Source organism: Nostoc sp. DedSLP04 (genome assembly GCF_034530775.1).
Classification (GTDB): Bacteria; Cyanobacteriota; Cyanobacteriia; order Cyanobacteriales; family Nostocaceae; genus Nostoc.
In genome coordinates this window covers 1-57,671 of sequence record NZ_JAVRCL010000034.1, presented here as the reverse complement: position 1 = coordinate 57,671, position 57,671 = coordinate 1, and the positions used below count along the sequence as shown (strand labels likewise).

The 57,671-nt window shown below is 41.7% G+C and carries 46 protein-coding genes and 2 pseudogenes; 35 read left to right on the top strand and 13 right to left on the bottom strand.

The window, feature by feature from the left end; translation table 11 throughout:
- Window positions 1-247 precede the first annotated feature (247 nt).
- A complete protein-coding gene (locus tag RMX89_RS19895; RefSeq protein ID WP_322690149.1) occupies window positions 248-1,171 on the top strand; it encodes a tetratricopeptide repeat protein in 924 nt (307 codons plus the stop codon).
- Between the two features lie 11 nt (window positions 1,172-1,182).
- On the opposite strand, the gene RMX89_RS19890 is transcribed toward RMX89_RS19895, so the two are convergent.
- Complete coding sequence (locus RMX89_RS19890) at window positions 1,183-1,809, bottom strand: Uma2 family endonuclease (protein ID WP_322690148.1); 627 nt, start codon at window positions 1,807-1,809, stop codon at window positions 1,183-1,185.
- 310 nt (window positions 1,810-2,119) lie between these two features.
- Here RMX89_RS19890 and RMX89_RS19885 point away from each other — a divergent pair, with 310 nt between their 5' ends.
- Window positions 2,120-3,034, top strand: coding sequence for a hypothetical protein (locus RMX89_RS19885; protein WP_322690147.1), 915 nt, complete (start codon window positions 2,120-2,122; stop codon window positions 3,032-3,034).
- A gap of 12 nt (window positions 3,035-3,046) precedes the next feature.
- Window positions 3,047-3,601: a hypothetical protein gene (locus RMX89_RS19880; RefSeq protein ID WP_322690146.1), complete on the top strand. Its 555-nt coding sequence runs from the start codon at window positions 3,047-3,049 to the stop codon at window positions 3,599-3,601.
- A gap of 76 nt (window positions 3,602-3,677) precedes the next feature.
- Here the strand turns inward: RMX89_RS19880 and glgX are convergent, their stop codons facing one another.
- Entirely contained in the window at window positions 3,678-5,804 is a 2,127-nt protein-coding gene (gene glgX / locus RMX89_RS19875) for a glycogen debranching protein GlgX (protein ID WP_322683642.1), read from the bottom strand.
- A 541-nt stretch (window positions 5,805-6,345) separates the two neighbouring features.
- Here glgX and RMX89_RS19870 point away from each other — a divergent pair.
- Both RMX89_RS19870 and RMX89_RS19865 read left to right on the top strand, forming a co-directional pair.
- Window positions 6,346-8,442, top strand: coding sequence for a TonB-dependent receptor (locus RMX89_RS19870; protein WP_322690145.1), 2,097 nt, complete (start codon window positions 6,346-6,348; stop codon window positions 8,440-8,442).
- Between the two features lie 228 nt (window positions 8,443-8,670).
- On the top strand, window positions 8,671-8,967 hold the full coding sequence (locus tag RMX89_RS19865; protein ID WP_322669940.1) for a hypothetical protein: 297 nt from the start codon (window positions 8,671-8,673) through the stop codon (window positions 8,965-8,967).
- A gap of 169 nt (window positions 8,968-9,136) precedes the next feature.
- Here RMX89_RS19865 and nifH read toward each other — a convergent pair whose 3' ends face one another.
- Window positions 9,137-10,030: a nitrogenase iron protein gene (gene nifH / locus RMX89_RS19860; RefSeq protein ID WP_229464468.1), complete on the bottom strand. Its 894-nt coding sequence runs from the start codon at window positions 10,028-10,030 to the stop codon at window positions 9,137-9,139.
- Between the two features lie 1,234 nt (window positions 10,031-11,264).
- Entirely contained in the window at window positions 11,265-12,248 is a 984-nt protein-coding gene (locus tag RMX89_RS19855) for an AraC family transcriptional regulator (RefSeq protein WP_322690144.1), read from the bottom strand.
- A 209-nt stretch (window positions 12,249-12,457) separates the two neighbouring features.
- Between RMX89_RS19855 and RMX89_RS19850 the strand changes: the two are divergent.
- From RMX89_RS19850 to RMX89_RS19825, 6 genes and pseudogenes are all read left to right on the top strand, one after another.
- Window positions 12,458-12,760 (top strand): annotated as a pseudogene (locus tag RMX89_RS19850) (cupin domain-containing protein); the annotation flags it as partial.
- Between the two features lie 98 nt (window positions 12,761-12,858).
- Window positions 12,859-13,386 (top strand): cyclophilin-like fold protein, encoded by a 528-nt coding sequence (locus RMX89_RS19845; RefSeq protein WP_322690143.1) that lies wholly within the window; start codon window positions 12,859-12,861, stop codon window positions 13,384-13,386.
- Window positions 13,387-13,434: 48 nt separating this feature from the next.
- Window positions 13,435-14,208 (top strand): SDR family oxidoreductase, encoded by a 774-nt coding sequence (locus RMX89_RS19840; protein WP_322690142.1) that lies wholly within the window; start codon window positions 13,435-13,437, stop codon window positions 14,206-14,208.
- Window positions 14,209-14,354: 146 nt separating this feature from the next.
- On the top strand, window positions 14,355-15,098 hold the full coding sequence (locus RMX89_RS19835) for an SDR family oxidoreductase (RefSeq protein ID WP_322690141.1): 744 nt from the start codon (window positions 14,355-14,357) through the stop codon (window positions 15,096-15,098).
- 111 nt (window positions 15,099-15,209) lie between these two features.
- Window positions 15,210-16,046, top strand: a complete 837-nt coding sequence (locus tag RMX89_RS19830; RefSeq protein WP_322690140.1) for an SDR family oxidoreductase — start codon at window positions 15,210-15,212, stop codon at window positions 16,044-16,046.
- A 175-nt stretch (window positions 16,047-16,221) separates the two neighbouring features.
- The gene (locus tag RMX89_RS19825) at window positions 16,222-17,229 is read left to right on the top strand and encodes an aldo/keto reductase (protein ID WP_322690139.1); all 1,008 of its coding nucleotides are present in this window, start codon (window positions 16,222-16,224) and stop codon (window positions 17,227-17,229) included.
- 218 nt (window positions 17,230-17,447) lie between these two features.
- Here RMX89_RS19825 and rsgA read toward each other — a convergent pair whose 3' ends face one another.
- Window positions 17,448-18,509: a ribosome small subunit-dependent GTPase A gene (gene rsgA / locus RMX89_RS19820; protein WP_322690138.1), complete on the bottom strand. Its 1,062-nt coding sequence runs from the start codon at window positions 18,507-18,509 to the stop codon at window positions 17,448-17,450.
- A gap of 467 nt (window positions 18,510-18,976) precedes the next feature.
- On the opposite strand from rsgA, the gene RMX89_RS19815 reads away from it, so the two are divergent.
- Entirely contained in the window at window positions 18,977-21,346 is a 2,370-nt protein-coding gene (locus RMX89_RS19815; RefSeq protein WP_322690137.1) for a glycoside hydrolase family 31 protein, read from the top strand.
- Between the two features lie 186 nt (window positions 21,347-21,532).
- A complete protein-coding gene (locus RMX89_RS19810) occupies window positions 21,533-25,507 on the top strand; it encodes a PAS domain S-box protein (RefSeq protein WP_322690136.1) in 3,975 nt (1,324 codons plus the stop codon).
- A gap of 344 nt (window positions 25,508-25,851) precedes the next feature.
- Here the strand turns inward: RMX89_RS19810 and RMX89_RS19805 are convergent, their stop codons facing one another.
- Window positions 25,852-26,334 (bottom strand): DUF4168 domain-containing protein, encoded by a 483-nt coding sequence (locus tag RMX89_RS19805; protein ID WP_322690135.1) that lies wholly within the window; start codon window positions 26,332-26,334, stop codon window positions 25,852-25,854.
- A gap of 109 nt (window positions 26,335-26,443) precedes the next feature.
- Window positions 26,444-27,433, bottom strand: coding sequence for a DNA polymerase III subunit delta (gene holA / locus RMX89_RS19800; protein WP_322690134.1), 990 nt, complete (start codon window positions 27,431-27,433; stop codon window positions 26,444-26,446).
- A 407-nt stretch (window positions 27,434-27,840) separates the two neighbouring features.
- On the opposite strand from holA, the gene RMX89_RS19795 reads away from it, so the two are divergent.
- Complete coding sequence (locus RMX89_RS19795; protein ID WP_322690133.1) at window positions 27,841-28,629, top strand: DUF1868 domain-containing protein; 789 nt, start codon at window positions 27,841-27,843, stop codon at window positions 28,627-28,629.
- A 189-nt stretch (window positions 28,630-28,818) separates the two neighbouring features.
- On the opposite strand, the gene RMX89_RS19790 is transcribed toward RMX89_RS19795, so the two are convergent.
- Both RMX89_RS19790 and RMX89_RS19785 read right to left on the bottom strand, forming a co-directional pair.
- Window positions 28,819-29,604, bottom strand: coding sequence for an RDD family protein (locus RMX89_RS19790; RefSeq protein WP_322690132.1), 786 nt, complete (start codon window positions 29,602-29,604; stop codon window positions 28,819-28,821).
- 45 nt (window positions 29,605-29,649) lie between these two features.
- Window positions 29,650-30,495 carry a hypothetical protein gene (locus RMX89_RS19785; RefSeq protein ID WP_322669954.1) on the bottom strand — a complete coding sequence of 282 codons (846 nt, stop codon included), beginning with the start codon at window positions 30,493-30,495 and terminating at the stop codon, window positions 29,650-29,652.
- 80 nt (window positions 30,496-30,575) lie between these two features.
- On the opposite strand from RMX89_RS19785, the gene RMX89_RS19780 reads away from it, so the two are divergent.
- The 13 genes from RMX89_RS19780 (at window position 30,576) to RMX89_RS19720 (ending at window position 42,990) form a co-directional block, all read left to right on the top strand.
- Window positions 30,576-31,529 (top strand): stage II sporulation protein M, encoded by a 954-nt coding sequence (locus RMX89_RS19780; RefSeq protein WP_322690131.1) that lies wholly within the window; start codon window positions 30,576-30,578, stop codon window positions 31,527-31,529.
- A gap of 103 nt (window positions 31,530-31,632) precedes the next feature.
- A complete protein-coding gene (locus RMX89_RS19775; protein WP_322690130.1) occupies window positions 31,633-32,202 on the top strand; it encodes a Uma2 family endonuclease in 570 nt (189 codons plus the stop codon).
- 48 nt (window positions 32,203-32,250) lie between these two features.
- Window positions 32,251-32,877, top strand: a complete 627-nt coding sequence (locus RMX89_RS19770; protein WP_322690129.1) for a hypothetical protein — start codon at window positions 32,251-32,253, stop codon at window positions 32,875-32,877.
- A 122-nt stretch (window positions 32,878-32,999) separates the two neighbouring features.
- Window positions 33,000-33,194 (top strand): DUF6745 domain-containing protein, encoded by a 195-nt coding sequence (locus RMX89_RS19765; protein WP_322690167.1) that lies wholly within the window; start codon window positions 33,000-33,002, stop codon window positions 33,192-33,194.
- 302 nt (window positions 33,195-33,496) lie between these two features.
- Window positions 33,497-34,540: a phosphate ABC transporter substrate-binding protein PstS gene (pstS, locus tag RMX89_RS19760; RefSeq protein ID WP_322669958.1), complete on the top strand. Its 1,044-nt coding sequence runs from the start codon at window positions 33,497-33,499 to the stop codon at window positions 34,538-34,540.
- Between the two features lie 231 nt (window positions 34,541-34,771).
- The gene (gene pstC, locus RMX89_RS19755; RefSeq protein ID WP_322690128.1) at window positions 34,772-35,749 is read left to right on the top strand and encodes a phosphate ABC transporter permease subunit PstC; all 978 of its coding nucleotides are present in this window, start codon (window positions 34,772-34,774) and stop codon (window positions 35,747-35,749) included.
- 73 nt (window positions 35,750-35,822) lie between these two features.
- Window positions 35,823-36,704 (top strand): phosphate ABC transporter permease PstA, encoded by an 882-nt coding sequence (pstA, locus tag RMX89_RS19750; protein ID WP_322690127.1) that lies wholly within the window; start codon window positions 35,823-35,825, stop codon window positions 36,702-36,704.
- A 71-nt stretch (window positions 36,705-36,775) separates the two neighbouring features.
- Window positions 36,776-37,555 carry a phosphate ABC transporter ATP-binding protein PstB gene (pstB, locus tag RMX89_RS19745; protein WP_322669961.1) on the top strand — a complete coding sequence of 260 codons (780 nt, stop codon included), beginning with the start codon at window positions 36,776-36,778 and terminating at the stop codon, window positions 37,553-37,555.
- A 416-nt stretch (window positions 37,556-37,971) separates the two neighbouring features.
- Window positions 37,972-38,751: a phosphate ABC transporter ATP-binding protein gene (locus RMX89_RS19740; protein ID WP_322669962.1), complete on the top strand. Its 780-nt coding sequence runs from the start codon at window positions 37,972-37,974 to the stop codon at window positions 38,749-38,751.
- 181 nt (window positions 38,752-38,932) lie between these two features.
- Window positions 38,933-40,207, top strand: coding sequence for a transposase-like zinc-binding domain-containing protein (locus RMX89_RS19735; protein ID WP_322690126.1), 1,275 nt, complete (start codon window positions 38,933-38,935; stop codon window positions 40,205-40,207).
- Window positions 40,208-40,288: 81 nt separating this feature from the next.
- Window positions 40,289-40,993, top strand: coding sequence for an SDR family oxidoreductase (locus tag RMX89_RS19730; RefSeq protein WP_322682449.1), 705 nt, complete (start codon window positions 40,289-40,291; stop codon window positions 40,991-40,993).
- A 106-nt stretch (window positions 40,994-41,099) separates the two neighbouring features.
- Window positions 41,100-42,179, top strand: coding sequence for a 4-hydroxyphenylpyruvate dioxygenase (gene hppD / locus RMX89_RS19725; RefSeq protein ID WP_322690125.1), 1,080 nt, complete (start codon window positions 41,100-41,102; stop codon window positions 42,177-42,179).
- 118 nt (window positions 42,180-42,297) lie between these two features.
- The gene (locus tag RMX89_RS19720; RefSeq protein WP_322669966.1) at window positions 42,298-42,990 is read left to right on the top strand and encodes an HAD family hydrolase; all 693 of its coding nucleotides are present in this window, start codon (window positions 42,298-42,300) and stop codon (window positions 42,988-42,990) included.
- 153 nt (window positions 42,991-43,143) lie between these two features.
- On the opposite strand, the gene RMX89_RS19715 is transcribed toward RMX89_RS19720, so the two are convergent.
- Window positions 43,144-43,770: a CPP1-like family protein gene (locus RMX89_RS19715; protein ID WP_322669967.1), complete on the bottom strand. Its 627-nt coding sequence runs from the start codon at window positions 43,768-43,770 to the stop codon at window positions 43,144-43,146.
- A gap of 649 nt (window positions 43,771-44,419) precedes the next feature.
- On the opposite strand from RMX89_RS19715, the gene RMX89_RS19710 reads away from it, so the two are divergent.
- Window positions 44,420-45,139 (top strand): response regulator transcription factor, encoded by a 720-nt coding sequence (locus RMX89_RS19710; RefSeq protein WP_194040360.1) that lies wholly within the window; start codon window positions 44,420-44,422, stop codon window positions 45,137-45,139.
- A gap of 655 nt (window positions 45,140-45,794) precedes the next feature.
- Here RMX89_RS19710 and RMX89_RS19705 read toward each other — a convergent pair.
- Window positions 45,795-45,986, bottom strand: a pseudogene (locus tag RMX89_RS19705) (DUF2811 domain-containing protein); the annotation flags it as partial.
- 486 nt (window positions 45,987-46,472) lie between these two features.
- Between RMX89_RS19705 and RMX89_RS19700 the strand changes: the two are divergent.
- Window positions 46,473-47,732, top strand: coding sequence for an MFS transporter (locus RMX89_RS19700; protein WP_322690124.1), 1,260 nt, complete (start codon window positions 46,473-46,475; stop codon window positions 47,730-47,732).
- A gap of 37 nt (window positions 47,733-47,769) precedes the next feature.
- On the opposite strand, the gene hisIE is transcribed toward RMX89_RS19700, so the two are convergent.
- A complete protein-coding gene (gene hisIE, locus RMX89_RS19695; RefSeq protein WP_322690123.1) occupies window positions 47,770-48,420 on the bottom strand; it encodes a bifunctional phosphoribosyl-AMP cyclohydrolase/phosphoribosyl-ATP diphosphatase HisIE in 651 nt (216 codons plus the stop codon).
- Window positions 48,421-48,649: 229 nt separating this feature from the next.
- Between hisIE and hemL the strand changes: the two genes are divergently transcribed.
- Both hemL and RMX89_RS19685 read left to right on the top strand, forming a co-directional pair.
- Window positions 48,650-49,948, top strand: coding sequence for a glutamate-1-semialdehyde 2,1-aminomutase (hemL, locus tag RMX89_RS19690; protein ID WP_322669970.1), 1,299 nt, complete (start codon window positions 48,650-48,652; stop codon window positions 49,946-49,948).
- A gap of 719 nt (window positions 49,949-50,667) precedes the next feature.
- Window positions 50,668-51,588: a polysaccharide deacetylase family protein gene (locus RMX89_RS19685; RefSeq protein ID WP_322690122.1), complete on the top strand. Its 921-nt coding sequence runs from the start codon at window positions 50,668-50,670 to the stop codon at window positions 51,586-51,588.
- A gap of 76 nt (window positions 51,589-51,664) precedes the next feature.
- Here the strand turns inward: RMX89_RS19685 and RMX89_RS19680 are convergent, their stop codons facing one another.
- On the bottom strand, window positions 51,665-52,513 hold the full coding sequence (locus RMX89_RS19680) for a fasciclin domain-containing protein (RefSeq protein WP_322690121.1): 849 nt from the start codon (window positions 52,511-52,513) through the stop codon (window positions 51,665-51,667).
- Window positions 52,514-53,222: 709 nt separating this feature from the next.
- On the opposite strand from RMX89_RS19680, the gene RMX89_RS19675 reads away from it, so the two are divergent.
- From RMX89_RS19675 to RMX89_RS19660, 4 genes are all read left to right on the top strand, one after another.
- Window positions 53,223-54,017 carry a glutathione S-transferase family protein gene (locus RMX89_RS19675; RefSeq protein WP_322682440.1) on the top strand — a complete coding sequence of 265 codons (795 nt, stop codon included), beginning with the start codon at window positions 53,223-53,225 and terminating at the stop codon, window positions 54,015-54,017.
- Window positions 54,018-54,110: 93 nt separating this feature from the next.
- On the top strand, window positions 54,111-55,841 hold the full coding sequence (locus RMX89_RS19670; RefSeq protein ID WP_322690166.1) for an ATP-binding protein: 1,731 nt from the start codon (window positions 54,111-54,113) through the stop codon (window positions 55,839-55,841).
- A gap of 42 nt (window positions 55,842-55,883) precedes the next feature.
- Entirely contained in the window at window positions 55,884-56,024 is a 141-nt protein-coding gene (locus tag RMX89_RS19665) for a hypothetical protein (protein WP_322690120.1), read from the top strand.
- A gap of 505 nt (window positions 56,025-56,529) precedes the next feature.
- Window positions 56,530-57,513 (top strand): RNA polymerase sigma factor, RpoD/SigA family, encoded by a 984-nt coding sequence (locus RMX89_RS19660; protein ID WP_322639107.1) that lies wholly within the window; start codon window positions 56,530-56,532, stop codon window positions 57,511-57,513.
- Window positions 57,514-57,671: the final 158 nt, after the last annotated feature.

The following is a 57,671-nucleotide window of genomic DNA, read 5'->3' as shown; positions in this document are numbered from 1 at the left end:
TGTATTCGAGACTTGTAGATCCCCCTAAATCCCCCTTAAAAAGGGGGACTTTTAGAAGTTTTCCCCACTTTTCAAGGGGGGCTAGGGGGGATCGGACGAAATATTTAATACTTCTCAGACATCCTCTTAGAGTTACCGCAATTATCAAACAGGATGCATATACCAATTTAGGATTTTGGATTAATAGTCTTTATAAAAAGACTGTTCCAAAAATATCAAACAATACTACCTATCCTCATTTGGTATTATGAGTAATTTCTGGCGATTATTTTTCAGTATAATTATTGCTTTTCCTCTGACTTTTTTGACTTTACCTGCACATTCTTCACCCATTTTAATTACCCAAATAATAGCGGGTGATTTCTTAGAGTTGGGTGTAGATAAGATGCGGCGCGGTGATTATCAGGAAGCAATAGAGAATTTCAACCAGGCGATTGAACTTAAGAAAGATTTGGCTGTCGTTTATAGCGATCGCTGTCTTGCTTATCTGCAATTACAAGATTACCATCAAGCGATCGCAGATTGTACTCAAGCGATAAATTTTGCACCGGATAACTTCGAGGCTTATCTGAACCGGGGAGTAGCACACTACAGACAAGGGGATTATCCAGCTGCCATTGTCGATCATAACCGAGCCGTTACACTTAAACCATCCGATTTTCGAGCCTATTACAACCGAGCGCTAGCCCGTGCTGGTGATGGGAAAGACTCAGAGGCAATTCTTGACTTTAATTTAGCCCTAACTCAAATTCCTCGAATCAGCAGCTTACTGCTTGCAGATATCTATAATGACCGAGGTTTAGCGCATTTTGTCTTGCAAGATATCCAAGCTGCGATGCTCGACTTTAATCTAGCAATTCGCCTCAATGCTAACGATTATAGAGCATACTTTAACCGGGCTTGTGTGTGCGGCCGAAATGGAGATGACTTGGGTGCAGTGCGTGATTTTTCGCAAGTCATCAGACTTAATCCCAGTAATGGTCAAGCTTATGTTAATCGGGGAGTAGCTCAGTATCGCTTAGGATATCATTTAGGAGCTATATCTGATTTACAAAAAGCATCCGAGTACTTTGAAAACCAAGGAAAGAGAGTTGCCTACGAAAAAACTTTAGATTTACTGAAGAATCTGCGACAACAAATTTCGTCTGTAACAGAAATCGCTCTTTTGTAATACTGTCAGCGCTATACAGGGTATCCACCAGCTTGAAAAATTTGTTCGGTGGTTAAATTTAATTCTGGGAAAAGAGGTGAGATAATGCGATCGCTACCTTGAAACTGGCTGACTTGATATTCTCCCTCAATTAAAGTGAAAAGCGAGACTGTTGGTTGTTTGGGGTTGCCAATAAATCGCCTACCGCCTAAAGCAGCATAGTCTACAATCCAGTATTCCGAGATGCCTACAGCCTCATAATCAGCAGCTTTTTTTAAATAATCATCACGCCAATTGCTACTCACTACCTCAACTACTAAAGGTATTGATTCCGCAAGGCTTACAGTAGATTCTTTTTTCCACAAAGGTTCATTTACCAAATTAGGGAGATTTAATATCAACACATCTGGTGAGTAAGCCGATTCATTTTCAGGCGGTTTCACTAATACTGTTTTCGGGATGCCATAAGGTAGGCTGATGCGACTATATTCTAGAATAAATTTTTGAACTAAAAATACAATAATCTGTTCGTGTTCGCCTGTGGGTTGTGGCATCTCGACTATTGCTCCATCATGCAATTCATAATGTTTTCCTGTGTTGTCTGGATATTTAGCAACGAATTCATCGAATGTAACTAGTTTACGTAAGGTTTGAATCATTCTATTGTGTTTGCGAAGTGTCCAGTTTTATCAATGCTAACGTAATTGTAATTGCTATAAGGGAAGAGGCTTTGAGGTTTATTACCTTTGGCCTTTTGGAACCTAGCTTGCTTATGAAGACCAATATCTCTAGCCCTTGAAGATCGCACGTCTGGAAATTTAAGCGTCTGAGACATAATAAAACATATCTCAATCGAGAGTCAGATCATATTACCAGTAGAACTGAGATCACACTTCAATAAGTTCATCTCGGCTAAACTCAATATACTTAAATATCAAAAATGCTCAGATAAGAACTTAAATTATTATAATGAAAAGCACAAATCGCAGAGGTCGTGATTATATCAACGCTGTTAATAATCCTCGCTCACGACAAAAAGAACCAGTTTCTTATCATGAACTTAAACAGTCATTGATGACTGTTCGCGCCAATCTAGAGGAAGCTACATCTCAACGCGATGAATGGCAACAACGTGCAAAAGAAAATGAGGAAGCTACATCTCAACGCGATGAAGCAGAACAACGTGTAAAGGAAGCTGCATCACAACTGGTTCATGTTCAGCAAAAGATTCAAACTTACCAAATCGAGGCTAATGAGCTAAAAGAGCAAGTTACTCAAAACTATCGCTTCTATATTGATGAGCAAAAAAATCATCAAAAGACGCTCTACCTCTACAACGAAGAAAAAGCGAAAATATCACAGCTAGTTCATGTTCATCAGCGAGAGATCCAAACTTGCCAACTCGAAGCTAATGAGCTAAAAGAACAAGTCACTCAAAATTATCATTTATATGTTGATGAACAACAAAGTCATCAACATATACTTTGCCTTTACAATGAAGAAAAAGCTAGAGCAACTGAATTGCTTACCAAATATGAGTCAGTAAACTCTGAACGAGAAATGTATTTAACTTTATACAATGAGGCGAAGTCAGAACTCAAGCATGAGCGTCGTTCCAAAGCTAGCATTAAGGGATGGGAAACTCGCCGGAAAGCCGAGAATGAAAAACTAAAACGAGAAATTGCCCAGATGGTTGTGCTACTGCGTGACTCTTTAGCAAGTAAGGATGAAGCAGTAAATAATCTTTATGTTGTCGCAGAGCGTATGGATAGAATTCAATCTCTAGTTGATTCGGTGGAAGAAGAAACAACTAACAATCCTATGAATTTAGTACAAAAATTTAAACGCATCTGGCTGGCAATTAAAGACATACTTTCTGAATAAACAAGCATATCTATGAACAAAAAATCACTACCAACCACGCAAAAACAAGGTAAAGCGAGGCTGGGAGATCAAATTCGCAGTATTGCCGATCGCCTGAAACAAGAGACTGATGTACAGATAACAGCAACTTCTCGAATTTTAGGCGCTGCTGCTCAAATTGCCGAAAATCATGACCGACTTATTAATGAAGTAGTTGATATGGTTGAGTCAGACCTAAATGTAGAGAAACAGGTATATCAAAAGCATATTTACACTATTGATCTTCTGAAGCAACAGTTTAAAACATTACGGGATGCAAAGGCTCACTTTAATCTGAAAGTTACTAGTTGGGAATCACTAGCTAATAAATTAAATGCTGCATCTTCCCAAACAATCACAATTCAGAATAAACCTCAATCAAATCAGGGTTTGGTAGACATTAATACGATCAAAGGTGAATATAAATTTAATAATATTGAAAAATTGACAGTTTTTTTAGAACCTGATGTTGCAGAAATGTTTCCTAATTCGGAAGCAGTAAATGAAGCTCTGCGTTTTCTAATTAGAGTTACGAGTAAAAATTATTGAGGCATTCTAGCAACTTTATAGAAAGAAAAATATATTTTTCTTTCTATAAAATTGAGTATTTTTTCTCCTCATACTGCTAACTAATAAGGCGTAACACCATCAGAGAGCGATCTGAAACTGGTACAGTTTGAGAGCCGGAAACTAATTTTCCCCGATCTAAAAAGCGAGGTTCATTAGTGTCAATTACTATCTCCCATACCTTTTCTTTAAAGTCATCGGGTAAAGCAAACTCAATTAACTCGTAGTGAGCGTTAAAAAATATCAGAAAACTTTCATCAATAATCCGCTCACCACGATCGCCTGGAGTAGCAATTCCCTGCCCATTCAAAAAAATCTCCATTACTTTGGCATAACTAACTAGCCACTGCTGCTCAGTCATTTCACTGCCATCAGAATTAAACCAAGCAATATCATTGATACCTAAACCGTGAATGGGACGGCCTTGAAACCACTTACGTCGTCGGAATACTGGATGCTGATGGCGAAAATTAATTAGTTCGCGTGTAAAGTCTAATAAATCCGAGTTCGCTTTGTGCAAATCCCAATGCCGCCAAGAAATCTCATTGTCTTGGCAGTAGACATTATTATTTCCCTTTTGACTACAGCCAATTTCATCCCCCTCTAATAGCATTGGGACACCTTGAGATAGCATTAGGGTTGCTAAAAAGTTTCGTCGTTGCCGTTCGCGCAAACGCATTACTTCTGGATCGTCGGTTTCGCCTTCTGCACCACAATTCCAGGATCTGTTATGGCTTTCACCATCTCTACTGTCTTCCCCGTTTGCCTCGTTATGCTTTTCGTTGTAGCTAACCAAATCATTTAACGTAAAACCATCATGAGCAGTTATGAAATTAATACTTGCATTTGGGTTGCGCCCGTTTGTTTGATATAGATCGGGGCTACCGGTAAAACAGTAGGCAAATTGTCCTAAACTATCATCTACACCACGCCAAAAATCTCTGACTGTATCCCGATATCTACCATTCCACTCAGACCAACGCAGTGGAAAGTTCCCGACTTGATAGCCGCCTTCTCCTAAGTCCCAAGGTTCAGCAATCAGCTTCACATCTGCCAAGATTGGGTCTTGATGAATAATATCAAAGAAAGCTGATAGATTATCTACTTCATATAGTTCCCGCGCCAGCGCCGAGGCCAAATCAAAGCGGAAGCCATCTACATGCATTTCTGTTACCCAATAGCGCAGGCTATCCATGATTAACTTCAGAACTTGAGCATGACGCACATTCAGAGAGTTACCGCAGCCTGTAAAATCCATGTAGTAGCGAGGATCGTCTTTTACCAAACGGTAATATACAGAATTATCAATACCTCGCAAAGACAGCGTTGGTCCGAAATGATTTCCTTCGCCAGTGTGGTTGTAGACTACATCTAAGATCACTTCAATTCCGGCAAAATGTAGTGCCTTGACCATTTGCTTGAATTCAGCGACTTGTTCTCCCGCTGTCCCACTAGCACTGTAACTAGAATAGGGAGCAAAATAGTTGATGGAATCGTAGCCCCAGTAATTGCTTAATCCTTTTCCTTCTAAATGTCCCGGATGAGATAAAAAATGATGTACTGGCATCAACTCTACTGCTGTAATTCCTAATTGCAGTAAGTGTTGAATTGCAGCAGGATGTGCCAATCCGGCATAGGTGCCGCGCAACTCTTCTGGAATAGCTGGGTGTAGTTTAGTAAAACCTTTGACGTGAGTTTCATAAATAACAGTTCTATACCAAGGTGTAGCAAGCAGTTTATCGCCTTCCCAATCAAAAGATTGATCCACCACAACACACTTGGGCATTATTTTGGCATCATCTAGTTCAGAAAAAACTAAGTCTTTTTCCTCAGCGTCTAGAGAGTAGCCAAAGACAGCTGGATCGTTACTAAACTCACCGTCAATTGCCTTAGCGTAGGGGTCAATTAATAGTTTGTTTGGATTGAATCGATGACCAACTTCCGGTGCCCACATCCCATGCACTCTAAACCCATACTTTTGACCTGGGCCAACTCCTGGTAAGTAACCATGCCAAACAAAATTATTTTTTTCTGTCAAAGGCAAGCGGATTTCTTCGTCATCGTTATCAAATAAACAAAGCTCTACCCCTGTTGCATTTTCCGAAAATAAAGCAAAGTTTGTTCCTTTACCATCCCAAGTTGCACCTAAAGGATATACATTTCCCGGCCATAAAGCTACATACATAAATAAATCTTGAATATTAGTTTTTCGGCAAATATTATTGACTTCAACTTTTTTGAATAATTAGTTAAAATCTAAGAGTTACTAATAATTCTTTAGAAGTCAATAACACTCAAATTTAACTTCAAAATAATATTATTGACTCTATCATTAGTAATAAAATCTCTATTCCTTAAGTGGGAAAAATTAATGTAGAGGGCAACAGACTGAAGGAAAACTGCGCTGTTTGCGACACGCCGCGCAATCTGCTTCAGTAAAGCGATGCCTGCGTTAGGATGCGCTAACGGTAAAGAGCAAGGGTTTTAAACCCTCACTGTTGCCACAGTTTCCTGCAAGGTACGGCTCTTTACATGGCTCCAAATCATCTAGGTCAAATCCCGTTCTACCTTCTTTAAATGCGATCGCTCTAGAGTTGAACACATAGTAAATTGACAAATAGTCTCATCCGGTCTGTAGAAATATGACAGCGTGTCTTTTGACACGATTTTACTATTACAGCAACAATGCTACGTAGTGACTGTTTTTACTTGGTGTGAAAGAGAACGTGAAAAAGGATTTTTTGTTGCTAACAGTTGCTTTACCTTTACTGATAGCATCTCCTAGTTATGCTGTTGAGAGTGAAATTGAGCAGAGAAATACTAATAAATCAACCGAAGTTATTTCAGATATTCCGAGTTTGAGTGAAATTGAGCTACCCGCCACTAATGCCGAATTATTATCTCAACAATCTGTACCGATTGAAGTTAATTCAGAAGAAACTCAGCCAGAAACAGAGCAAACTCCGAGCGATGATGCAGACATTTCGATAGAAGCGATCGCAGAACCAGACAACCTACCCCAATCTACTCCAACTTACGTAATCGATCGAGAAGAAATTAAGAAGCAGGGTGCTGCAAGTTTAGCCGATATTTTGAAAAGAATGCCTGGTTTTGCAATCAATGATGTCGGTCATGGTGCAGATATTCACACAGGTACATACTATCGGGGAGCCTCAATTAATCAATCTGTATTTTTGATTAATGGTAGACAAATTAACACTAATGTGAACATTTATCATGGTGGAACTGATTTAAATAGCATTCCTGTAGAGGCGATTGAACGAGTCGAATTATATAGCGGCACAGCCTCCGCTTTATTTGGTTCCTCAGCCTTTGGAGGAGTTGTGAATATTATCACCAAGGAAGGTTATGGCAAACCTAAATTGAGCGCTAGTGCAGAATTTGGCTCATTGAGTTTAAATAATCAACAAGTGACTTATGGTGGTTCATCCGATAAAGTCAAATACAACTTTAGCTTTGAAAGATTCTTTACAGATAACCGTTACCGCGTTCCTGTAGGTGCAGCAAATCGTGACGAACAGGGATTTTTATCAAATGCAGACACAGCTACAAGTACCTATTTTGGTAGCATTGGAGTAGATTTAAATCAAAAAAATTCTTTGAATTTAGATGTTACTGCACTCAGCAGTCGTCGTGGCTTAATTTATTTTGGGTTTCCTCTCCAAAGAGATAGATTAGACCACGATGGTTTAAATATTGGCTTATCTTGGAAAACTCGACTAGGTAATGGGGAAAGCTCTAATCTTACAACCTCAATTGGTTATAACCAAGATTATTTTAGCACCTATGGCCCTACAGGAGTATCATTTTATCGTAGAGGGTCTTTAGATACACAACAACTCACAGCCAGAGTCGATCATGAGTGGAAAATTACTGCGAATAATAAATTGCGTTGGGGATTAGATTTGAAAAACACCGATTTAATCGGTGATGTTTTGAGTACAGATCCTACTAGGATTGTCGAAAACGAAAAGGAAGATCGGAGTTTGTTCAATACAGCTTTATTTGCTGTCAATACTTGGAATATTAGCGATAACTTTCTGATAGATTTAGGGCTAAGGCAAACCTTTGACAGCCAATTTGGAAATTATCTCAACCCTAGTGTTGGGTTACGTTACGCCGTCACACCATTAATAGCAGTGCGTGGAAGTTGGGCAGGGGCACAACGCAATCCTGGGTTAGATCAGTTGTATGTTTATGATACAGTTCATGGTTGGGCACCTAATCCTGATTTAAGACCAGAAACTGGCTCTACTTGGAGTGCAGGAATCGATGTTAATTTTTCTCAAAATCTGATTGGACAGTTTACTTACTTTGGTAGTAGTATAGGCGATCGCTTGGGAGTCATTGCCGGAAAATGGGCAAACATTGGATTAGTAGATACCAATGGTTTAGAGGCTGCATTGCAATTAAAAATTGCCACTGGCTGGTCAACTTTCCTCAACTATACTTATACAGATGCTCAAATAAAAACAGGGACAGAGAAAGGTTTACAACTAGGTTTAATTCCCTACTCTGTACTGCAAACTGGTGTAGGTTATGAAAATTCAGGTTGGCAAGCTAACTTGTATGTTACCTACAATAGTGGCGCTCGCAGATCCATCTTTGCTAACTCTAATGACAAGCCTACAGATTTTGCACCGTCTTTCGTGAATTTAGATTTGAGCGGGCGTATACCTCTAACTAGCAATTTAGGACTAACAGTTTACTTAGAAAATCTACTGGATGAGCAATATGAGCGAGTTAATCGCATATATAGCCCTGGATTTACTTTTCGTCTGGGTTTAAACGCCAACTTTTAGGTATTCAATGTAGAGATTTTATCATTACGAAGTCTCTACATTCTTATATCTTGTCACATGATTTGGAAAATCTCACTTTCCTATAAGGATAGAATGTTAGGTTTGACAGTATTTTTGTAGTAAAGGTAAGGCACCACCGTACAACACAGTGCGTTAAGCTAAAGCCATAATGGCCCTACTTAAAATTTATTTTAATCTAAAATCTAAAATCTAAAATCTAAAATTGTTATGAGAGCCAAAATTGAAAATAAAATACTTTTTATCCACCACGAAGATTTGCCAGAGTTTAAAAAAGGTGGTTCGGTGGTAAGAAACTCTTATTTTTGGGCATTACGTTCAATAGCTGGTCAAGCTTCACGTTATCGTGATTGGGAATACGAACCGGAGGTTTGGCTAGCGCTTTCACGAATGCTTTTATCGTTTGCTGAATCGGGATATTTGGGTATTAGAGAAACTTTACTAGAGTTTCCCTTATCTCAAGGAGAAATTCCTAATTTGCTGCGAGATGTTTCCACTTGGGAGTAGGGATGTATAGCTTTCAAATCTGGAAATATCTCTTCTATATAAATGCGTAGCGGCTTCTTGCAGGGAACGAGCGATCGCTATATATTTCTATTAAGGATTCAAACAAAGAAATGCAAAAATTAGAGGAAAGGTGGGCAACAGCCCACCCTAAACCATTATTTAATTGATACTACTTTACGGGTGCTTCAGTAGCAGACTTACCAACTAGCATTGCGGTATTTTCGTCGCTTTCAAGAATACCGAATTCAATCAACAACTCTTCTAACTCTTCCATCTCAATGGGGGTGGGGACGGCGAGTTTGTCGTTGTCGATGATCTTTTTAGCTAGTATCCGATATTCGTTACTTTGATTGCTATCAGGCGCGTACTCGTTAACAGTCATCCGGCGCAATTCTGCGTGTTGAACAATGTTGTCACGAGGTACGTAGTGAATCATTTGGGTGTTCAAACGTTTTGCCAAGGTTTCGATTAAATCGATTTCCCGGTCAACGTTACGGCTGTTACAAATCAAACCACCCAAGCGTACGCCGCCTGTGTGAGCATACTTGAGAACACCACGAGCAATGTTGTTAGCTGCATACATCGCCATCATTTCACCAGAGGTAACGATGTAGATTTCTTGTGCCTTACCTTCACGGATAGGCATAGCGAAACCACCGCACACAACGTCACCCAAAACGTCGTAACTTACAAAATCAACATCTTTGTAAGCACCGTTTTCTTCCAAGAAGTTGATAGCGGTAATAATACCACGACCAGCGCAACCCACACCAGGTTCAGGCCCACCAGACTCCACACAACGTACATCGCGGAAACCAGTAAGCATTACTTCTTCGAGTTCAATATCTTCTACAGCACCGCGTTCAGCAGCCAATTGCAGAACACTTGTTTGAGCTTTACTGTGTAGCATCAAACGGGTAGAGTCAGCTTTAGGGTCGCAACCAACAATTAGAATGCGTTGACCCATTTCAGCCATTGCTGCTAAGGTATTTTGAGAAGTAGTAGATTTCCCAATACCGCCTTTACCATAGAAAGCTATTTGTCTAATCTTTTCGTCAGTCATGGTTGTGTTTCCTACAATGATTTAATTGATGAGTCGTAAGCTTGATGTAGTTGTTTACCCTTGGCGTCGTAGGGAAGTAGAGCCTATTGGCGTAGACGCGTAGCGACTTGTCGCTAGACATCGCATCCTGGCAAAAGCAGTTAAAATCAGAACATATTTACCCACGAAGCGATGGCTTAAGAGATAGATAAATCTAATCTCTTAATAACAAAGCCTTTGAAACTATGACTTCAGCATTATCAGTTGTTGCAACGAATCCCAAATGGTTGCTCAAGCCTCAAGAGTGGTTGCAGTAGGAATTCAAATGAACGCAGATTTATTCCTTGAACCACACAACCAACCAAATTGCAATCCACTCTTAAATGGTTGCTACAACTTGTCTGATTTTGCTGATGTCAAGTAACCAAGAAAATCTATAGTGCTTCTCGTTTCGTGATTGATGCAGCAAGATAAATTCCAGCCTAAAAGTGGTAGCTAGCAGTGCAGTAATATAATATCTGCACAGACAACATCTGATACTTCGGCTTAGATAATATCTTGGTGATTTTTGACAGATGGCTAAATTCCTAGAAATTATGGAAAGACACCATTCTGCTTGAAGTTTTCGTTCCAAAAGTCAGCAACTGCTTCAACTTAGTTTGCGGTTGAAAACGTTTACTTCCGCAAGACGAAGTTAGTAAATATTCTGTATTTCTATTGAATTGTCAGGCTGTACTAAGAGTCTTTCTTCCCAGACTCCAAGAGTAATTGCCTTGGCGGGTAATGCTCTAGCTAGGTTAGCCAACTCTTATTGGCTCGTACCCAGATAAATTTTGATTGACTTCAAGTTGTTACAAAGGCTACTATCCTACTCAATCTAGTTTTAGATTTTCGTTAAAAAAAGATGTAGCGAATTGAAGGGGACTTACCAGAGCAAAAAAACTTTCTTGAGTTTGCCTCAAACTTGTCTTGAAGTCTTTTTGTGTTTTCACTTGTTTGATTCCTATAAAAACCATAACATACATCCCACTAATTAATTTGCCGAATCTAAAATTATTTATCTATTTAATATAAGATTATTCTTATAACCTTTAATAGTCATAGGTTACACCCTCGTTATTAACTAGTTAATGAAATTATTTATCCTAGCCAATATGTGCAGTTAGATACTTTTGGAAATTTGATAAAAGTATTTAAAACTAATGTTTGAAAAAGAAAACATAAATTCTTATTTTTGCAGTCAAAAATTTTGTCATCATATTGAACTAGTAGTCTCCCTAGTAGCTTCTCGCAGCCGCTCCACATCGCGCATCGGTGGCGCACCAAACAGCCGCTTGTACTCCCGGTTAAAATGCGAGGCATCGTCATAACCCACGCGGTAGGCAGCACTGGTAGCATCAAGCTTTTCCCCCAGCATCAGACGGCGAGCCTCCTGGAGCCGCAGTTGCTTTTGGTACTGCAAGGGACTCATGGCAGTGACAGATTTAAAGTGATGGTGGAAGCCCGATACACTCATTCCCAGTTCTCGTGCAATGCTTTCAATCTTGATCGGTTCGTTAAAATCTTTACGAAGTCGCTCGACGGCTCTGGCGATGTGGTAGGTGTAGCCACCCAGAACTGCAATATGACGGAGCCGATTACCTTGCTCTCCCATCAAGAGTCGGTAAATGATTTCCCGTTTAATCAGTGGTGCGAGAACATGAGCTTCAGCAGGGGAATCTAAAAGCCTGACGAGCCGCACTACAGCGTCCAACAGATTTGCATTCAACGGACTTACATCAATCGCTTTCACATCAGCACGGCTGCGCGATGAGGGATGCCCTGCTTCGACCATCACTGAGCCAACAAGAGTGGGGTCAAGATCGAGGCGAAGGCTAAAGAACGGTTGCGCCTTGGAGGCTTCCAGAATTTGGCTGATAATTGGCAGTTCGACCGTAGCAAGCAGATAATGCATTGGGTCGTACTGATAGCGATCGCTACCCAAAAGAACTTCTTTGCTGCCCTGAGCGATCGCACAAAACGCAGGGATAGAGACACTATGAACGCATTCCGAAGGCGAAGAGGCGCGGTTGAAGTGCAAACCTTTGAGCGGCTCAATCGTCCCATCATGACCAATCGCGTGTGCAATCCGCTCTTTCAGTTCGTCTCTATTGGCTTGCGCTCTGTCTGCCTCACGCTTTGCCTGCAAGTCGTTCATTAAATCGCGATCGGGCTTTTCACTCGTTTTGGCAGCGTTCATTTTTAAGTTTGCAGAATTGTACAACGATCTTAGACGATCGTCCTATTACTTGTTCTTCAAGATTCATAGAATGAAGCTAAAGCAATGAAAAATGATTTCGGCTTCTTATAAGCATTCTGGATTTTTATTTAATAAAAAACTCAGTTTTGATTGGGTAAGAGGCTTGCCTCCTAGCCACAAAAATTACATCAAGTGAAGGAATTAAGAAAATGGACATCAAAAGAAGTGGCTCACAGCCTTCTGCCAAAGGGCCGGCTGATTATTTTACCGGCACTGTCCGCATTGATCCCCTATTCGAGGCGCACGATCCAGCACGCACGTCTGGAGCCAGTGTCACATTTGAGCCTAGCGCTCGGACAGCATGGCACACGCACCCATTGGGACAAACCTTGATCGTGACGGCTGGCTGTGGTCTTGTACAGCGCTGGGGTGGCGCGATCGAGGAAATTCGACCGGGTGACGCAATCTGGATCTCACCGGGTGAGAAGCATTGGCACGGTGCTACAGCAACCACGGCGATGACGCACATCGCTATTCAGGAATGGCTCGATGGTAAGCCTGTGGACTGGATGGAGCATGTCAGCGACGAGCAGTATGGAGGAATATCTTAGTGCTGTTGAGATGGTTTTTCATCAAGGGGAAAAACTGCCAGCAGAGAATGCTGATTTTGGTTCTCGCCCTAGTGATGTCCCTGAGTTACTCAGCCTGCCGTGCCGACAACAGTATAACTAGCAGTGCATCGTTGAAGATGCCGACTGAAATATCAACCAAGCAGGCAGACAGTATGAAGATAAACATCAAGGTCAAAGACAAAGTTGTTACAGCCACTTTAATCGACAGCAAAACCACTCAGGATTTTATTTCCCTGCTGCCATTAACGCTGACGTTAGAAGATTACGCGACAACCGAAAAAATCAGCGATCTGCCAAAAAGATTATCTACAGAAGATGCACCCCCAGGCAGCGATCCTGCTGTTGGAGATATTGCTTATTACGCTCCTTGGGGGAATTTGGCGATGTTTTATAGAGATTCTGGATACGCAAACGGACTCGTTATCCTCGGAAAAATAGATGGTGGCATCGAGGCATTTAATGTGCCTGGCTCTGTAGAAGTGACAATCGAGCTTGTTCAATCGTAATAAAAGGGGCGACAGGCTTGTTAAGTAAAGAATTAAAGGAAAAAAATCATGACAACGAACGAGAATGGAAAGTACACAGGAAAAGTTGCGTTTGTGACTGGAGCAGCGAACGGCATTGGTCGAGCTACGGCACTGGCATTTGCCCGTGAGGGCGCTAATGTAGTGGTCGCCGACGTTTCAGAACAGGGCAATCAAGAAACGGCACGCACGATCGAAGAACTCGGCAAACGAGCGATCGCCGTCAAGTGCGATGTGACGCGAACGGAGGACGTGAAGGCGGCTCTTTCCAAGACCATTGAGACCTTCGGGCGCTTGGACTTTGCCTTCAACAACGCCGGTGTGGAGCAGAAAAAGGCAGCAACAGCCCAAATCGAAGAGTCAGAGTGGGATCGGATCGTAAACATCGATCTGCGCGGCGTTTTTCTGTGCATGAAGTATGAAATTCCGCTGCTACTCAAGCAAGGCGGCGGCGCGATCGTGAACACATCATCGGGTGCTGGGGTCATAGGCATCAAGGGCGGAGCCGCATACACCGCCGCAAAACACGGCGTAATCGGACTCACCAAGTCGGCGGCTCTCGATTATGCCTCGCAGAACATCCGCGTCAACGCCGTTGCCCCTGGTTACATTGAAACACCGATGATGGATCGCTTCACTGGCGGCACTGCTGAAGGACGCAAGCAGGTAATCTCGGAGGAGCCGGTCGGACGGATGGGCCAGCCCGAAGAGATTGCCAATGCCGTTGTCTGGCTGTGTTCAGACGCGGCGGCCTTTATCATCGGACACGCCTTGGTCGTCGATGGCGGTCAAACAGTGCAGTGATTGTTCGTCGCCAACTGCCGACTTTGCGGTATTACCAGAAAAGTTTTTGCTGATGCCACATCGAACCGTCGGCGTGCCCTTAGCCACTGATTAGCAAATCCGAAGAAAGCGAAACTCAATAGTTACTCAACAAAAAGAGGAATCAGATGATTAAAGACAAAGTTGTGATTCTTACCGGCGCCTCATCAGGGATTGGTGAAGCAACTGCAAAATTGCTTGCAAGCAAAGGCGCTAAAGTCGTATTGGGCGCGCGACGCGATCGCCAATTGAGAAAACTGGTTGATGAAATTCAAACAGATGGCGGACAAGCAGTCTATCAAGTGATGGATGTGGTTAACCCATCTGATAATGCTGAAATCGTCAAGCTTGCCAAGGAAAGATTTGGAGGCGTCGATGTTATTTTCTTGAACGCTGGCATAATGCCAAATTCTCCACTTTCTGCATTGAAAACTGATGAATGGAATCAAACAGTTGATATCAATATCAAGGGTGTACTAAATGGTATCGCTGCTGTGTTGCCAACGTTTATTAGCCAAAAGTCTGGGCATGCGATCGCAACTTCATCGGTTGCTGGATTAAAAGCTTATCCAGGTGGTGCAGTGTATGGTGGGACAAAATGGTTCGTGCGCGATTTTATGGAAGTTCTACGCATGGAGTCTGCTCAAGAGGGGACTAACATTCGTACTGCGACAATTTATCCTGCGGCAATTAACACTGAGTTGTTAAATCAGATTACCAGCCAAGATATGGCTGAAAAAATGACTCAGTTGTATGAGCAGTATGGTATCTCACCGGATCGAGTAGCCAATGTTGTGGCATTTGCTATTGACCAGCCAGAAGATACAAACGTGAACGAATTTACGATTGGCCCAACCACGCAGCCTTGGTAAGGATAGTGCTGGTGGTTAGGCAACGACTGCTGCGGCAATACCGTCGAGTGGATGGAACAGGTCAGCGACGAACAAGGCCTGATTAAGAACTGAATAATAAGGAGAATAATCATGAGCAAAGTTTGGTTTATCACAGGCGCTGGCAGCGGCATTGGAGCCGGAACCGCGAAGGCGGCATTGCAGTCCGGTGACCGTGTAGTTGCGACTGGCCGAAACCTCGACAAAGTGCGTAATGCCTTGCGCGATGTTGCAAGCGAGAATCTTGCATTTGTCCAGTTGGACGTTTCCGACGAGGTAGAGGCGAAAACAGCCGTCGAGGAGGCGGTGAATCGGTTTGATCGCATCGACGTTTTGGTTAACAATGCGGGCTACAGCCTGCTTGGTAATTTTGAAGAGATGACCACGACCGAGATCGAACGCCAGTTCGCGACAAACTTCTATGGTGTGGTATACGTCATGCGTGCTGTGCTGCCAGTTATGCGTCAGCAGCAGTCAGGTCACATCATTAACATTAGCTCCGTTGCTGGCGTTGTCGGGTTTAAGCACTGTGCTGCCTACGCCGCATCGAAGTTCGCGGTCGAGGGTATCTCGCTGTCGGTCGCAGCCGAGGTGGAGGGGTTCGGCATCAAGATCGCGCTCGTCGAACCGGGCTTCTTCCGCACAGACCTTCTGGACGACCGGAATGTCAGATGGCCTAGCAACGCCATCGAAGACTATGCCGCCGAGGGCAACGTTCAAGACACTTGGTCGGTCTACAACGGCACGCAGCAGGGTGATCCAGCAAAGTTGGGCGATGCTCTGGTCAAAATCGCCGGGATGGAGAATCCGCCGAAGTTGTTCGTTGCCGGAAGTGATGCCCTTGCGATGATCGCGCCGGCTGTCGAGGAACGGTTGCAGGCGACGCGCGCCCATGAAGAGCTATCGAAATCAACAGATGGTTCGTTCTAGCGATCGCGCAAGAAGCATCATCATCAAATCTACGGACATGATGCACATCGCCATTCAGCAACAGATCGATCAAGACTGTGGACTAAATCAGCGATGAACAATACCAGACCCGATCTTGAAGTAGGACAGTTCCGACCTTTAATTCACCTTTAAATCAAAGACAGGAGTTCAAAAAATGCAAAAGCGCAAACTTGGAAACAGTAATCTGGAAGTCTCGGCGATCGGGCTGGGCTGTATGGGAATGAGCTTTTCTTATGGCCCACCCAAAGACACACAAGAGATGATCGCTCTTCTGGGGGCCGCTATCGATCGCGGCATTACATTCTTTGACACCGCCGAGGTCTACGGCCCGTTCCTAAACGAAGAACTGGTGGGCGAAGCCCTCGCTCCCTTCCGCGATCGAGTGGCGATCGCCACCAAATTCGGGTTCGACATCAGTCCGAATTCCGATCCCCGTGGCATGAAGGGTTCACCCGGATTGAATAGCCGACCGGAGCATATTAAGGAAGTCGTGGAGGGTTCACTCAAGCGACTCAAGGTCGAGGCGATCGACCTCCTTTATCAGCACCGAGTTGACCCGAACGTGCCGATCGAAGACGTGGCAGGAGCGGTGAAAGAACTGATTCAGTCAGGTAAAGTGAAGCACTTTGGACTCTCAGAAGCAGGAGTGCAAACGATTCGTCGCGCCCACGCCGTTCAGCCAGTCACGGCTCTCCAGAGCGAGTACTCACTGTGGTGGAGAAAGCCTGAAGCGGAAGTGATACCGACCCTGGAGGAACTTGGCATCGGCTTTGTCCCCTACAGCCCTTTGGGCAAGGGCTTTCTCACGGGCAAGATCGACGAAAGCACGACTTTTGACAGCTCCGACTTCCGCAGCACCCTGCCTCGCTTCACTAAGGAGGCTCTGAAAGTGAATCAAGCCCTGATCGATCTGCTCGGCAGCATCGCCGAACGGAAGCAGGCGACACCTGCTCAAATTGCGATCGCCTGGCTGCTGGCCCAGAAGCCGTGGATTGTTCCGATTCCAGGCACCACAAAGCTGCATCGCTTGGACGAAAACATCGGGGCAGTCTCAGTTGAACTCACACCCGACGATCTGCGTGACATCGATGACGCCGCCTCCAAAATTGCGGTGCAAGGCGCTCGGTATCCCGAAAAGTTGGAACAAATGACCGGTCGTTAAACTGGCACTAAGTTAAGCCGTATAGTAGGCAAGGTAAGGTATGACTGGTTCCCTGCCTCTAGTAGTCTGCCAAGGGAACTTGGCAAAGAAAAGGGGAAGGGGGAAGGTGGGGCCCCCTTTGGGGATAAGGGGCAGGGGGAAAGGGTTTAAATCCCTTACCATGAGTCCCTTTCCCCTTTCCCCAGTCCTCACAAGCGCATTTTTGGGTTGGCAGACTACTAGCGTTTGTGATGATTTCGCATGGATTTATGAATCTTTTTCCATCGTTCTTTCTCAGCTAATTGCGCCCTTTGGTCTTGTTTGCGGTTAAGGTAGTCGAGTTCTTTTTGTAACTTTTGGTAGCTAAGAAATCTAGAATAATCAAGTTCTCCCTCAGCCAAAGCCTGCTGCACGACACAACCCGGTTCGTTATTATGCTGACAATTTCGGAAATGGCATTCTTGCGCTAAAGTTTCGATGTCTGCAAAAGTTTCTTGCAAACCTTCATCACCTGCCCAAATTTGAATTTCCCGCATTCCTGGAGTATCAATAATTAATCCGCCAGTAGAGAGCAAAATCAACTCACGATTAGTTGTTGTGTGTCTACCTCGGTCATCACCTTGCCGTACTGGTTGCACAACTTGCACAGATGCACCTTGCAGTTGGTTGCTGATGGTGGATTTACCAACACCAGAAGACCCCAACAAAGCAACTGTCTGTCCTGGTTGCAAGTAAGGTTTTAAGGCATCCAATCCTTGATGATTGGTGGCACTTAAAACTACAATTGGTACACCCAAAGCAACTGCTTCTACTTGGGTTAAATACTCTTCCAGAGAATTGCACAAATCTGCTTTATTTAACACAATTACCGGATTTGCACCACTTTCCCAAGCCAGAATCAGATAACGCTCAACTCTTCTTGGGTTAAAATCGCCATCTAATCCTGAGACTAAGAAGACTGTATCAATATTCGCTGCAACAATTTGTTCTTCTGTTTTACTGCCCACCGTCTTGCGAGAAAATTTGCTTTTCCTGGGTAAAATCTCGTTGATAGTGGCTCGTCCTTCAGATTCTCTAACATTGATCGCAACCCAATCTCCAACGGCGGGAAAATCTTGTGGTTGAGAAGCACGATGCCGCAATTTACCTGAAACTTCTGCTGAAAGTTCCCCTTGTTCGCTATAGAGGGTGTAAGTATTTCTATATTCAATGGCAACCCTAGCAACGCTAAATCCTTGTAAGCGATAGGGTTCAAAACTGCGAGCAAAAAAGTTACTCCAGCCTAAATAATCCAAATTCATTGATGTTTCCTCGATGTGTGCTACTTGTTTTGCACAAGGTTCCACAGAGGAAGACACTTCTATGCAGGGAGTTCTCCCCGCACCAGAATGTCTGTGAATTCTAGTTTTCATTCCTGTAGAAAAGAGGACTGAACAGAATCTCTGCGCCTTGCGTTCTTTGAGTTGAGATGGTCAAAGTAACCCGGACTGCTAGTAATTCAGTCATAGTTCGTCCTCCTTATGTACTACAGTAAATAATCTACATTAATACATTAGCCTATTCCAGAAAATTGTTTAAATTATGCAATTTTAACTTTGATATTTATCGCGGATTGAAAAACCAATGCACAAGTTTGTACATTATAAAAACAATTTTGATAAAAAATATCTGCTCATCTTTCAGCAACTTCTAGCGAAAGAAAGAGTTTGAGGGTGAGTATCTCTGTAATCATGAATGCGGATAAGTGTTTACCTGCTAAATAACTGATATGCCGCAATATTTCGGAAAATTACCCACCACAAACCAAGCTTGGACAACTGTTAGCAATGTAAAAGCTGTAACCTGGGAAAATAATATTGTTAATTTTGACTGTGGCGACTCACGCCTGACCATCAGCGTACTTACTCCGAATTTAATCCGCGTGCGTTTTGCACCAAATGGGGAATTTATGCCCCGCCGCTCTTGGGCAGTGACGCCAGATGATGCAGAATGGGCAATAACACCTTTTGCAGTGCGCGAAACTGAAGCAACAATCGAAATTGAAACAGCACAGATTCGTGTGTGCGTTCAGCGGGAAAAGTGTCGCATCGCCTGTTTTGACAAAGCTAATCGTCCCTTCGCCCAAGATGCAGATATGGGAATGGGTTGGCGGATGGGTGCAGTTGCAGGGTGGAAGGAAATTGCAGCCGACGAACATTTCTATGGCTTTGGCGAACGTACAGGCTTTCTGGATAAACTCAGCGAAGTAAAAACTAACTGGACAACGGATGCCTTAGATTATGATTCGCTGACTGATGAAATGTACCAGGCAATTCCATTTTTTATGGCTTTGCGTCCGCAAGTAAGCTATGGCATCTTTTTCAACACTACTTTTTGGAGTCAGTTCGATATCGGCGCTGAACAACCAGGTATTTGGAAGATGGAAACTCGTGGCGGTGAATTGGATTATTACATTATTTACGGCCCCGAACCAGCCCAAATCCTAGAGACTTACACTCAACTAACTGGGAGAATGCCATTACCGCCGAAATGGGCGCTAGGTTATCATCAATGCCGTTGGAGTTACGAATCAGAAAACGTTGTGCGAGAACTAGCAAAGGAATTTCGTCAACGCCGCATTCCCTGCGATGTTATTCACTTGGATATTGACTATATGCGGGGCTATCGAGTGTTTACTTGGAGTCCTCAACGCTTCGCAAATGCGGCAAAACTCATCAGTGATTTAGCAGAAGATGGTTTCAAAACAGTCACAATTATCGATCCTGGTGTGAAATATGAACCAGAAGGTAATTATCATGTTTTTGACGAAGGAATAGAAAACGACTATTTTGTGCGTAAAGCTGATGGTACGTTGTTTCACGGCTATGTTTGGCCTGAGAAAGCTGTTTTTCCTGATTTTTTACGTCCTGATGTGAGTAACTGGTGGGCTGATTTACACAAAAGCCTAACTGATATCGGTGTGGCAGGAATTTGGAATGATATGAATGAACCTGCCATAAACGATCGCCCTTTCGGCGATGATGGAGAAAAGATTTGGTTTCCTCTAGATGCGCCGCAGGGAGGAGAAAATTCAAAATTCAAAATTCAAAATTCAAAATTAGGAATTGATGTAACTCATACAGAAGTGCATAATTTGTATGGGTTGATGATGGCTAAAGCTTGTTATGAGGGGTTGGAACGGCATCGAGGTTCAGAGCGATCATTTGTGTTGACGCGATCGGGTTATGCTGGTGTGCAACGCTGGTCTTCTGTGTGGATGGGGGATAACCAATCGTTGTGGGAGCATTTAGAAATGTCTCTGCCGATGCTTTGCAATATGGGACTTTCGGGTGTAGGGTTTGTGGGTTGCGATATTGGCGGGTTTGCTGGTAATGCCACTGCTGAATTATTCGCTCGGTGGATGCAGGTAGGAATGCTTTACCCATTGATGCGCGGTCATTCGGCAATGTCTACTGCTCGTCATGAACCTTGGGTATTTGGCGATCGCGTTGAAAATATCTGTCGAGAATACATTAATCTACGTTACCAGTTACTTCCCTATATCTACAGTCTTTTTTGGGAAGCGGCAACAACGGGCGCACCGATTTTAAGACCATTATTATACCACTTCCCCAACGATCCGAAAACCTACAGCCTCTACGATCAAGTATTGCTAGGTGCATCGCTGATGGCTGCACCAATTTACCGCCCTGGAGTTGAGCATCGAGCTGTCTACTTACCCTCTGGCACTTGGTATGATTGGTGGAGTGGCGATCGCTATGAAGGCCCGATTCACATTCTTGCTCATGCACCATTAGAAAGAATGCCACTGTATGTCCGTAGCGGTGCGATCATCCCTATGCAACCTGTCAGCCAATACGTTGATGAATCGCCACTCGACGAGATTCGGTTACGAATTTGGCCTGGTAACAACGAATATCAGTTATTTGAAGATGATGGACAGACAAGCAAGTATCAAGATAAGAACCACTCAATAACTAACATCCGTGTATTTACCCAGGCAAGCCAAACAGTAGTGGAAATTGCAGCAAGAGTTGGAAAGTGGACACCTCCACTGCGAGAAGCGATCGTAGAACTTGTAGGTGTTGGAGAGCAACGCTTTCAAGATGATGGTAAGCGACATAGCTTACAATTCTGAAATACTCGTAAAGGTGGTTTTTGAGCCACCATTATTTCCTACTTGAAATTATGCAAGAAAAAATATGCATAGAGGTAGATGAAAAAGTAGCCGAAGTGTAGCCTACAATACAAAGAACATCAATGATTAGCTCGTAAGAAATACGTAAGTTTACCACGCTAGATAGATGCGGTTAGAGAACACTCAATGTTAAATATTAACCGCTTGCGGCTGCAAGATAGATTTAAAATCTCTACAAATGCACTTGTGGCAAGAGTCGCAAGTGCGATCGCTGTTTTTGTTGGTAGCTTGGTATTAGTTGGCTGGTGTCTTGGAATTGAGGTTCTTAAGCGCGGCTTCCCTGGTAGTCCTGCCACGATGAAAGTCAACACGGCGTTGTGTTTTGTGTTGTCTGGTGTGTCACTGTGGCTATTTTTCAAAGATGAGCAGGGGAGCAGGGGGGAAAGAAGAATTCAAAATTACCCGCACAGTTCCACAGCCCCCTTGCCCGTACTTACTTTTCTCATCTCTCAGGTCTGTGCAATAGCTGTCACCACAATTGCGGCGCTTACTCTATGTCAATATATATTCGGTTGGAATCTGGGCATTGATGAGTTGGTGTTCCGTGATTCGCGAACTAGTCTAGCGACATTGCATCCGGGGCGGATGGGGGTGAACACAGCACTGAACTTTATACTAGTCAGTGTCGCTCTACAAATTCTGATTCATCCAAAAAGCCACCGCAGTTATTGGTATGCCCAAATTATTACTCTGATTGCTACTTTGATTTCCTTTCAGGCGCTGATGGGCTATGCCTACCAAGTGAAAGTTCTTTACGGACTCGCTCCTTATACAACATCAATGGCGTTACACACAGCGCTGTTGTTCTTATTACTAAGTATAGGGATTCTGTGGGCGCGGGCAGAACATGGCTTAATGAGGGTAGTTACAAGTGATAGTTACGGCGGCTTACTTGCACGTCGTTTACTAGTTGCCGCGATCGCAGTACCTTTTATATTAGGATGGGTAATTGTCGAAGGTCAACGGGCAGGACAATACGATCCGGCATTTGCAATATCGGTATTTGCGATCGTTTTGATTGTAATTTTTACTATTTTGATTTGGCAAAGTGCCAGGGTTATTGAACGCCTCAGCTATCAACGCGACCTTGCCCAAGAAGCACTGAGAACCTACGAAGCTAAACTAGGAAGTTTTGTAGATGCTAACGTCATCGGTATTCTCTTTAGCGATGTGTATGGCGGTATCCAGCAAGCAAACGACGAATTCTTGAGGATGATTGGTTACGCGCGGGAGGATTTGTTAACTGGTAAGTTCAGTTGGCGCAATATCACACCACCAGAGTATTTATATTTAGACGAACAAGGTATCGCTGAAGCCCAAGGAAACACCGGCGCTGCTTGTACGCCCTACGAGAAAGAATTTATTCGCAAGGATGGTAGCCGTATCCCGATTTTAGTTGGTTACGTGCTGCTAGGAGAAAACCGCGAAGAGTCAGTAGCCTTTATCCTCGACTTGAGCGAACGCAAACAAGCAGAAGCAGAACAACAAAAATTAGCATTGCTGGTAGAAAATAGCTCTGACTTTATCGGCATTGCCACCCTTGAGGGTCAATTACTCTACATAAATGATGCAGGGCAAAAGTTGGTAGGGTTTGCCAACCTGAATGAAGTCAGGCAAAAAGCAGTACTAGATTACTTCATGCCCAAAGACAAAGCCTATTTTCAAAAATATATACTGCCGACTGTACTATCAGAAGGGCGCTGGCAGGGAGAATTCTGCTTCCGGCATCTCCAAACAGGTCAACCGATACCAGTTGATTACAATATCTTCACTGTTACAGATAATAAAACAGGTCAACCAATTGCCTTAGCAACTGTAACTCGTGACATCAGCCAGCAAAAGCAGACCCAGGAACAAATATTACAACTAAACAGGGATCTACAGCGCCGCATAACTGAATTACAAACTTTGTTGGAGGTAATTCCTATTGGAATTGGCATTGCCGAAGATCCAAAATGCCAAAATATTAAGGTCAACCTTTCTTTTGCGAAGCAGTTGGGGATATCGTCAGATACAAATGCCTCCCTCAGTGCTGACTTGGACGAAAGACCAACAAGCTTTAAAATCTATCGCCAGGGAAGGGAACTGTCAACAGAAGAACTCCCAATGCAGTACTCTGCTGCTCATGGTGTTGAGGTGATCGATTATGAACTCGATGTCATTCATGAAAATGGCAAAATTGTCAAGCTGTTGGAGTACGTTGCACCCTTGTTTGACGAAGAGGGTAAAACCAGAGGAAGCGTTGGCGCATTTTTAGATATTACAGAGCGCAAACAGGCAGAGGAAGTACTCCTAAAGCAGCAAAAATGGCTAGAGAATGTGTTAAATCTGATGCCAAGACCATTGCTGTTTATCGAACCAGGAACGGCGCGGGTAACTTTTGCCAATCGCTCTGCTGACGAATTAGCTGGGGGCGAATTTCCCAAAGGGATACCCGCCAAAGATTATCACACAGCTTACCACTATACGGATGCAGCTGGCGATCGCATCCCCAATGAACTTATGCCAGGAGTGCGGGTTGCCCGTGGCGAAAGCCTGAATGGATTGGAGGTGGACTGGCATACTCCCGCTGGCGTGCGCTCTCTACTTGTATTTGCTGATACCTTACCAGCAATGCACGGTCATCCGGCTACCTGTATCTTAGTGTTCCAAGAAATCAGCAACCTCAAGACTGCACAAAAAGCCCTCTCATTAAGTTACAAAAGGTTAAAGCTACTATTTGACACAGCCAACGATTTATTATCGAGTCAGCAACCAGTAGTACTAATCGATAGCGTCTACCAAAAACTAAGAGACCAAATTGGTTTAGATATTTACTTTAACTATTTGGTTGAGGATAACTCTCAGGTAATGCGGCTAGAGTCTTACAGCGGCTTTTCCCCAGAAGTAGCAAACCAAATCGAATCCTTGGAATTTGCTGAGGCGGTTTGTGCGACTGTCGCCCATGAGCGTTGTGCAATTGCTCTAGAGAATGTGCAGCAATCAATTGACCCGAAAACAGAATTGATTCGTTCTTTTGGAATTACAGCTTATTATGCATACCCATTAATAGCCCAAGGACGGTTGTTGGGTACTCTTTCTTTTGGCAGCCGCACTCGGTTAAGCTTCACCGACAATCAAAAAGGGATGATGCAAGCAGTATGCGACCAAATAGCCATCGCAATGGAACGGGCTAGTTTAATTGCTTCTTTGCAACAACAAACTGAGCAGTTACAACAAGCCAACCGGATGAAGGATGAGTTTCTAGGAATATTATCCCATGAATTGCGATCGCCCCTCAATGCCATCCTTGGCTGGGCGCAATTACTGCAACGAAGCAAGCTCAGTGATAGCCAAATGGCTAGAGCAACGGAGACAATTGAGCGCAACGCCAAAGCGCAAACCCAGTTAATTGAAGACTTACTGGATATATCGCGGATGAGTAGAGGCCAGTTACGCCTCAATGTCCGTACTTGTAATTTGGTTCCCATCATTGAGTCAGCCATTAAAACTGTTAGTTTAGCCGCTCAATCCAAGGAAATCGATTTGAGATTTTCCCTAATTTCCTCAAAAGCAACACCAAATTCAGATTGGGAATTAGGAGTTAATCGCGAAAATCTCGAATTTCCAGCAGCACAATCCCAAACTAATCAACATTCAAATGACAGCAAGCCGAGTGAAAATTCTCAATATTTAGTTTCCGGGGATTTCGAGCGCTTACAACAAATTATCTGGAATCTGCTATCCAATGCCATCAAATTTACACCCGTTGGCGGAAGGGTAGAGTTGCAATTGTCAGTGGTTAGTGGACAAGAAAAACCACAAACAACGGATAAATATGCCCAAATTCAGGTGATTGATACAGGCATTGGTATCAGTCCTGATTTTCTTCCTTACGTTTTCGATCGCTTTCGTCAAGCTGATAGTTCTAGTACTAGAATCTATGGTGGATTAGGACTAGGATTAGCGATCGTCCGTCATTTAGTAGAATTACATGGCGGTACTGTCCGCGCAGATAGCCCAGGCAAAGAACAAGGAGCGACGTTTACCGTCAAACTACCACTTCTGAAGAATGCCCACCTCGGCTCTTTTGCCCCTCTGCCCCCACCCCCTGGAGTTTAGTCAGCGACATCAGTATGCCCCACAAGGATGTGAGAACAAAAGAGAATTCCAGCCGCAACGTTGACAGATGATGCTATTACGAAAGACCAATTATTATTGTAGAGACGGCGATTCATCGCGTCTCTTGCCTTAACCGAAGAATATTAGGACGGACTTAGAAATGGGGCATTGGGGAATATGAATTAAATTCATCCCTATGTCTCCTAGAGAAAGAGGTTCGTTGCCTTATCTATATTTTCATAAATCAAATAAGACTACGATAATATCCGAATAATTGAGTTTTGATTCCCATAGTAATTAACCACTTTCTTACTAAGTGCCTTAATTGAAGTAGCCTCTTCTACTTATCGAGACTCAGCAGGTTGTTGCAGGCGTAATAGAGTATTGTAAACCTGCCTTTTTAAGATAGTATTATTTTGTAGTTCTATAGTAATTTTGTTGAACTGTTCAAATTTTAAACCATTATCTTCGACAATTTTTTGAGCGTGGTTACAGTAGTTAACTGCGATATCTTGAGCCTTCTTTGGAAGACCATTTATGCTATTAGAATCGTTGCAAACAATTTGGGGGATTTCTCCATTGCCAATAAGTTTTTTAATTTCTTCAAAAGCATTTTGACGGGCTGGCTCCATTGCTAGCACGGCTTGAGCGTAACTGTCGATTTCAGTATTGTTAACTATTGGTGCTGGAGTTTGAGCGTCAGCTTTAGAACTCAATGAAAAACCGTTAGAAATCACACTTACAGTAGCGATCGCACCGAACAATAACGATCGCGACAGGGTTCGCTTTCGGCTAGTTCGGGAAAATAAATCAGAAATTTTCTTCATATAGTATGTGACACGAAACTACATCAGGGATATTATAAGAACTTTGAATTATTTTCAGAGTTGGAAGTTCCAGGAACTGCTCAATACATCAAGCTTTTATATTTGATTGTCAATTTCCTCGGCATACTTGACAAAGTTCGATAACTTTAGTCTGGAGCGTTAACATTTCTGATGCTCCTTGCTTAAGGCTAACCTCTAATTCCAGCAGTAGGGGTAAGCAAAAGATTAACTGTTGCACAGAAAGCAGCTTAATTTCTTGCTGCAAGAAGTAAATTCGTTTGGGATTACCGATGTCAGCGGCAACAGCGATCGCTTGTTGATTCCGTTCCCCACTTTCTATCATAATCTTCACCCACAGCCAGGTGCGAAATTGTCCAATCAGTGTCGCAACTATCCGTAATCCCGGCTCGGAAGCATTGCTCAAATCTGCTAGTGTTGTCAAAGCTTTACCTGTATCTCCTGTTCTGATTGCTGCTGCTAATTGTAAGCTATTTTGGGTAGTATTTCTTACTAACTTTGTAACAGTATCTGTGTCTAAAGGCTGATTGCTATCTTGGACATATAGCCGTAATTTCTCTAACTCATTGTAAAGGAGCCGTGTATCATTTCCTACGGCTTCTGCCAACAGATGGGAAGTATTGGCAGTCAGTTTCACGCCTACAGTCTGGGCTGCTTGATTAACAGATTGCACCAGTAATTCTGTTTTCCAAGGTGGGATAAGAGGAAATTCTCGGAATTCGGTAGCAAACTGTTTTAACAATTTCGTGGATTTGAGGCGTTCATCTGGCTTATTGCGGCTGGTGAGCAATAAAAATGAGTTTTCGGGAATGACACTTAGCGATCGCCCCAATTCTGCCAACACATTCTCAGGACAGTGCTGACACAGAGTGGTGTTTATCAGCCATACCAAACGCCCACCAGCGCCAAAAGTAGGCGTCATCACCTGATTTAACCCCTGGATAACAGCATCAGCCCGATCTGGGGAAAATGCAGTGTAATTAAAACTTGTCCATAGGGGATCGAGGACGCGATCGCGCAAAAGTGCGATCGCCTTTTCCATCGCAAAATCATCTTCACCCCAGTAAACATAGATTGGCATAGATAAACCTCTTAGTAGATGGGAATTAGGAGTGCTGAGTTAGGAGTTTTGTTTACCCCCTTGTCCCCTTGTCCATACGTGTCAACTTAACGCAAAACCCCTTGTCCGCCGGGAATTGAAATTCCCGTCTCATCGCTAAAGTCATCTGAAGATGACTAAATATCGCCAAAAATCTCCAATCTACTTCAGTAGACTTAAGTTAAAAGCCGGAAAATTTATTTCTGGGCGGGCATGGAAGCCAACAGATAAGCTATTTCCAGCTGAAGTTGACACCTATGCCCCTTGTCCCCCTATCTCCCTCATCTCCCCATTCCCCATTCGCAAAAATTAAATACTTTTGAAATCATTCTCTTAATCAAGGTAATTTTCCCTAAAATCTATCAAGTGAGAGCGTGAGGCTATGAAGATTGGACGACAACTATCAAACTTACTTAAATCGGTTAGCAAGACTGACGCTGCCAGAAGCCTACAGATCCCAAGCCCAGCATATTCAGGAATCTTCTAAATTTCAGCTACATTCTGGGTTGAGACAAGCGGCATCCTTTCCTGGCTATACGCTAATTACCCCGCCGGCAGAAGAAGAATCACACAATTCTGCTTTCTATGCCAAATTACAGACTTATCAACAGGAACTTTTGCAGTTGCCTGTAAACCGTAATTTGATTGTACCTGTACCTCCTGCTAGCTTCCATCTGACTTTAGCGGATTTAATTTGGGACAATGCTTACCTTGATGCCTACGAAAAAAATCCTAAATTTGACGAGGAGTTACACTCTTGTTTAGCTGAAATATTTCAAAAATATCAACAATTGATGACAAACAGAAGTCATCCAATTAAATGGCAAATGCTGGGACTAATACTGATGCCAAGAGCCATAGCCATTTGTTTAGTCCCCCAAGATGAACGTTGTTACGAGGAAATTATTCAATTTCGTCGAACAATTTATCAAAATCCCAAGTTAATTGCCTTGGGTATTGAGCAGCATTATCACTTCACAGCCCATGTTACATTAGCCTATTTTGGGGAGGTTCCATCTGACCTAGACCGCATAAACTTCAGCACAATGCTTTCTCAATTGAATGAACAATGGCTGTTGAATTTGCCGGAATTCTCGATTGATCGTGTTGAATTACGAAAGTTTGACAACATGACACGCTATTATCGCGAATCAGACTGGCCGATTTTGGATTTTTAAGTAATTAGGGACTTCCAAGAAATAAATTATCCAATCTTGTGGGGTGGGCATCTTGCCCGCCTTTGGTTACTGGGCGCTCGTGTCGCCCATTCCACAATAAATAGTTGGATATTTTTTTATTTTAAAGTCCCTTAATTAGTAGTCAGTAGTTTCCACTCACTGACTACTGACTACTCATTAGTAATTAGCTTAAAATTTCGGTTGTTGATAACCGAGGTAAATTGCTTCTAAAAAAACATCAGGCGTAACAGCTTCTGGCAATTTTTCTAAATTAATAATAGCTTTAACTTGCTCGGCTAGCTTTAGAGATAGTGAGGTTCTTGCCTTTAACGACATTGCACCGCGTCGCTGTAAATACTCACGAATCACAGCAAAATCATCTGGCATCAATTGCGAGAAATCAGCAATTTCGATTAACTGTTCATGAAGTCCTTTTGCCTGTTCTGAAATTGTCAATCTTGCAGATGCAGTGGGTGCTTGGGTTTGAATTACAATTGTGCCAGCAGCCAAATCACCTAAGCGCTTTTCGCGGCTACCCAACATAATTAAAAAAGCACCGATAAACAAAGTTTCATCAAAGGGTCGCAGTAAAGCACGTAGCGTTGCTTGTTGTAGCCCGATCAATCTACCATCATCTCGAACTACACGAATTTTAGCAAACCGTTTACCAGGAGTTTCCCCAAACCATAAGGTTTCAAAAAATACAAAATAGCCGATGTAAATTGCAAAGGCGATAATGAAGAAAATTGCTAACAACCAAATATCTAAATTTGTTAATTTTTTAAAAAAATATTCAACAAAATTTAACAGCTGTGTCGAGAAGACACTCCAAGTAAGGACAAACAGAAGCAAAGTTACACCCAACACTGTATAGTCAATCAGGAGTGCCAAAACTCGATTACCGATTCCCGCGAGAGTGAATTCCAACTCTACACTTTCTGGAGTCTGGAATGTGATGCGATTAAAAAAGCGCATATTTTAACTAATTCAAAATTAATAGAGTTGGATTAAGATGTTGAGTTAACGAAAATCTTGCGAGGGAGGTTCTCGTAATTGCAAACCTAGACCTTCACGCCGACTACGCAAGTCCAAGTATAAAACAGCTTTTAGTGCTTGCCAAAATGGCATGACTAAAACTCCACCGATCAAACTGCCAATCACAGAAATAATATACACAATCGAGTAAATAGCAGTACCAGGCTCAAGTTTAATTAGGAATAAGCTAGGTATATAGTTTAATACAAACACCAACGGCATTGTAACGATAAAAGCAACTAAAACAATGCCTTGAATGCGAAAGACTGAGGCTTTAGTTAACTCCCAACTTCTGGCAACACTTTCGCCACCATTGATATTTTCCTCAACTGCTAAAGGCACTTCAGCTACTATCCAACGGGAGTAGAACCAGGTTAGTCCTAACAATATAATGCCTGCCGTTACAATTATTACCAATGTGGTTATGACTATAACGCCTGAAGTACCTAATATTCCTCCTAATGCTACTCCGATCAAGCTAGCCACTACACCGCCCACGATCGCTAATCCAATATAAATTAGCAGTAAATATATACCTACTTGCAAACCAACTCTTAAAAATGACCAAAGACGTGGATTAATATGGCTCCTGGCAGTTTGAACACCTTCAGGTTGGTAAATCAATTCTCCAAAAGCCAAGCGTGAAATTAGTCCAGAGATGGCTGCATATTTTGCCCAACCATACACAGGAACTAGAACCCACAAGTGCGCGATCGCAGCTAGGTTAAGATAAGTCTTCAAATGAGAACGATACAACCGTACCGCAGCACTGACAACGTTACCGATACTCAGTGGTTGTATCTGGCCAGAAGATCCAAAGTTTTCAGACATAATGCTAAATTTCCCTTGAAATTACGGAGATCAATTTGAGGCTATCTTAAGCTAAGTTAAACTCAGTGTTCCCAAAATTCATGAATATTCAACGTTGGATTGCGCGACGAGAACCGAATTGGCAGCGTTTGGATGCCCTATTAAGGCAGATAGAAAAAAAAGGGTTAAAGTCCCTACGAGCAGCAGAAATTAGAGAGTTAGCGAGTTTGTATCGTTCCCTAGCGGCAGATTTAGCGCGTGCCCGCACTCAGCAAATCGGCAATACTTTAATCCAAAGTTTACAATCTTTAACAACTCGTGCTTACACGCAGATTTACCAAGGTTCGCGGCGGCAGGAATGGCAGGCAATCTTAGAATTTTATCGTTGGGGATTACCATCTGTAGTCCAGAAATCATTTGTATATATTGCTATGGCAACGGCGCTATTTCTACTAGGCGCACTAGTGGCTTGGTGGTATTCTTGGCAAAACCCCAGCTTTATGCCTTTGATTGTACCTGAAAGCTTGATTACCAAAGTGCGAGATGAGCATAAATTATGGATGGGTTCAATTGTTGGTGTTGAACCTTTGGCATCCAGCGGCATCGCAATCAATAATTTGTCGGTATCTTTTGGGGCTGTTGCTGGTGGTATGACAGGTGGAGCATACACAGCCTATTTGATGGTATTTAATGGTTTATTAATTGGTGCTGTTAGTACTTTAGTCGGTCAAAATAATCTGGCTTATCCTTTTTGGGCCTTTGTATTTCCGCATGGTTCCTTAGAATTACCTGCAATCTTTTTTGCTGGGGGTGCGGGATTTTTATTAGCAAAAGCAATTTTATTTCCTGGTAAATATCGCCGTGGAGATGCACTGAAATTTTATGGATATCAAGCGGTGCAGCTAGTATTTGGGATTGTACCAATGTTGATTATTGCTGGTGCGATCGAAGGCTTTTTCTCCCCTAATCCCAGCGTATCTGAGCCGATTAAATATTTGGCAGGAATAGGATTATTTATACTTTTGGTAATGTATTGTAGCCGCAAGCAAACATAAAATAATTTAGATAGCGGCTGATTGGGAAATTGAAAAAATCTTTTACAATAAGGTAAATACAAACTATGTAAATAAATCATCATAAATTGAAGCTAGGATAATCATGGTACAAACATCAAATAAAAGATTGACTCTAGAAGAGTTTCTCGTACTACCAGAAACTAAACCGTATTCTGAATACATTGACGGTCAAATCATTCCCAAACCTATGCCTCAAGGAAAACATAGTACTATTCAAGGAGAACTCTGTCCCACAATCAATTCTGTTGTCAAAGTACAAAAAATGAGTTGGGCTTTTCCAGAATTACGTTGCACTTTTGGAGGACGTTCTATAGTTCCCGATGTCGCTGTATTCTCTTGGGCAAGGCTTCCTGTAGACGAGAATGGTGATATTGCCAATACATTTGCCGCAGCACCCGACTGGATAATCGAAATTCTTTCCCCCGAACAAAGCCATACAAAAGTTACAAAAAAAATCTTACACGCTCTCAATCACGGAACTCAAATGGGTTGGTTAATTGACCCTGATGAGCGCTTCATTGCTGCTTATCCTGCAAGACAACAACCTTTACCTTTTGAGGAAGTTGAATCTGTTTTGCCAGTGCCAGAGTTCTGTCAGGGGTTACAGTTGACGGTAGGTGATATTTTTGGATGGTTAAAGGTGACTGCATAACAAATATTCTGTTCAACCTAACTTACTATTTTTACACTGAAAATATATATGCCAAAACGCATCATCACCGAACTATCTGATGAGCAAGAGGCAATGCTTCCCATTTATAGAGATAAGTGGCGATCGATACAAATATCAACTGAATCAATTGAGCAAGCAAAAGCGATAGCAGTAATCAAAGCTGCTTATGCGGTGAGTGATTATCCCGAACCTAAGATATTATTCTATAGCAGTCCGATGACGGCAATTGAGAATATTCTTACTATTGAGAACTTTAAGGCATATCTAAGGCGCGATATCCACATCAAATTCCTTAAAAGAGTAGTAGATCACCTTTTACATGGAATAAGGCAACAACTTGACGAGCATCTCTTTATTAGGTTACGGAATCAAGTTCAACACCCTGAATTTCCGTACTACTCAACTCATAGTCATCCACTAGTTTCATACTTTCCGTATACAGGAAGATGTCTTGAACATCAACTAATTGCCGATCTTGATAAGCTGAAACTTGAATTTAGGGATTACCAAGAAATAAATTATCCAATCTTGTGGGGTGGGCGTCTCGCCCGCCCAAGGCTTGGGGCGGACAAGATGTCCACCCCACAAGAAAAATTGTATGTTTTTTTATTTGGAAGTCCCTTACTGATATTTCATACTTTACAAACAACTTGACTAGACCAGCAGAATGGGCAATTTTGGGTTGTATGTTAGCTTTTTGTATCTCAGTTCTTAACCTTCAACACGACAAGAAAAAATGGAATGTACTTCAAGAATTGATTCAACATTGTGGTTAAATATTCCAATTTGAAAAGGTTTGTATAGTCTGCGATCGCCCTTGCAAGTTGTCTTTTGACGAAGAAAATATGCTTCATGCTGACGAGGAAGCTGCTCTTCAATTTGCTGACGGCTATAGTGTTTATGCTTGCCACGGAAAACATCCTTCTCAAGAAGAGCAATATTATCAGCAGCAAGATCCTGAGTCTGTTTAGATGTGCAATTCTAGAGACTCACCGATAAATATCTGTGTTTATCTCTTTTTTACTGAAGTGAAAATTTTGAGATTGCGTGATTTACTCAATTTTAATTATTTAAATTAAAATTTAAATTTTTATTAATTTTTAATCAAATAATTTAGTCAATCAAAATCAATAAGCAAAAATCTTTTAATTCAATATTTAAACATATCTTAATTTATTGCTTATCAATTGTTAAATAAGGTTTAACCATACAAAATGTAGCCTGTTTAAGACTGGAATTACAGCAGTAAAATATTCCTTTAATCAGAGGTAATATGATTTTTTCGACCGCCATATTGAATCGTGTCGTTGCTACTTCAATGGTGACAACTTCTGTTGCACTTAGTCCATTTTTTGGTGCGATCGCACAAGCTGAAACTCTCAATGGTGCAGGAGCAACTTTCCCAGCTCCGCTTTACGAACGCTATGCTCGTGAAGTGAAGAAGAAATATCCAGACTTGAAAATTAACTACCAAGCAATTGGTAGTGGTGGTGGTATTCGTCAAGTCATCGCTGGAACCGTTGACTTTGGTGGTAGTGATGCTGCAATGAAAGATGATGAAATTGCTAAAGTCAAGAATGGTGCAATTTTAGTACCTACAGCAGGCGGTGCTGTTTCTGTTGTTTACAATCTTCCAGGCGTTAACAATCTCAAATTATCCCGCGCTACACTACCAGCAATTTATTCAGGTCAAATTACCAAATGGAATGACGCGAAAATTAAAGCTGATAATCCAGGCGCTAATCTACCAAATCAAACAATTAAATTTGCTGTTCGTGCCGATGGTAGCGGTACAACTTTCATTTTTACAAATCACTTAAGTGCCATCAGCGGTTATTTTAAAGGCAGAGTTGGAACTAACACTGCTCCAAAATGGAATCTGCCAAACGTCCTCAAAGGCAAAGGAAATCCAGGTGTAGCTGCTATAGTAGCTCGGACTCCTGGTTCTATTGGTTATGTAGAATATAGCTACGCTGTCAAAAATAATCTGAAATCAGCACTGGTACAAAATAAGAACGGAGAATTTGTTGCTCCTTCTTTAGAATCTGCAAATGCAGCTTTATCAACTGTCACTTTTCCAAACAACTACCGCGTTTTTATAGGAGATCCAGGACAAGGTTATCCCATTGTCGGTCTTACTTGGATGATGGTTTACAAACAGTATGCTAATGCTGCTAAAGCTGATGCAATTAAGAAATGGATTAATTGGGTATTGAAAGACGGTCAACAGTATAACGACGATCTGAACTACACCAAAATTCCATCTGATGTAGCAAATCGAGTGCTTCAGACAGTGAATAGCTCTGTCAAGCCTTAATTTGTAATTTTTAGAAATTATGTACAAGAGATTTCCCAATTCCCTTAAAAAGGGAAGGATGCTTTGAATATAGCAATCCTAAATGAGATTGTGAAAACTTTTGTTATGGTCGTCCTTGCTCATTTGTCCTTTGTAATTGCAAATAACAAAGGACAAATGATTAATGACGAATGACAGACTGAGTTAATAACTCGCTCTAATAGTAAGAAAAAACTATTTTATTGATTTGTAATGGCAAATTTATTAGAGAAATCAAATCTAGGTGATGAAAATTTCAATCTAACTACTACTAGCGGCACAAATTTCTGGTTTGACCAAGGTTTTACACGGCTAGTATACTTTTTTGCTGTGATTACTGTTGCAATACTATTGTTAATGAGTTGGGTAATTTTACACGAAGCTCTACTAGCCATTAAGCAGTTTGGAATGGGGTTTTTGTGGGGACAAGATTGGGATACAGGTAATCAGATTTTTGGTGCATTACCCTATATTTATGGAACTTTAGTAAGTAGTGCGATCGCTATTTTATTCGCTGTCCCTGTGGGAATTGCAGTAGCCTTGGTCACAAGTGAAAATTTTTTACCTACATCGCTGCGAATCACCCTAGCATTTGTTGTTGAATTAATTGCTGCAATTCCTAGTGTAATTATTGGTTTATGGGCGATTTTTGTCTTTATTCCAGTTCTAGAACCTCTACAAAAGTGGTTAGCCAGTACTTTTAAATGGATACCACTGTTTAATACAGAAGATCCTTCTGGGACTAATATGTTGACTGCTGGAATTATTCTCGCCATCATGATTTTGCCCACAATGGCAGCAATTAGTCGTGATGTCTTAATAGCTATCCCTAAAGAATTACGTAGTGCATCTATGGCTTTGGGTGGCACTCGTTGGGAAACAATTTTTCGAGTCTTGCTACCATCTGGATTTTCTGGAATAGTAAGTGCAGCAATGCTTGCTTTAGGACGAGCTTTGGGTGAAACAATGGCCGTTACTATGGTGATTGGTAACTCTGCTCAAATCAGCGCTTCTTTACTCGATCCAGCTTATACAATTCCCTCTGTATTAGCTAATGAATTTGCCGAAGCTGAACCGGGTTTGCATATAGGTGCTTTAAGCTATTTAGCATTGATTTTGTTTGGGTTGACTTTAGCTGTAAATATTGGCGCTGTCATCTTAGTGAAGTGGGTTGGCAGAAAAAATAAATAACACTATCTTATTTTTAAATTCCTACAAATACCTCAGTTAACAAGACGTTTATCAATCAAACTTTGTCAAATTCATGAGTAGTTACATTCAATCAAAAAAAGATGAATTTTTGGCGGCAGAATTATGCAGTCCTCTGCCAAGAAAGCGGGTAATATTTACCTATGCAATGAATGCGATCGCCTTTGGTCTTACAGGTCTAGTACTCATTCCTTTATTATCAATTTTGTGGGAAATTTTGATCCGGGGAATATCTGGACTCAAATCAGAAATGTTTGTCAAAGCAGTTATTGATAATGGCTTTGGCAATGCTATCTTGGGAACCATAATTATGGTGGTAATTGGTGCTATTTTAAGCATTCCCACAGGAATCATGACAGGAATTTTCTTAGCAGAATTTAGTCAAACTAATCCAGTTGCTAGTATTGTTCGCTTTGTCACCAGCATTCTTACAGGCGTACCTTCAATTGTTGTCGGCGTGTTTGCTTATGGTGTAATAGTTTTGGTCACTAAAGGATTTAGTGCGATCGCAGGTGGTTTTGCTTTAGCCGTGATTATGCTACCTGTAATTATACTGACAACAGAAGAATCCTTAAAACTGATTCCTACATCTCAACGCCTCGCCTCTGCTGCTTTAGGTGGAACTCGCTTCCAAACTACTTTTCGCATTGTTGTAACTACTGCAATCCCCGGAATTACTACAGGTATTTTATTAGCTGTAGCTCGTGCGGCTGGTGAAACAGCACCTTTAATTTTTACCGCTTTATTTAGTTTAGATTGGTCAGAAGGATTGTTAAGTCCTACAGCTTCTTTACCAGTATTGATTTTTAACCTCTACAACGACCCCGACCCACAGAAAAGTCAATTGGTCTGGACTACTTCTATAGTTCTACTCGGCTTAATTTTATCTGTTAGTATTCTTTCTCGCTTAGTTATTAGGCAAAGAAAAATCAAATGAGAATTCTATAATATTTATCCTGGTTCCTGAATCCTATTTTTATCAATTTTTCTTTCGCACCTTGGGCAAGCATGAGTAACCTAATTCCAGCTATCAAAGTTAAAAATATCAGCTTTTACTATGGGACAACAAAAGCTATTGAAAAGGTATCAATAGATATTTATCAGAACCAAGTAACTGCAATTATTGGCCCTAGTGGTTGTGGTAAATCTACCTTCATCAAAATTCTTAATCGCATTAGCGAATTAGAAGGGCCTGTCAAAGTTGAAGGAGATGTAGAATTTTTTGGTCAGAATATTTATGATCGTCGTGTCAACATCAATCGGTTACGCCGCCAAATTGGTATGGTGTTTCAAAAACCGAATCCTTTTGGGATCAGTATTTATGAAAATGTTGCCTACGGGATGAGAATAGCAGGTAGGCATTCAAAATTAGAATTAGATGAAATTGTCGAATCTGCACTTCACAGCGCTGCTCTTTGGGATGAAGTCAAAGATAAGCTCGATAAATCAGCTTTAGGGCTTTCTGGCGGTCAGCAACAAAGATTATGTATTGCCCGTGCCTTAGCAGTCAAGCCAAAAGTTTTGCTAATGGATGAGCCTTGCTCGGCTCTTGACCCCATCGCCACCATGAAAGTTGAGGAACTACTTCATAGCTTACAGTCTGAGTTGACAATTGCGATCGTTACCCATAATATGCAGCAAGCCGCTCGTGTTTCTGATTTTACGGCTTTCTTTAGCACCGATGAAAGTCGGATTGGTCAAATGGTTGAATTTGGCGCTACAGAGCAAATATTTAACAATCCACTCGATCCTCGCACCCGCGACTACATTTCAGGGCGTTTCGGTTAAGGTACGTTCTAGCGTGACTTATTGATTTTTGTCGAGCTATCTTGCACTAAAAGATACTTATAAAGTGTAGTTGAAAAAAGTTACTAATTTATTTTTATAAATAAATTAACTTCTTACTACCCATGAGGAGTATATAATATTCGTATTTTGATTTCTACATAGCTATTTTAAATCGAACCAGACCTAATCCTTGTTCAATAGTTAAGGTGTGAAAGGTGGGTATAAAAAGTTTGTAAAAGATAAATTTTGAGGCATAACTTTAATATAAGTATCGACTAACAGTTTATCTGCTGTATAGCTACTGTATGGCTACGTAATTTCCATGAATATCTTCTTTTGGGGGTAACATAGTGAAACAGCGGTGCTAATTTGTACTACTTTACCTAGTCAGGTTTTGTTTCAGACGTTTTAGGAATATGAGTAAACTAATTCCAGCCATCAGAGTCAAAAACTTCAGCTTCTCTTACGACACTCAAAAGATAGTTGAAGGCGTGTCAATGGATATTTACCAAAACAAAGTCACGGCAATTATTGGTTCTAGTGGTTGTGGGAAGTCTACTTTTCTTAAATCGTTAAATCGCATGAGTGAATTAGAGGCAGAAGTAAGGGTTGAAGGAAAAGTAGAATTTTTTGGGCAGAGTATTTATGAGCGTCGCGTTAACATCAATCGCTTACGCCGCCAAGTTAGTATGGTTTTTCCCAAGCCAAATCTTTTTCCCATGAGCGTTTACGATAATGTTGCTTATGGGGTGAAGTTAGTTGGATGGCATCCGAAAGTAGAATTAGATGGAATTGTTGAATCTGCCATCAAAGCTGCCGAACTTTGGGATGAAGTGAAAAATAAACTACACAAATCTGCTTTAGAGCTTTCTGGCGGTCAACAACAAAGATTATGTATTGCCCGTGCTTTAGCGGTCAAACCTAACGTTTTGTTGATGGATGAGCCTTGTTCAGGTCTCGATCCTATGGGTAGTATGAAAATCGAGAATTTAATCCATAACTTGCGTTCTGAGTTGACAATTGTGATTGTTACTCACAATATGCAGCAAGTTACTCGCCTATCTGATTTTACGGCTTTCTTTCATAGTAATGAAAATCGTATTACTCAAATGGTTGAATTTGGTACTACAAATAAAATATTTACTAACCCTGTGGATTTTCGCACCCGCGACTACATTTTCGCCCGCGTCAGTTAAAGCGTTTCACTCTAGCGATTTAGAAGTATATGACATAGTGCAAGTGGAAATTAAGATTGAATTTAATTTCTGCTTGCTTTGAGTTTTTCTTGTCTTAGGCAATGCAGACTGATATTGACAGTCTGTTTTTATACTCTATATTTAGAGGAAAGTATCTTCTCTAAACCACCTAAATCATAAAATGAAATGTCCTCGGTGCGAATCTACTTCATATCGTAAAAATGGTCGTCGGAATGACAAGCAGAATTACCTCTGCAAAAATTGTGGTAAACAATTCCTAGAATCTGCATTCTCTCGTTCCTTAGAAACTGACTTGCTTGCTAACAGCAACGGATATACTAAAGTATCTACGGCTGAAACGACAGAACTTTCTTTATTAAAAAACCTGCCCGAAGAAGAAATCACAGAAAAAAGCCTTAGCTCTTTTAGTTTGACATTAGCTGAACAACTGCTGCAAACAATATTATCGCCTAGTTGGTTAGAATCTGCTGCTTTGAGCCAATTTATCCAAAAAATTCAACCAAAAGCTGAAATAAAATATCAATTAGATACAGGAATATCACTTCTACTTTTGGATGCAGAAAACTTAAAATTAGATATTAATTCAGAATTATTTTTAGCTAGTGTCTGTAAGTATCCTCTCCAATTTAAAATGGCATTTGCTAACTGGAAAAATCCAAGTATTGGAAAGCAAGATATTGAACTATATAACCGTGGCTATCAACTTGTCCATGTGCCAGAAGGTAAGGATAGTGCTGATGCAAAAATGATTGCTTTCGGTGCTTGTATTGTACGTTCTTATCCAACCGTTAAAGAAATATTAGTCTGTTCTAGCGATGGGATTTTAAGTCACCTCTGTAATGAACTCCAAAACCAAGGATTAATTGTCTATTGGGTACGTAGACAAGGGCAAACTTTGCATATAGAAAACCGGAATACTGGCAAATTCACTCATTATTCTTTAGCAATGGCAACAGAAGTTCCATCTTTAGAAAAAGTGGTTGAGCAAATTCAAGATTTAATTAAAAATGAACAAGATTCAATCAATACTCGATTACACAGGTTAACAACGATTGCAAGTTTGTTTCAAGAAAGATCCAATATCAATAATAAATCTCATCATAAGCAACCAGAAATTGAAGAAATTACCCCTATTATAAATAATTTATCTGCACAATTAATTCAAGAAGATCCTGCGAAAATCCCTAATGAAAAAACATTAGATAAATTATTATTAAAAATTATTCAAGATATACAAACAAAGTCTCCCCAAACTCAAGTGTCTGTGTCCAAACTAGGCTCAGAGTTACGGAGAATAACCGGAGAATCTCCTAATTCAATTATTAAAAAATTAAAGTTAGGTTCCAATTTTACCAAATATCTAAAATCATCTCCCACGTTTACATTAAAAATGAATGGCAAGGAATATGAGGTAATGCCGCTATTCTCCGAATAGATACTTTTAAGATGTCTACGTATAACCTGAGCCTATAATTCAGTATTATGTACAAAGATGTAAAGAAATGTAAATAATACGATGCAGAATAAAGTTGTTGTTATTGTCGGAGCTACTGGTGGTATTGGTTCAGCTTTAACACAAAAACTTGCGCCTACCGGAGTCCGGTTGGTACTGGCTGCGAGAGATACAGTTCGTTTAACCACATTGGCTGCTGATTTACCAGGACAAGTTTTGACTGTTCCCACCGATATTACTGACCCACAGCAGGTAGATACTTTGATAGAAAAGACCATCGCTGAGTTTGGTCAAATTGATATTTTAGTGAATGCAGCTGGTGCTGGTATACTCAAGCCCTACAACAGCCTAGAACCTGCTGATTTAGACAAGATGTTAGATGTCAACTTAAAAGGTAGCTTTTACACCACTCAGGCGGCTGCTGAAGAGATGCAAAAGCGCAAGTCTGGTCACATCTGTAATATCGTTGGAATTCTGGGCAAGCATTCGATGGGGATGGCAGCGGCTTATTCGGCTTCTAAGTTTGGTGTTGTCGGTTTTAGCAAGTGCATGGCAGAAGAACTCAAGCGTTTTGGTATCAAGTTCACGCTATTCTACTTTGGTGGGGTAGATTCTCCTTTTTGGGATAACGTCAACCTAAAAGTAGACCGAAAAAAAATGCTTAGTCCTGAAACTGCTGCCAATGCGATTTTCTTTGCTCTTTCTGCCGAACCGCAGGCTGTGCCAATGGAAATTAACATTCAACCTGATAGTCATTTATTCTTTTAAAGGGGGAGTATGCTTACATAATTCTTGCTTAGGAAAGAAGTGAAAATCTAGCAAAAAAGGCAAAATTTACAGATATATAAACTGTTATGCTTGATTTTCAATATTTATGAAAATTGATCGCGTTCATTTCTATGTAGAAGACGCCAAAGTTTGGCGAGATTGGTTTGTACGCCATCTTGGTTTTCAAGCAGTAACCAACGATCGCATCAGTTCATTTCACACTTGTACAGAAGTGGTAAAAAGTGGTACTGTTTGCTTTTTTCTGTCTTCACCACTGTTACCCACAAGTCCAGTAGCTGAATTTCTGCGTCACTATCCACCTGGTGTGGCAGATGTCGCTTTTGCTGTCGAAGATGTCGAAGGCGCGATCGCACTAGCTCAAATGCACGGTGCTACAATCCTACAACCCATCCAGGAACGCCAGGTAGGTACGGCGTTCATCAAATGTGGCAAAATTGCCGCCTGGGGTGGATTGACTCATACGTTGATAGAAAGGTTATTTGCCGATAACCATCCGTCATTGGTTTTTGACAAAGGACAAATGGCAAATGACAACACTATTACTGCCATAGATCACATAGTGCTAAACGTGGCTGTTGGTGAATTAGATCGTGCCGTCGCTTGGTACGAAAATATCTTAGATTTTCAACCCCAGCAAACATTTAAAATTAAAACCAATCACTCTGCTTTACACAGCCAGGTGATGGTTTCGCGTAACGGTAGCGTTCAATTGCCAATTAATGAACCGGCTTCCAAGAATTCTCAAATTCAGGAATTTCTAGATGTCAATCGGGGGCCAGGAATTCAACATATTGCCTTGCGGACGACTAATCTTGTGAGTGCGATCGCGAAATTTCGTGCCAGTGGTTTATCCTTACTCTCGGTTCCCCAAACCTACTATTCACAACTAAAACAGCGACCAGGACTCACGCTATCACCTCTAGAATTAGAAGCGATCGCTCAACAGGAAATTCTCGTGGACTGGCAAGAATATACTCCTTTAGACGGAGGAAATACTGCACCCTTATTACTACAAATTTTCACCCAGCCCATTTTTGAACAGCCGACATTTTTCTTTGAGTTTATTGAACGTCGTTACCAAGCTCAAGGTTTTGGCGAAGGTAATTTTCGCGCCTTATTTGAAGCCATTGAAAGCGAACAAATTAAACGCGGTACGCTGCAATGAGGTAATTGTCGATACTTTCTTAAAAATAGTTTACAAAAAACCTTTAGCTAGACTTGATACCCTCAAAAAATAGCCATACATCTGAGATAAACTTAATAAAAATTAACTTTTACCGCCGATGCTAAGACTTATTACTGACTTCGACGGCCCAATTATTGATGTTTCCGAACGGTACTACCGTGTTTATCAATTCTGCTTAGATAAAACCCGTCGCCCAGATCAAGTAGTGCAAGAACTTCCGAAAGCGGAATTTTGGCAGTTAAAGCGATCGCGTGTTCCCGAAAAACAAATCGCCTTAAATTCCGGGTTAGACGAAGCCCAAGCCCAAGAATTTGCCCAGCTGCGACGACAAACTGTGCATACAGAACCCTACTTTGACTATGACACCCTCGCGCCTGGTGCTGTGGATGCACTGCTAAAAATTCAACAAGCTGGAATTGATTTAGCAGTTATGACCATGCGCCGATTTCGGGAACTAGATTATGCCTTCCAAAAACACGATTTAGGGAGATTTTTCCCAGAAAATCGTTGTTTTTGCTTGACTAACGACTACGTTAAAACTCGCGATATTGAAGATAAGCCCTTGTTGATGGCTAGGGCTTTAGAAGAACTGCCCCCCGCAGCTGATACCTGGATGGTAGGCGATACGGAAGCCGACATCACCGCTGCGAAAAATTATGGTATTAAGGTAATGGCTGTGGAATCCGGGATTCGCGATCGCACCCAATTAGAACTTTACCACCCCGACTTAATTGTTCAGGATTTTAGCGCTGCTGTAGATTTAGTTCTAAAAGCTAAACACCTTGTCTAAAAAGCTCTGTACCTACAACAGATTCAATTAATCAGCATTCGGGTTGCAAATTAAAATAGGAGTCAGAATACTTATTCTGACTCCTGACTTTTTATCTTAGAAGAACACACATAAACCATGTCTTCTTTATCGAAACCTACTTACGGCAGTGGTTTAACGTAGAAAACTACTAACTAACCACAACAATATAAACGTCACTACAGTAGAGAACTGATTCGTTTCCAGATTGATAAATGATATTTGTGGTAAAAGCCAGCTAGCAACTAGTCCCCCAACGATTAGGCCAATTATTAAACTGACCAGGGTGAACAAAACTGCTCGGCCAAATTTGCCTTCCTTGCGATTAAGAAAGTAAATACTAGTGCCTACGCCAACCACCAATGCTAACTGCAAAACCTGATCGCCTCCCTCTGGATAGAACAGGCTAATAGAACTCAAACCGAGAAACCAAGCTCCTGGTAAGAGTATATCCGCAGGTGTTGGCTGATCCAGCATCCGTTGCAGCCATGCGGGTGACTGCTCGCGAGGGGTTGGACTTTCTTTAGGAGGCGATGGCACTCGCAACTCTGGAAACCGTATCCGCTCAGGGACTTTGATTTTACCTTCCTGGCGCATCCGTAAGCGATCCATTAAAATCGCATCGTAAGCCGCCTCAATCACTTCTAAATGCTTGGCGTCGCCATTATGTTGATCGAATAGGCGATTACGAGCATCCTGAATTTCATCGAAGCTAGCCTCTTCTGATACCCCAAGTTTTTCGTAGGGATTTTGATCGCTCATGGGAGTTTGTTACTTCAGCCTCAATCAGCGGCAGTCTTTTATCGAATAAAAAACAATTTTAGGTTTTATTTCGATCGAAACTAAAGTCTCGACCTATTTATATGCCCTACCAGGATAGTAGCACGGGTTAGTTTGATCGACTTTGTAATTTCAACTATAGTCACTTTAACATATCGCTATAACTCCGTGTATACCCTCATGTCGTTGTCTAATTCTGGCTCTAATCTAGAATTTGAACGGAGAGTACCTAAAAGTCATGGTTTTTATGAAAAAATCAACTTTAATGTTTCAAATTTGGCAACTTACTGTGCCCTAAAAGAGTTTTTTTTAATTATACTGAATAATCGCTTGTGGTATATATCCACATATCGATTTAAAATTGAAACGTTTTAAGTTACCAGCTAACTGGGATCGAGAAGGTGTCTTGCGATCAAGAACGGTTGCAGTTGAAGTCAGAGCGCTTATATACTGTTGGCTAACAGAAGTTTCGCCTTCTCATTGCCCACAATCCTGATTAGAGTATTTATTTTAGAATAATCGGGATTGTTATACCGTAGCCATGTAGATTCTTAGTTAGTCCTAAAGTGGCAACTGCGTTTTTACGCAACTCTCTTGTTAATCTTACGAATTTTTGTGCAAAGTAATGGTCATGGCTCCCGCCAAGATTCTTGTAGTTGACGACGACCCTGCGGTTCGGAATTTAATCCAACGCTTTTTGATTAAACAGAACTATCAGGTGGAGGCTGCCGAAGACGGAAAGACAGCCTTAAATCTATTTGAGCAATTTAACCCTGATTTGGTGATTCTAGATGTGAATTTACCAGATGTCACAGGGTTTAACCTCTGCCAAGAGATGCAAAGTCGTAATGGTGTTTTTGTTTTGATGTTGACTAGCCGTGCTGACGAAGCTGATAAAATTCGCGGCTTTGCTAAAGGTGCTGACGACTATCTCACCAAGCCTTTTGGACTAGGAGAGCTAGAAGTCAGAGTTGGAGCTATTTTGAGGCGTCAGCGAGTGATAACTACGGCCGAGCAGAAACGCTTGGTATTTGAAAAACTTATGATCGATCCAGTGCGACGGGAGGTAGCACTTAATAACCAACCAGTACCCTTAACTGCTCTGGAATTTGACTTGTTGCATTTTTTAGCTAGTCATCCAGGCCGAGTTTGGCGGCGTGCAGAGCTAATCCAAGAGGTGTGGGATTATGAATATGTCGGCGACCAGCGGGTTGTAGATGTTCATATCGGCCAAATTCGCAAGAAGATTGAAATTGATGCTAGTCAGCCAGCATTAATTCAAACTGTACGTGGCGTAGGCTATAAGTTTGAATCTGCTGCTCACCCCCAGCAGTTGGAAGGCAAGTCCTGAGTTTATAGTCTAGAGTTTTTTAACTCTTGACTGTTGACTCTTGGGGTAGTGGTTGGTGAATTTTCTTAGTTTTAGTAACAGACAAATTTAGATAATCAAAATAAGTAGATATTCCTCAAATACACGCCAAACAGTGATTTGAGATATTTATTTATCTATCTATTTAAGATAGTAAACAGGGGAGAAAGTCCACTGGAAAATATTTCTTGGTATGTAACCGTTTTGGTAGATATAACGGTGCTGAGATTGGAGTTCATAGGGTACATAGCTGTGCATTGGTAGTCAAATGAAGCTAAAGTCCCATTAAAAGCCCGTTTATAGCCTCTGTCTGGAAATGCTGCCGTAAGTCAGGGAAGCGGCAGCCTCAAAATAGATATTTCCAGTTGGAGACTGAGAACAAAGGTAAATTCCGCTCTATTAGCAACTACTTTTGGCAATAAAAGAAACTATTAGAACTTTTTTATGGATCGGAATCTACCGATCTTTTTTATTGTAATATTGCCGATCGCTATCAGTTGAAAATCCCGTTAATGGGGCACGGTATGCCGTGCCCCATTAATAAATAGGGGAATAACGCCCTTTATACCAGTAGCTATGGGGTGTCTAGTAAATTAGCTGTTGCTGGTGAGTCGGTACAGGGCATTTCTACTGTGGAGTGATGGAACAAAGTTTCCAGATAGACTCGAGCAGCACGGCGATCGCTATCTCCATTTTGGAGTAAAAACAATGATAGTGCCGCCGTCAGTACTCTGTTTTCATCCCAATCGGGATGGGTTTCTAAGTAGTTTTTTAAGGATTCGTGGAGTGTTTCAGGAATTTCTGTAAAGATACTAACCGTTGATTTCATGAGATTTTCCTCCTATGAGGATAATCAAGAGGGACAAGTTGCTTGCGGTAAAGCGGTTTAGGGCTTTACACGCTCTTTCGCTATCCCGACAATCTGCGCTTACATCTAGTAGTAATATATTTTACACATTTGATGCCAGCGGTTGAACGGAATTATAAAAGCAAGCCGCATCATTGTGCGCCAAGAGGGGGTGGGTTTGTCAATGCTGCGAAATGTTAAAAACGATGGTATAAAAAATAAATGCGAACGACAGAATAGGGATTTAAGCCAATTTTTTGTTACTTTACTTCATAAAAACTCAGTCCTTAAACTTCTTTGCTACTTGTAATCAACAATCCCCAGTAAGACAGCAAGAAGCCTATTAGCTCGTATAGCACCTGTGGAAAACTGCTAAAATCCCTGTGGAAACCCTGTGGAATCAGTGAGGAAAATAGTAACCAATGATAAGAATTACAAAAATGTCATCAAATTATGACATTTAAACTCATGAAATTAGCTTCTCAATCTCAGTTATCATCGTGGTTGCCCTCGATACATCCCCAGGTCTGGGTTTTCGCAATTGGTAGATTTCTCTCGGAAGTTGGTACTGGCTGTACCCTGTTTTACGCCCCCATCTTTTTTGTCAATCAACTTGGTTTATCTGCAACCAGTGTTGGGGTAGCCTTGGGTAGCGCCTCGATTTCCGGCATCGTAGGGCGGATTGCGGGTGGTTCTTTGGCTGATTCTGAATATTGGGGACGCCGGCGTACTTTGTTGCTAGCGACGGCGATTTCAGCAATTGCTTCTCTAGTTTTAGCTGCAACCGATAATTTCACTTCTTTGGTAATCGGTAGCTTGATTAGCGGTTTAGGGATAGGTTTCTATTGGCCGGCGGCTGAAGCTGTGGTTGCTGACGCTAGCCAAATTGACAATCGCCGGGAAACTTTTGCGATCGCCAGACTAGCTGATAATCTGGGGTTAGCGATCGGAATTGTGTTAGCTGGGTTTTTGATCGCGATAATTGGGAGTTATCGCTGGCTATTTGTGATTGATGCCATCTCTTTTATGGCATTTTTTGGAGTTGTCTATGTAGGGATTAATGAAACCGAACAACAGCAGATAGAGGAACCTGAAAAGACAGAACTTTTTGCTGCTTGGATGGCAGTATTAAGAGATTGGCGTTTTTTAGTCTACATCGCAGTTAATATATTTTTTACAATCTATATTTCTCAAATCCACAGCACCCTACCGCTTTACTTCAAAAACTTTGTTTTTGTAGAAAGTACCGCCAAGGGATTTGCTGAAACTACCATTAGCGGACTATTTGCTTGGCATCTGTTGTTCGCTATTATTTGTCAGTTGCCTGTCACCAGCATCTTAAAACGCTGTTCTCATACACTCGCACTCACTGTTTCTGGCATTTTCTGGGCAATTGGTTTTGGACTGATTTGGGTAAGTGCTACAGTCTCATCTCATCATCTGCTTTGGGTAACATTAGCATTGGGAGTATTGGCTGTGGCGATTGTTTCCTATACGCCATCTGCTGCTTCTTTAGTGACTGAGTTAGCCCCGGAAAATCAACGCGGCGTTTATTTTTCTATCAACGCTTTGTGCTGGGCTATTGGCTCTTTTATTGGTCATCCCTTGGGCGGATGGGCATTAGACCAACCACAAATTATTACTAATACTTACTGGCTAGGCTTCATCTTCAGTGTAGCGATCGCTGTGCTAATTTTACAGTATCTCAATCGAATTTTGGCTGAGTAACATAACTCCCCACGGTAAGATGACCTGTTTTTTTACTCTATTGGCGGCGTTCTTGCAGCTTACGATACACCGAGTTTAAATCAACTTGATGGTGAGCTAGGGCAACCAAAGTATGATATAGCAAATCAGCCACTTCACCTGCGATCGCATCTGCTTCATCATCCTTAAAAGCCATTACCACCTCAGCGGTTTCCTCACCAATCTTTTTTAAAATTTTGTTATCGCCACCTGCAAATAGTTTACAAGTGTAAGAACTTTCAGTAGGATTATCGCGGCGATCGCATATTATTTGAAACAATTGTGACAATGTATCGCCTGGAGGTGCAGCAATTTTCCCTTCTATTTGGTGAAAACAACTGCGCTCTCCAGTATGGCAGGCAACATCTCCTAATTGTTCTACCCCAATGAGCAGCGCATCACTATCACAGTCATAACGGATACTTTGTACTTTTTGGATATGCCCAGAAGTTGCCCCCTTGTGCCACAATTCTTGCCGGGAACGACTCCAAAACCAAGTTTCTTCAGTTTCTAAAGTCTTTTGTAACGACTCCTGATTCATCCACGCCATCATCAGGACAGTACCATCTAGATAGTCTTGGACAATTGCAGGCACTAGACCCCGTTCATCGTAGCGAATTTTCTCAATCGGGATAGTGTAATGCAGCGATCGCGAATCGTAAGAAGACATACCAGCTAGTTTGCTCTCATGAGAATAATTTATGGATTCACGATACCATTCAAAATAGGACAGCCGATATGTTTTTTTGAATTAAATATCTAAAGTCAAGTCTTCATTGGACTTGCATAACATAATGTTATTTTTTTGGTTCCGCTAATTTTATAGGATAGAAATTCTAAGCAGTGTTTGACTTTATCCTAAGATAGAGCGTTTTATTGCCCACTGTTAGGAGAGAACTTTGGTAAATACCACAATTAAAACAACAAAATCACAAGAAGTCTTCGCCGCCGCTCAAAATCTCATGCCCGGAGGAGTCAGTTCTCCAGTTCGTGCTTTTAAATCTGTGGGCGGACAACCCATTGTTTTCGATCGTGTCAAAGGTGCGTATATTTGGGATGTAGATGGCAATAAATACATAGACTATGTAGGCACTTGGGGCCCAGCTATTTGTGGTCATGCTCATCCAGAAGTCATTGCAGCATTGCATGAAGCTTTAGAAAAAGGCACCAGTTTCGGCGCACCCTCAGTCCTAGAAAATGTTTTGGCAGAAATGGTCATCGATGCCGTTCCTAGCATCGAAATGGTCAGATTTGTCAACTCTGGAACTGAAGCCTGTATGGGAGTTTTGCGGCTGATGCGGGCTTTCACCAACCGAGACAAAATCATTAAATTTGAAGGCTGCTACCACGGACACGCCGATACGTTTCTAGTGAAAGCGGGTTCTGGTGTTGCCACACTTGGCTTGCCAGACTCACCGGGAGTTCCTAAAGCAGCAACTAGCAGTACTCTTACTGCACCTTTCAATGACTTAGAAGCAGTCAAAGCTTTATTTGAAGAAAATCGCGACGAGATTGCTGGTGTCATTCTTGAGCCAGTCGTCGGCAATGCTGGATTTATCGCACCTGATGCTGGCTTTTTAGAAGGGTTACGGGAACTAACTCACGAATATGGAGCGTTGTTGGTATTTGATGAAGTGATGACAGGTTTCCGCATTGCTTACGGTGGCGCTCAAGAAAAATTTGGCGTCACTCCCGATTTAACAACCTTGGGTAAGGTGATTGGTGGTGGTTTGCCAGTAGGGGCTTATGGTGGTCGCCGAGATATTATGTCAATGGTTGCGCCCGCCGGCCCCGTATATCAAGCTGGGACTCTTTCTGGTAATCCCTTGGCGATGACTGCTGGGATTAAGACTTTAGAATTGCTGCAAAAGCCAGGTACTTACGAGTCTCTTGAGCGAATTACTAAAAAGCTAGCAGATGGTTTGCTGCAAATTGCTAAAGAAACTGGTCATGCAGCTTGCGGCGGTCAAATCAGCGCCATGTTCGGCTTATTCTTTACCGCTGGCCCAGTTCATAACTACGAAGATGCGAAAAAGTCTGATACAGCCAAATTTGGACGCTTCCATCGCGGGATGTTAGAGCGTGGTGTTTATTTAGCACCCTCTCAATTTGAAGCTGGGTTTACATCTTTTGCCCACACAGAAGAAGACATTGAGCAGACTTTAGCAGTTGCACGGGATGTAATGTCTAGTCTGTAACCTTTTCAGATAAGGGATTTCCAAATAAAAGTATCCTGTTAACTCTTGTGGGGTGGGCCGAAAAGCCCCACAAAATGGATGATTTATCGGAAGTCCCTTTTTTGAGACGAAAACAAGCGTACGGAATTTTCGGACTCACTTTAAAACATTATTTGCAGAATTCTCAGCAGTTAATAGCGTTCAATCCTTTGATGCTACTGGGGATCGAAGAAATTTTTTAACACATTTGCTTTTTATCGTCATTACTCAAGAAAGGTCACATCTTCGTCATCATTTCGCAATAGCTTCGTCAATAGAATATGCAATATTTAGCCTACATTAAGATTCATAGTTAATGAGGCAAGATTAATAAATTATAGGGGTTAAGTCCCTCGCAACTAAGAAATGTCAAGTTTTGTGGCTCTTATCTGAATCTCCGTTGCAAAACTTAACTTAATTACAAATTATTTTACTTGCCTTTTACAGTTCTCGAAATTCCCTCATACCCCATAGATTACAAAAATTAATGCGCAAGCAGGTTCTCATCTTTATGGTGAGGGTTTTGCTTATAGATATTAGGTTATCCATCGGGTAAGGTATTTTTTCTGAGTCAGTGTTAGAGCTAACTTGAAAAAATAGACCAGTCATAACTGTAGCTTGTATGGCAAGGCTTACAGAGTAGAAAAAGCTGCCATAAGTATTGTGAAAAAAAGATGGTTCGACCTTGAAGGAGCTATGAAGTGGACGACAATAAGTCATTTTTTGGTCTGCAAAAAATATTAGTTACGTTGCTTGTATTGAGTGGGAGTGTGAGTGTCAGCACGATGATGCTTATTAAGTCAAGCTCTTCTAATGCTCAAAGTACAGAGAATATAAATGTAAACAATCAACCAAGCAAAGTTGGAATTCAGCAGCAGATTGAAGAACTCAAAGCAACGATGCTTAGAAGTTGGCAGCAACAAGTACAAACAAAAGGTTTTTCATATACTGTGCCACAGCGTTTTCAAGGGGCAATAGTTGATGCGGCAAAATTGACTCCCGACCAGAAAGTAATTGCGCTCACCTTTGATGATGGGCCATGGACTGAAAGTACCGGGGAAGTACTAGATATTCTCAAAAAAAATCAGATAAAAGGGACATTTTTTCTGATTGGGCAAAATGTAAAGAATTATCCAGGCTTAGTGAAGCGGGAGATTGCTGAAGGTCACGTAATTGGTAATCACACTTGGCATCATTGGTATCAATTCTTAAATCCACAAGCAGCTGCCTATGAAATTGACCACACAGCAGACTTGATTTATCAAGTGACAGGGATTAAAACAAATTTATTTCGACCACCAGGGGGAATCATGCACAATGGGGTGGCTAGTTACGCGAGAAATAGCAAATATGCCATCATTCGCTGGTCATCTGATTCTGTAGACTACTCACGTCCTGCTGTACCAAAATTAATTAATAATGTGTTTAGGAGGGCCAAGCCAGGTGGAATTGTGCTAATGCATGATGGTGGTGGTAATCGCTCTAAAACTGTCCAAGCTTTACCAGAAATTATTGCCAACTTTCGGAAACAGGGCTATAAATTTGTTACTATTCCTGAACTTTTAGAAATGCAAGATAAAGATCAAAAGCTAACTGCAAACAAAAAAACCGTCCAAAACTAACATCTGAACGGAACTTTAACGTATTAATACTTTATGCCAATCTAGTTATGTTGCCAGTTGTGCTGATACCTTACAACTACAAGTCAGGAGGTAAAATCACCTGATCGATCGCGTGGATTACGCCGTTACTACCTGTGATATCTGCCTGTGTTACTTTAGCATCATTGACAGTGACACCAGTAGCAGGATCGACTTTAACGTTGATTGTGCCACCTTCGAGGCTTTTAACTTCGCCAGACTTTAAATCAGTAGACAATACCTTACCAGGCACCACATGGTAAGTTAAAATCTTGAGCAATACTTCTTTGTTATCTGGCTTTAATAATTCTTGCAAAGCATCTGCTGGTAACTTAGCAAAAGCTGCATCTGTGGGTGCAAAAATAGTTAAGTTATCTTTGCCTTGCAAAGCTGCGGTTAATCCTGCTGCTTTCAAAGCCTTGGTCAACGTGGTAAAGGAAGCGTTTGACTCTGCCAAGGCTAATAAGTTTTTGCCTTGATTGCTACTTGCCCCTGGTTTTGGTGGAGTTGTAGTAGGTGTATTAGTAGATGGTGTGGTAGGTTGAGTTTCTGGGGTAGTACTTGGGGTGACGGGTGTAGGTTCACTAGGTGTAGCACTACCACCACCACGGTTATAGGGAGGCTCGTTGAAAATACTTGGTCTGGGATTTACCGTTCCACCACTTCTCTGTGCTACTGGCTTGCGTTTGGTATTGCCCTTTTCGATTTGGGAAACGGCTTCAGTAGGTACGTATTGAGTGTTTGCTTGAAGGCGTTGACCTTGGTTATAAGGAGCTTCGTTGAAAATACTGGGGTTAGGATTTAATACCTCTTTCGCATCAGATGGTAAAGTAATGAGGACGCTGAAACTAGTAAATCCTGCTATGCCTGCCAACGTGGTCAGCAATTTGCTGTAATTTGTCTTCATAAATTTTGTTTTTTTTGTCCACACATTACATAAAGATTTATAACATTTTGCTATGCACAAAATCTAACTCAAGAGGGAAGTAAGGTTTTTCTGTAGAATAGTTTGTGCTAGTGAGGTTAAATATTTAACCTCGATTCACGCCGTTCGTCATGAAATATATCTACCATATTATTTCTTGGAAATTGAACAAATTTTCTCCATCACACAAAAATTTAAAAACCCCACTCGGATAACATAAATTATCGGAAAGTATGAAAATCCCACCTCTACAAGCTATAAGTTACAATTAGCTCCAAAGAAAGATTATACTTGAAAGATAATTTATATACAAAGTTGTACTTAAATTAATAGTTGATTCATAAATGTTGAATTACATTGGTTATTCAGCAAAAGCACAGAAATTAATTCCCGAAATATTTTAGGGTAGGCTAACGCTGACAAAAATTGAAGTAACTGTTGAAGATCCACAAATGAGGGGTTAGGGCTATTTATATAATACATGCCGAATTAAATTACTTAGTTATTTGATATTTTAATCAATCAGAAAACAAGATTTTTTTAAATCGATAATTTTGCCAACAATCAGGCATCGGTTAAACCTTAATGTCAATTAAATAGACAGCTTACCAACTAATACCAATAAAAATTACTTAAACTAAAGATACAATTGTAAAGTTAATAAGTTGACCAGTTACAAGAGATAGAACACATGCTGGAATTATACCAATGGGAACTCTCTCAATACTCAGAGAAAGTGCGCCTAATTCTAGATTTTAAAGGACTAGATTACCGCAAAATAGAGGTCACGCCTGGGATTGGACAAGTGGAACTGTTCCGGCTGACTGGTCAAAGACAAGTGCCAGTATTAAAGGATCGTAATAAATATATTGCGGATTCCACGGAAATAGCTAAGTATTTAGACTTAGAGTATCCCGATCGCCCCATAATACCGCAAAATTCTAAACAACGGGGTTTAACTTTATTAATAGAAGAATGGGCGGATGAGTCCATAGGCATCAAAGGTCGCAAAGCACTATTTGCAGCCGTAAGTCAAGATCAAAATTTCCGTAAGTCTTTATTACCCACCTCAACACCAGATATATTTAAAAGTCTGGTTCAAGGAGTACCTAGTGACTTACTGACAGTGTTGGGTTTTGGCGTAGGTTACAGCCCAGATGTGATACAGTCAGCGATCGCATCTTTAAAACAAGACTTGGAAGCCTTAACGTTATTATTGGCAGATAGTCCTTATTTAACAGGAGATGAGCCGACTTTAGCTGACTTAGCGGTGGCTGGCTTATCGATATTACTCAAGTTCCCCTCTGGGCCCTATCTGGATTTACCAGCTTCTATCAGAGGTAAAGGATTGCCAATCTTTGCCGAGAATATAGATTATCAACCATTCTTTACCTGGCGCGATCGCCTTTACGCCCAATTCCGCAAACCGTTAATTAGTACCACTCCATCAACAGGAAGTGCGCCAACCTCGATTCAGATTGATTAGATAATTGGGCATGGGGAATTGGGCATAGGGGATGGAGAAAAAACAAATGACCAATGACCAATGACAAATGACAAATGACAAATGACTAATCAGATGAATTTCGCACAGCCATTAGGTTCGGTCATTCAAGGTTCTCTAACTGAAGGTTTAGAAGTCCGATTGCATCCTGACATTTCTGTAGAAGATATGCGGGTGGGTAAATTTCTTGTTGTGCAAGGGATGCGATCGCGTTTTTTTTGTATGCTGACAGATGTAGCATTGGGAGCTGCTAATGCCCGAATTATTGCTAATCCCCCCAATTGGGAAGACACTTTTTTACGAGATGTTTTAGCCGGAAGTGGTACTTATGGTACTATCAACCTCGCGCCGATGTTGATGTTCACTCCCGAAACTGAAGAATCTTTCTCCCCAACAAATGGCAAATCGGCAAATCCTTTCCTTCCATCGGTGACGGGTTTAGCTTCATTTATGCCACAAACCAGCACGACAATAGAATTGTTGCCGGTGAAAACTATTCCTAGTCACTTTAGTCAAGTTTACGAAGCAAGTGTTGACGATTTTCGCCGCGTATTTGGTTGGGAAGATGACCCCCAAAGGCGCAACTTTTCCATCGGCAAACCTTTGGATATGGATGTACCCGTTTGTATCGATTTGAATCGCTTTGTAGAACGGAGTAATGGAGTTTTTGGGAAATCTGGTACTGGTAAATCTTTTCTAACTCGACTACTTTTAGCTGGCGTTATCCGTAAAAATGCGGCAGTCAACTTGATTTTTGATATGCACTCTGAGTATGGCTGGGAAGCCGTTGCAGAAGGTAAAAATGTCAATACTGTTAAAGGCTTAAAGCAACTTTTTCCTAGTAAGGTAGAAGTTTATACCCTCGACCCGGAATCGACGAAGCGTCGGGGTGTGCGTGATGCTCAAGAACTTTATTTGAGTTACGAGCAAATAGAAGTTGAAGATATTAAGTTATGTAGCCGAGATTTAGGACTCTCTGACGCAGCCTTGGATAATGCCAATATTTTGTATAGCGAATTTGGTAAGTCTTGGATTGTCCAGTTGTTGAATATGACTAACGAAGAAATCGAGATGTTCTGCGACGAAAAGCGGGGACACAAAGGCTCGATTATGGCATTACAGCGCAAACTCTTGCGGATGGATAGCTTGAAGTATATGCGAGCAGTTTGCCCCCAGAATTACATTAGTAAAATTGTGCAATGCCTGGAATCTGGGAAGAATGTTGTGATAGAATTCGGTTCCCAGTCTAATATGCTCTCTTATATGTTGGTGACAAATATGATCACCCGCCGTATTCACGAGCATTACGTCAAGAAAGCAGACAAATTCCTGCAAAGCAAAAATCCTAGCGATCGCCCAACGCCATTGATGATTACCATTGAAGAGGCGCACCGTTTCCTTGACCCAGCTATTGTCCAAAGTACTATCTTTGGGACTATTGCCCGCGAACTGCGGAAGTATTTTGTCACACTTTTGGTAGTCGATCAACGTCCATCAGGCATTGATAATGAAGTGATGTCGCAAATAGGGACTCGCATTACCGCTTTGCTGAATGATGAAAAAGACATTGAGGCGATTTTTACAGGTGTATCTGGTGGTAGCGGACTGCGATCGGTATTGGCAAAGCTAGACTCGAAACAACAAGCTTTAATATTGGGTCACGCCGTTCCTATGCCCGTAGTAGTCCGTACCCGTCCTTATGACGCAACTTTTTATGCCGAAATTGGTGAGCCAGCCTGGGAAGAAAAACCTGACGCAGAAGTATTCGCCGCTGCGGAACTAGCCAAAGCTGACCTTGGATTTTAGATTGTCATTTGTCAGTTGTCCTTTGTCATTTGTCCTTTGTAAATGACCAATACTTCTCTACGAACGCTAACAGCGTGTCAAAGACAGAGATTACGCCAACGACTTACCTCGGCTCCACTACCTCGACTTCGCCCGGCACAAGTCGGCACGAGCCGTTCAGTACAAGTGACAAATGACCAATGACAAATGACAAATGACTAATTCGTGACATCCGTCCATTGTCACAGCAAATTAAGTTCGGTTATCCCGCTAGTTTTGGCAACAGAAGAGGGGTTTTTGGCGTCACTATAGAAGTAGTCAGCAATTTCGAGGAAATTTAAAAATTTTTTATATAACGGCTGCTTTTAAATTATAATAATAGGTTTTATCTTAAGAGAGTTTACTATTTGCCTGATTTATCGTATCATAAGTTAAGTAGAACTCATACCGACTTCGGATTTACCGATCGGTGTTAGTAACTGTCCAAGAGAAGAATTCTCAAAAATAACCAGCGTGCTTATAAAAAATTGAAAATTTAGGGAAGGTAGGGGAACCTATCAATGGGGGCTTACCGTCTTAACAACGGCTGTATCAATTAACTAATTGCTTTTGATAGCTCCCGATATTTCGTGATAGATGTACTACTTCTCCCCATCCATTTTAGTAATAAAACATACATTATCTTTACGAAGTAGAGGACATCGCACCAATGCCTACTGTCAATACCCAAACGGAAAACCTCAACACCAAATTCACGGCTGATATGGTGCGAACCTATCTGCGAGAAATTGGTCGTGTACCACTGCTAACCCGCGAACAAGAAATTGTGTTTGGGAAGCAAGTGCAACAAATGATGACGCTCATCGATGCCAAGGAAGCTTTGGCGAAGAAGTTGCAACGCGAACCGGATATTTCAGAGTGGGCTGACCACGTTAAACAATCGGAAACCGATGTGCAGCAGACAGTGGCACAAGGTAAGCGGGCGAAGCAAAAAATGATCGAAGCGAATTTGCGCTTGGTTGTCGCTATTGCTAAAAAGTATCAAAAGCGAAATATGGAGTTTCTGGATTTAATCCAGGAAGGAACACTAGGGTTAGAGCGGGGTGTGGAGAAATTTGATCCGATGAGGGGTTATAAGTTCTCGACTTATGCTTACTGGTGGATTCGCCAAGCAATTACTCGGGCGATCGCTCAACAAGGTCGGACTATTCGCTTACCGATCCATATCACCGAGAAACTGAACAAAATTAAAAAAGTGCAGCGCGAGTTGGCTCAAAGCTTGGGGCGATCGCCAACTCCAGCCGAAATTGCCAAAGCACTGGAACTAGAACCTGCTCAGATTCGCGAGTACCTGAATATGGCTCGTCAACCAGTGTCTTTGGATGTGCGAGTTGGTGAGAACCAAGATACTGAGTTGCAAGAAATGCTCGAAGATGATGGGCCATCACCAGAGTATTACACCAACCAGGAATTCTTACGCCAAGACTTAAACAACCTGCTAGCAGAACTAACACCGCAACAGCGAGAAGTTGTAGCCCTGCGCTTTGGTTTAGAAGATGGTAATGAAATGTCATTGGCGAAAGTGGGTGAGAGATTGAATCTCAGCCGCGAACGCGTTCGTCAGTTAGAGCATCAAGCTTTGGCTCATCTGCGTCGCCGTCGTGCCAATGTCAAAGAATACGTTGCTAGCTAAAATAAGAGACGCGGAACTTCGCGTCTCTACAGCACCTTAGTGATGCGCTTCCTGAATTCAGGGGGCGATTTTTTTTGCTGAAAACCAGGAAACGCAGTTAATCACTGGAGTTTAGACTAAAAGCGATATGAGAGAACGCAAATCAAAAGGAATTAGAG

What these genes read in the sequence shown, in the direction of transcription:
- RMX89_RS19895 (WP_322690149.1), top strand. Translation starts at nt 248, where the DNA reads ATGAGTAATTTCTGGCGATTATTTTTCAGTATAATTATTGCTTTTCCT.
- RMX89_RS19890 (WP_322690148.1), bottom strand. Translation starts at nt 1,809, where the DNA reads ATGATTCAAACCTTACGTAAACTAGTTACATTCGATGAATTCGTTGCT.
- RMX89_RS19885 (WP_322690147.1), top strand. Translation starts at nt 2,120, where the DNA reads ATGAAAAGCACAAATCGCAGAGGTCGTGATTATATCAACGCTGTTAAT.
- RMX89_RS19880 (WP_322690146.1), top strand. Translation starts at nt 3,047, where the DNA reads ATGAACAAAAAATCACTACCAACCACGCAAAAACAAGGTAAAGCGAGG.
- glgX (WP_322683642.1), bottom strand. Translation starts at nt 5,804, where the DNA reads ATGTATGTAGCTTTATGGCCGGGAAATGTATATCCTTTAGGTGCAACT.
- RMX89_RS19865 (WP_322669940.1), top strand. Translation starts at nt 8,671, where the DNA reads ATGAGAGCCAAAATTGAAAATAAAATACTTTTTATCCACCACGAAGAT.
- nifH (WP_229464468.1), bottom strand. Translation starts at nt 10,030, where the DNA reads ATGACTGACGAAAAGATTAGACAAATAGCTTTCTATGGTAAAGGCGGT.
- RMX89_RS19855 (WP_322690144.1), bottom strand. Translation starts at nt 12,248, where the DNA reads ATGAACGCTGCCAAAACGAGTGAAAAGCCCGATCGCGATTTAATGAAC.
- RMX89_RS19840 (WP_322690142.1), top strand. Translation starts at nt 13,435, where the DNA reads ATGACAACGAACGAGAATGGAAAGTACACAGGAAAAGTTGCGTTTGTG.
- RMX89_RS19835 (WP_322690141.1), top strand. Translation starts at nt 14,355, where the DNA reads ATGATTAAAGACAAAGTTGTGATTCTTACCGGCGCCTCATCAGGGATT.
- RMX89_RS19830 (WP_322690140.1), top strand. Translation starts at nt 15,210, where the DNA reads ATGAGCAAAGTTTGGTTTATCACAGGCGCTGGCAGCGGCATTGGAGCC.
- RMX89_RS19825 (WP_322690139.1), top strand. Translation starts at nt 16,222, where the DNA reads ATGCAAAAGCGCAAACTTGGAAACAGTAATCTGGAAGTCTCGGCGATC.
- rsgA (WP_322690138.1), bottom strand. Translation starts at nt 18,509, where the DNA reads ATGAATTTGGATTATTTAGGCTGGAGTAACTTTTTTGCTCGCAGTTTT.
- RMX89_RS19815 (WP_322690137.1), top strand. Translation starts at nt 18,977, where the DNA reads ATGCCGCAATATTTCGGAAAATTACCCACCACAAACCAAGCTTGGACA.
- RMX89_RS19810 (WP_322690136.1), top strand. Translation starts at nt 21,533, where the DNA reads ATGTTAAATATTAACCGCTTGCGGCTGCAAGATAGATTTAAAATCTCT.
- RMX89_RS19805 (WP_322690135.1), bottom strand. Translation starts at nt 26,334, where the DNA reads ATGAAGAAAATTTCTGATTTATTTTCCCGAACTAGCCGAAAGCGAACC.
- holA (WP_322690134.1), bottom strand. Translation starts at nt 27,433, where the DNA reads ATGCCAATCTATGTTTACTGGGGTGAAGATGATTTTGCGATGGAAAAG.
- RMX89_RS19790 (WP_322690132.1), bottom strand. Translation starts at nt 29,604, where the DNA reads ATGCGCTTTTTTAATCGCATCACATTCCAGACTCCAGAAAGTGTAGAG.
- RMX89_RS19785 (WP_322669954.1), bottom strand. Translation starts at nt 30,495, where the DNA reads ATGTCTGAAAACTTTGGATCTTCTGGCCAGATACAACCACTGAGTATC.
- RMX89_RS19780 (WP_322690131.1), top strand. Translation starts at nt 30,576, where the DNA reads ATGAATATTCAACGTTGGATTGCGCGACGAGAACCGAATTGGCAGCGT.
- RMX89_RS19775 (WP_322690130.1), top strand. Translation starts at nt 31,633, where the DNA reads ATGGTACAAACATCAAATAAAAGATTGACTCTAGAAGAGTTTCTCGTA.
- RMX89_RS19770 (WP_322690129.1), top strand. Translation starts at nt 32,251, where the DNA reads ATGCCAAAACGCATCATCACCGAACTATCTGATGAGCAAGAGGCAATG.
- pstS (WP_322669958.1), top strand. Translation starts at nt 33,497, where the DNA reads ATGATTTTTTCGACCGCCATATTGAATCGTGTCGTTGCTACTTCAATG.
- pstC (WP_322690128.1), top strand. Translation starts at nt 34,772, where the DNA reads ATGGCAAATTTATTAGAGAAATCAAATCTAGGTGATGAAAATTTCAAT.
- pstA (WP_322690127.1), top strand. Translation starts at nt 35,823, where the DNA reads ATGAGTAGTTACATTCAATCAAAAAAAGATGAATTTTTGGCGGCAGAA.
- pstB (WP_322669961.1), top strand. Translation starts at nt 36,776, where the DNA reads ATGAGTAACCTAATTCCAGCTATCAAAGTTAAAAATATCAGCTTTTAC.
- RMX89_RS19740 (WP_322669962.1), top strand. Translation starts at nt 37,972, where the DNA reads ATGAGTAAACTAATTCCAGCCATCAGAGTCAAAAACTTCAGCTTCTCT.
- RMX89_RS19735 (WP_322690126.1), top strand. Translation starts at nt 38,933, where the DNA reads ATGAAATGTCCTCGGTGCGAATCTACTTCATATCGTAAAAATGGTCGT.
- RMX89_RS19730 (WP_322682449.1), top strand. Translation starts at nt 40,289, where the DNA reads ATGCAGAATAAAGTTGTTGTTATTGTCGGAGCTACTGGTGGTATTGGT.
- hppD (WP_322690125.1), top strand. Translation starts at nt 41,100, where the DNA reads ATGAAAATTGATCGCGTTCATTTCTATGTAGAAGACGCCAAAGTTTGG.
- RMX89_RS19720 (WP_322669966.1), top strand. Translation starts at nt 42,298, where the DNA reads ATGCTAAGACTTATTACTGACTTCGACGGCCCAATTATTGATGTTTCC.
- RMX89_RS19715 (WP_322669967.1), bottom strand. Translation starts at nt 43,770, where the DNA reads ATGAGCGATCAAAATCCCTACGAAAAACTTGGGGTATCAGAAGAGGCT.
- RMX89_RS19710 (WP_194040360.1), top strand. Translation starts at nt 44,420, where the DNA reads ATGGCTCCCGCCAAGATTCTTGTAGTTGACGACGACCCTGCGGTTCGG.
- RMX89_RS19700 (WP_322690124.1), top strand. Translation starts at nt 46,473, where the DNA reads ATGAAATTAGCTTCTCAATCTCAGTTATCATCGTGGTTGCCCTCGATA.
- hisIE (WP_322690123.1), bottom strand. Translation starts at nt 48,420, where the DNA reads ATGTCTTCTTACGATTCGCGATCGCTGCATTACACTATCCCGATTGAG.
- RMX89_RS19680 (WP_322690121.1), bottom strand. Translation starts at nt 52,513, where the DNA reads ATGAAGACAAATTACAGCAAATTGCTGACCACGTTGGCAGGCATAGCA.
- RMX89_RS19675 (WP_322682440.1), top strand. Translation starts at nt 53,223, where the DNA reads ATGCTGGAATTATACCAATGGGAACTCTCTCAATACTCAGAGAAAGTG.
- RMX89_RS19670 (WP_322690166.1), top strand. Translation starts at nt 54,111, where the DNA reads ATGAATTTCGCACAGCCATTAGGTTCGGTCATTCAAGGTTCTCTAACT.
- RMX89_RS19665 (WP_322690120.1), top strand. Translation starts at nt 55,884, where the DNA reads ATGACCAATACTTCTCTACGAACGCTAACAGCGTGTCAAAGACAGAGA.
- RMX89_RS19660 (WP_322639107.1), top strand. Translation starts at nt 56,530, where the DNA reads ATGCCTACTGTCAATACCCAAACGGAAAACCTCAACACCAAATTCACG.